45 protein-coding genes (1 of these 45 running past the window's edge) are annotated in these 57,671 nt (G+C 36.2%); 37 read left to right on the top strand and 8 right to left on the bottom strand.

Going from position 1 to position 57,671, the window contains the following annotated elements; translation table 11 throughout:
* On the top strand, window positions 1-420 hold the end of the coding sequence (gene mnmA / locus P6936_RS04970; RefSeq protein WP_276881003.1) for a tRNA 2-thiouridine(34) synthase MnmA. The gene continues 684 nt to the left of window position 1, outside the view; the window shows 420 of its 1,104 coding nt (coding positions 685-1,104); its start codon lies beyond the left edge, outside the window; the stop codon is at window positions 418-420.
* Window positions 421-501: 81 nt separating this feature from the next.
* The gene (locus P6936_RS04965; RefSeq protein WP_276881002.1) at window positions 502-1,569 is read left to right on the top strand and encodes a hypothetical protein; all 1,068 of its coding nucleotides are present in this window, start codon (window positions 502-504) and stop codon (window positions 1,567-1,569) included.
* 175 nt (window positions 1,570-1,744) lie between these two features.
* Here the strand turns inward: P6936_RS04965 and P6936_RS04960 are convergent, their stop codons facing one another.
* Complete coding sequence (locus P6936_RS04960) at window positions 1,745-2,566, bottom strand: exodeoxyribonuclease III (protein ID WP_004837321.1); 822 nt, start codon at window positions 2,564-2,566, stop codon at window positions 1,745-1,747.
* A 365-nt stretch (window positions 2,567-2,931) separates the two neighbouring features.
* Between P6936_RS04960 and P6936_RS04955 the strand changes: the two genes are divergently transcribed.
* The 10 genes from P6936_RS04955 (at window position 2,932) to P6936_RS04910 (ending at window position 24,391) form a co-directional block, all read left to right on the top strand.
* On the top strand, window positions 2,932-3,849 hold the full coding sequence (locus P6936_RS04955) for an RluA family pseudouridine synthase (protein ID WP_423775386.1): 918 nt from the start codon (window positions 2,932-2,934) through the stop codon (window positions 3,847-3,849).
* Window positions 3,833-5,362, top strand: coding sequence for a YifB family Mg chelatase-like AAA ATPase (locus tag P6936_RS04950; RefSeq protein ID WP_276881000.1), 1,530 nt, complete (start codon window positions 3,833-3,835; stop codon window positions 5,360-5,362). The genes P6936_RS04955 and P6936_RS04950 overlap by 17 nt, the downstream gene beginning before the upstream one ends.
* Window positions 5,362-6,540 (top strand): GspE/PulE family protein, encoded by a 1,179-nt coding sequence (locus P6936_RS04945; protein ID WP_276880999.1) that lies wholly within the window; start codon window positions 5,362-5,364, stop codon window positions 6,538-6,540. The genes P6936_RS04950 and P6936_RS04945 overlap by 1 nt, the downstream gene beginning before the upstream one ends.
* 1,044 nt (window positions 6,541-7,584) lie before the next feature.
* A complete protein-coding gene (locus P6936_RS04940; RefSeq protein ID WP_276880998.1) occupies window positions 7,585-15,393 on the top strand; it encodes an InlB B-repeat-containing protein in 7,809 nt (2,602 codons plus the stop codon).
* A gap of 724 nt (window positions 15,394-16,117) precedes the next feature.
* Complete coding sequence (locus P6936_RS04935; RefSeq protein ID WP_004837327.1) at window positions 16,118-16,552, top strand: Hsp20/alpha crystallin family protein; 435 nt, start codon at window positions 16,118-16,120, stop codon at window positions 16,550-16,552.
* A 201-nt stretch (window positions 16,553-16,753) separates the two neighbouring features.
* Window positions 16,754-17,452, top strand: a complete 699-nt coding sequence (locus P6936_RS04930; protein ID WP_276880997.1) for an isoprenyl transferase — start codon at window positions 16,754-16,756, stop codon at window positions 17,450-17,452.
* On the top strand, window positions 17,449-18,225 hold the full coding sequence (locus P6936_RS04925; protein ID WP_004837329.1) for a phosphatidate cytidylyltransferase: 777 nt from the start codon (window positions 17,449-17,451) through the stop codon (window positions 18,223-18,225). The genes P6936_RS04930 and P6936_RS04925 overlap by 4 nt, the downstream gene beginning before the upstream one ends.
* Before the next feature lie 9 nt (window positions 18,226-18,234).
* On the top strand, window positions 18,235-19,254 hold the full coding sequence (locus P6936_RS04920; RefSeq protein ID WP_004837330.1) for a M50 family metallopeptidase: 1,020 nt from the start codon (window positions 18,235-18,237) through the stop codon (window positions 19,252-19,254).
* A gap of 9 nt (window positions 19,255-19,263) precedes the next feature.
* Window positions 19,264-20,325, top strand: a complete 1,062-nt coding sequence (gene ispG / locus P6936_RS04915; RefSeq protein WP_004837331.1) for a flavodoxin-dependent (E)-4-hydroxy-3-methylbut-2-enyl-diphosphate synthase — start codon at window positions 19,264-19,266, stop codon at window positions 20,323-20,325.
* Window positions 20,315-24,391 (top strand): PolC-type DNA polymerase III, encoded by a 4,077-nt coding sequence (locus tag P6936_RS04910; RefSeq protein WP_276880996.1) that lies wholly within the window; start codon window positions 20,315-20,317, stop codon window positions 24,389-24,391. The genes ispG and P6936_RS04910 overlap by 11 nt, the downstream gene beginning before the upstream one ends.
* Window positions 24,392-24,441: 50 nt before the next feature.
* Here P6936_RS04910 and P6936_RS04905 read toward each other — a convergent pair whose 3' ends face one another.
* The 6 genes from P6936_RS04905 to P6936_RS04880 all read right to left on the bottom strand — a co-directional run bounded on the left by P6936_RS04905 (window position 24,442) and on the right by P6936_RS04880 (window position 31,933).
* Entirely contained in the window at window positions 24,442-26,679 is a 2,238-nt protein-coding gene (locus P6936_RS04905) for an FtsX-like permease family protein (RefSeq protein WP_276880995.1), read from the bottom strand.
* Window positions 26,679-27,374: an ABC transporter ATP-binding protein gene (locus P6936_RS04900; RefSeq protein WP_004837334.1), complete on the bottom strand. Its 696-nt coding sequence runs from the start codon at window positions 27,372-27,374 to the stop codon at window positions 26,679-26,681. Before P6936_RS04900 ends, P6936_RS04905 begins: the two co-directional genes overlap by 1 nt.
* A gap of 175 nt (window positions 27,375-27,549) precedes the next feature.
* Complete coding sequence (locus P6936_RS04895) at window positions 27,550-29,229, bottom strand: hypothetical protein (protein WP_276880994.1); 1,680 nt, start codon at window positions 29,227-29,229, stop codon at window positions 27,550-27,552.
* A 3-nt stretch (window positions 29,230-29,232) separates the two neighbouring features.
* Complete coding sequence (locus tag P6936_RS04890) at window positions 29,233-30,111, bottom strand: ATP-binding protein (RefSeq protein WP_276880993.1); 879 nt, start codon at window positions 30,109-30,111, stop codon at window positions 29,233-29,235.
* 1 nt (window position 30,112) lies between these two features.
* Window positions 30,113-30,424 (bottom strand): hypothetical protein, encoded by a 312-nt coding sequence (locus P6936_RS04885; protein WP_040349584.1) that lies wholly within the window; start codon window positions 30,422-30,424, stop codon window positions 30,113-30,115.
* A 54-nt stretch (window positions 30,425-30,478) separates the two neighbouring features.
* Window positions 30,479-31,933, bottom strand: a complete 1,455-nt coding sequence (locus P6936_RS04880; protein ID WP_276864239.1) for a carbon starvation CstA family protein — start codon at window positions 31,931-31,933, stop codon at window positions 30,479-30,481.
* A gap of 242 nt (window positions 31,934-32,175) precedes the next feature.
* On the opposite strand from P6936_RS04880, the gene rimP reads away from it, so the two are divergent.
* The 13 genes from rimP (at window position 32,176) to recA (ending at window position 46,112) form a co-directional block, all read left to right on the top strand.
* Window positions 32,176-32,619, top strand: coding sequence for a ribosome maturation factor RimP (gene rimP, locus P6936_RS04875; protein WP_004837339.1), 444 nt, complete (start codon window positions 32,176-32,178; stop codon window positions 32,617-32,619).
* Between the two features lie 9 nt (window positions 32,620-32,628).
* Complete coding sequence (gene nusA, locus P6936_RS04870; protein WP_004837340.1) at window positions 32,629-33,852, top strand: transcription termination factor NusA; 1,224 nt, start codon at window positions 32,629-32,631, stop codon at window positions 33,850-33,852.
* A 3-nt stretch (window positions 33,853-33,855) separates the two neighbouring features.
* Window positions 33,856-34,122 carry an RNase P modulator RnpM gene (gene rnpM / locus P6936_RS04865; RefSeq protein WP_004837341.1) on the top strand — a complete coding sequence of 89 codons (267 nt, stop codon included), beginning with the start codon at window positions 33,856-33,858 and terminating at the stop codon, window positions 34,120-34,122.
* A 10-nt stretch (window positions 34,123-34,132) separates the two neighbouring features.
* A complete protein-coding gene (gene infB, locus P6936_RS04860) occupies window positions 34,133-36,259 on the top strand; it encodes a translation initiation factor IF-2 (RefSeq protein ID WP_276880992.1) in 2,127 nt (708 codons plus the stop codon).
* A complete protein-coding gene (gene rbfA, locus P6936_RS04855) occupies window positions 36,259-36,645 on the top strand; it encodes a 30S ribosome-binding factor RbfA (protein WP_060929900.1) in 387 nt (128 codons plus the stop codon). The genes infB and rbfA overlap by 1 nt, the downstream gene beginning before the upstream one ends.
* On the top strand, window positions 36,623-37,597 hold the full coding sequence (locus P6936_RS04850; RefSeq protein WP_276880991.1) for a DHH family phosphoesterase: 975 nt from the start codon (window positions 36,623-36,625) through the stop codon (window positions 37,595-37,597). The genes rbfA and P6936_RS04850 overlap by 23 nt, the downstream gene beginning before the upstream one ends.
* Window positions 37,590-38,486: a tRNA pseudouridine(55) synthase TruB gene (gene truB, locus P6936_RS04845; RefSeq protein ID WP_276880990.1), complete on the top strand. Its 897-nt coding sequence runs from the start codon at window positions 37,590-37,592 to the stop codon at window positions 38,484-38,486. Before P6936_RS04850 ends, truB begins: the two co-directional genes overlap by 8 nt.
* Window positions 38,461-39,399, top strand: coding sequence for a bifunctional riboflavin kinase/FAD synthetase (locus P6936_RS04840; RefSeq protein WP_004837346.1), 939 nt, complete (start codon window positions 38,461-38,463; stop codon window positions 39,397-39,399). The genes truB and P6936_RS04840 overlap by 26 nt, the downstream gene beginning before the upstream one ends.
* 112 nt (window positions 39,400-39,511) lie before the next feature.
* Complete coding sequence (gene rpsO / locus P6936_RS04835) at window positions 39,512-39,778, top strand: 30S ribosomal protein S15 (protein ID WP_004837347.1); 267 nt, start codon at window positions 39,512-39,514, stop codon at window positions 39,776-39,778.
* A 58-nt stretch (window positions 39,779-39,836) separates the two neighbouring features.
* Entirely contained in the window at window positions 39,837-41,975 is a 2,139-nt protein-coding gene (locus P6936_RS04830; protein ID WP_276880989.1) for a polyribonucleotide nucleotidyltransferase, read from the top strand.
* Between the two features lie 170 nt (window positions 41,976-42,145).
* Window positions 42,146-44,440 (top strand): DNA translocase FtsK, encoded by a 2,295-nt coding sequence (locus P6936_RS04825; RefSeq protein WP_276880988.1) that lies wholly within the window; start codon window positions 42,146-42,148, stop codon window positions 44,438-44,440.
* On the top strand, window positions 44,424-44,954 hold the full coding sequence (gene pgsA / locus P6936_RS04820; RefSeq protein WP_004837350.1) for a CDP-diacylglycerol--glycerol-3-phosphate 3-phosphatidyltransferase: 531 nt from the start codon (window positions 44,424-44,426) through the stop codon (window positions 44,952-44,954). The genes P6936_RS04825 and pgsA overlap by 17 nt, the downstream gene beginning before the upstream one ends.
* Window positions 44,955-45,074: 120 nt before the next feature.
* Window positions 45,075-46,112 (top strand): recombinase RecA, encoded by a 1,038-nt coding sequence (gene recA / locus P6936_RS04815; RefSeq protein WP_004837351.1) that lies wholly within the window; start codon window positions 45,075-45,077, stop codon window positions 46,110-46,112.
* A 58-nt stretch (window positions 46,113-46,170) separates the two neighbouring features.
* On the opposite strand, the gene P6936_RS04810 is transcribed toward recA, so the two are convergent.
* The gene (locus tag P6936_RS04810) at window positions 46,171-47,205 is read right to left on the bottom strand and encodes a DNA polymerase IV (protein ID WP_276864258.1); all 1,035 of its coding nucleotides are present in this window, start codon (window positions 47,203-47,205) and stop codon (window positions 46,171-46,173) included.
* An 88-nt stretch (window positions 47,206-47,293) separates the two neighbouring features.
* Here P6936_RS04810 and P6936_RS04805 point away from each other — a divergent pair, with 88 nt between their 5' ends.
* The 12 genes from P6936_RS04805 to P6936_RS04750 all read left to right on the top strand — a co-directional run bounded on the left by P6936_RS04805 (window position 47,294) and on the right by P6936_RS04750 (window position 57,619).
* Window positions 47,294-47,539: an RNA-binding S4 domain-containing protein gene (locus tag P6936_RS04805; RefSeq protein WP_060929891.1), complete on the top strand. Its 246-nt coding sequence runs from the start codon at window positions 47,294-47,296 to the stop codon at window positions 47,537-47,539.
* Window positions 47,532-47,849, top strand: coding sequence for an FtsB family cell division protein (locus P6936_RS04800; protein ID WP_004837354.1), 318 nt, complete (start codon window positions 47,532-47,534; stop codon window positions 47,847-47,849). The genes P6936_RS04805 and P6936_RS04800 overlap by 8 nt, the downstream gene beginning before the upstream one ends.
* Window positions 47,833-49,203, top strand: coding sequence for a tRNA lysidine(34) synthetase TilS (gene tilS / locus P6936_RS04795; protein WP_060929889.1), 1,371 nt, complete (start codon window positions 47,833-47,835; stop codon window positions 49,201-49,203). Before P6936_RS04800 ends, tilS begins: the two co-directional genes overlap by 17 nt.
* Window positions 49,193-49,762 (top strand): hypoxanthine phosphoribosyltransferase, encoded by a 570-nt coding sequence (gene hpt, locus P6936_RS04790; protein WP_004837356.1) that lies wholly within the window; start codon window positions 49,193-49,195, stop codon window positions 49,760-49,762. The genes tilS and hpt overlap by 11 nt, the downstream gene beginning before the upstream one ends.
* Window positions 49,763-49,795: 33 nt before the next feature.
* Window positions 49,796-50,290 carry a DUF5673 domain-containing protein gene (locus tag P6936_RS04785; RefSeq protein ID WP_004837357.1) on the top strand — a complete coding sequence of 165 codons (495 nt, stop codon included), beginning with the start codon at window positions 49,796-49,798 and terminating at the stop codon, window positions 50,288-50,290.
* Between the two features lie 64 nt (window positions 50,291-50,354).
* Window positions 50,355-51,146 (top strand): type III pantothenate kinase, encoded by a 792-nt coding sequence (locus tag P6936_RS04780; protein ID WP_276863034.1) that lies wholly within the window; start codon window positions 50,355-50,357, stop codon window positions 51,144-51,146.
* The gene (gene dusB / locus P6936_RS04775; RefSeq protein ID WP_276880987.1) at window positions 51,124-52,104 is read left to right on the top strand and encodes a tRNA dihydrouridine synthase DusB; all 981 of its coding nucleotides are present in this window, start codon (window positions 51,124-51,126) and stop codon (window positions 52,102-52,104) included. Before P6936_RS04780 ends, dusB begins: the two co-directional genes overlap by 23 nt.
* Window positions 52,091-52,564: a transcription elongation factor GreA gene (gene greA / locus P6936_RS04770; RefSeq protein ID WP_004837360.1), complete on the top strand. Its 474-nt coding sequence runs from the start codon at window positions 52,091-52,093 to the stop codon at window positions 52,562-52,564. The genes dusB and greA overlap by 14 nt, the downstream gene beginning before the upstream one ends.
* Before the next feature lie 9 nt (window positions 52,565-52,573).
* Window positions 52,574-54,472, top strand: a complete 1,899-nt coding sequence (gene lysS / locus P6936_RS04765; protein ID WP_276880986.1) for a lysine--tRNA ligase — start codon at window positions 52,574-52,576, stop codon at window positions 54,470-54,472.
* Between the two features lie 284 nt (window positions 54,473-54,756).
* A complete protein-coding gene (locus tag P6936_RS04760; RefSeq protein WP_276880985.1) occupies window positions 54,757-54,999 on the top strand; it encodes a helix-turn-helix domain-containing protein in 243 nt (80 codons plus the stop codon).
* Window positions 54,993-56,618, top strand: coding sequence for an ABC transporter ATP-binding protein (locus tag P6936_RS04755; RefSeq protein ID WP_338079165.1), 1,626 nt, complete (start codon window positions 54,993-54,995; stop codon window positions 56,616-56,618). Before P6936_RS04760 ends, P6936_RS04755 begins: the two co-directional genes overlap by 7 nt.
* Window positions 56,619-57,394: 776 nt before the next feature.
* Window positions 57,395-57,619, top strand: coding sequence for a hypothetical protein (locus P6936_RS04750; RefSeq protein ID WP_276880984.1), 225 nt, complete (start codon window positions 57,395-57,397; stop codon window positions 57,617-57,619).
* The last annotated feature ends 52 nt before the right edge of the window (window positions 57,620-57,671 follow it).

Raw genomic sequence — 57,671 nt, 5'->3', positions numbered from 1 at the left:
TTAGGCAGACATGAGGGGCTGATGTTTCACACCATAGGTCAAAGGAGGGGTCTTGGCATAGGTGGAGAAGGCGAGGCTTGGTTTGTCTGCGGTAAGGACTTGAAGAAAAACGAGCTAATAGTCTGCCAAGGCAAGAACAACCCCCTACTTTTTTCAAACAAGCTCTATGCTAGCGAATTTTCGACCATAAGCGATAAAGAAATACCAGAAGAATTTTCTTGCACAGCGAAATTTAGATATAGGCAGGCTGACATCAAGGCCCATGTAAAAGTCTTGGGGGATGGCAAAATCGAGGTGACCTACGATAGGACAAAGGCAGTAACGCCTGGTCAGGCAGCAGTTTTTTACCTTGGAGATGTATGTCTAGGCTCAGCTATAATTGATGAAGTATATAATGATGATAAGAAATTAAAAGTTTAACCAGGGGACTTATGTCCTCTTTTTAAATATTTATATAGATTTAACAAGCTTTCTGCTATTATTAAAAAAAAGGAGTTTATTATGAAGAAAAAAATTATAATAACAAGTCTTGCCCTAGCTATGGCAATGGTAAGCCTAAAGCCTGCTCATGCAGATGATAGCAAAATCGCAAGTGATAAAACAAGTAAAATCGAAGAAAATCAAAAAGAAGAAAAAATCACAGAAACTTATATTATCAAGGAAATAAAAGATGGCAATGTTATCTTAAACAAAAAAGGAAATGACACCGACCTTTACTCAATCCCAAAAGATAAATTTGGGAAGATGAGCCTTGAAGAAGGAAAAGTCATCTCTATAACAAGTGATGGCAAGATGTTGATGTCAAATCCTAGCCAATTCGCTAAGATTTTTGAGATCAAAGAAGAAAAGGCAGATGAGAAAAAAATCACAGAAAATTTCACAGTCAAGGAAATTAATGATAAGACAGTTACAGTAGAAAAAGAAGGCTCTGAAGGCGAGCTATACAGCTTGGAGAAAAAATACTTCAAGGAAGATGTCCAAGTAGGAGATAAGTATGCAATAAGCCACAATGATGTCGTCATGACATCTTTTCCTGCCATCTTCGGAAAAATTTATGAGGTAAAAGAAATAGAAGCCAAAAAAGAAATGGCAAATGTAACAAAAATCTACAAGGTCATAGAAGTAAACAAAGATGCCTACACCATAGAATATCTTAGCGAAGGTGACGGAAGTGGTCTTATTGAAAACAGCGGAGACCTATTCACCCTTCCAAAAGAGATGGTAAAGGCAGAACTAAAGCTTGGAGATAAGCTAAAAATAAGCCACTCAGAAGAAATCTTATATTCTAATCCTGCACAATTTACAAAGATTGAAAAAATAGAAAAGATCGAAGGTCCAAAGAATAAGGCAAGTGAAAATAAGAAGGAAGAGCCTTCTAAAGAAAAAAAGGAAGCAAATAAGAAAGTCGATAATAAGGATAAGAAAAAGGAAAGCCCACAAAATAATAAGGGAAAAGCTCCATCAAAAAATCCAAAAAAGAACCCAAAAACAGGAGTTCTTACAAGTCTTTTACCTTTCACAATCCTTACTCTATCAACTGCTGGTCTAAAATTAAGTAAAAAGAAATAAAAATGGGGCTGTTAATCAGCCCCCAAATTTTTAAAAAAATTCTTACAAAAAAGCCTATCTATGAACTGACACCCAAAAGTTAGACCCAAAAACTAACTAAGGGAGGTCAGTTTTTTTATGGCATAATATAGGGCAGAATTCAAAATTAAAGCGGAAAAGTTTTATCAATTATCAACTAAATTTCAAGCATAATAGGGGTATGGTCTTGTCTTTGTCCTGAATCTATCATTGTTGAATCTTTTACCTTATCAATCAACCTATCTGATACTAAGAAATAGTCGATTCTCCAGCCAGAGTTGTTGATTTTACTTGTCTTAACCCTTTGGGCCCACCAAGTATAAGCTCCTTCTAGGTCCTTGTTTAAGTACCTAAAGCTATCAGTAAAGCCCCTATTTAATAGATTAGTAAAGCCCCTTCTCTCTTCATCTGTAAAACCTGCCGACATGTGATTATTTTCAGGATGGGCGAGGTCGATTTCCTCATGGGCAACATTAAAATCGCCTGTAGCTATAACTGGTTTAATCTTGTCTAGCTCTTCAAGATAATCTGCAAATTTAAGATCCCAGATCTCTCTTAGAGGAAGTCTATTAAGCTCTCCTCCAGCATTTGGTGTGTAAACTTGGACAAAATAATAATCATCAAGCTCGAGGGTTAGGATTCTTCCCTCAAGATCCATGGTATCTGGAGCACCAATTTCTGGGAAAGACTCCTTTACTTTAAGACCTTTTTTATAGAGGGTCATAGTTCCAGCGTAGGATTTTCTAGCGCTATCTCTTGAAGAAACCCAAAAATAATCATAGTCAGGGAAAAACTCAAAAAGCTTTTCCTTATGTTTTTTGCTAGGACCTGTTGCTGGAAGTTTGGTTTCTTGTAAGGCTATGATATCGGCATCTTCGTTTTTTATTGTATCGAGAACATCTCTACTAAGCTTAGCCCTAGCCGAATCACTAGTTAGGGCAGCATTAAGAGAGTCTATATTCCAAGAAATAAATTTCATTCTATCTCCTTTATTAATTTAATTGCTACAATAATTATAAGATAAATCCAAGTATTTGCAAACGCAGACTTTTCTTTGACGGCTTTTGTTTACTTAACTCATAGACTAGCTAGTTAGATTTCTCGTCGAAATCTACGATTTCTCTGTCGAAATGACCCAAAAGTAAGCCACGATTAAGCTCTACTATCAATTCACTGACCTTTATCGTATCAGGACCATTAGAAATTACAGAAGGGAAGTTTAATGTGGTGCAGAAATTCAAGTGTTTCTATATTTTCAGCAAGTGGACGCCTTAGAAAGTATATGACAAAATTTCCTTCCTAAAAATATTTTAACTAAATAAGCCTAAATGATATAATAAAAACATGATAATGATTGCAGATGAAATAATTAGAATTGATAAGTTCATATCTGATGAGCTGGAGGAAATTGCTCGTGAGAAGATTAAGGACTTTATCAAGGATAAGTTAATAAAAGTAAATAATAAGGCTGTTAAACCAAGTTTTAAGCTAAGTGAGGGAGATGAAATCTTTATAGATGACTCTCTTTTTGCTATAGCAGAAATCAAGGCAGAAAATATTGACCTTAAAATTGTCTATGAGAACGAGGACTATGCAGTAATTGATAAGGATAGCGACCTCATAGTCCATCCAGCAGGAAAAATCGTAACAGGAACCTTGGTCAACGCCCTTCTTTATAAATATGGCTATGATGGCCTTTCCCATATAGGAGGAGAAGATAGGCCAGGCATAGTCCACAGACTCGATAAGGATACAACTGGCCTTATCCTCATCACCAAAAACAATACTTCCTACAAATATTTTAAGAAGATGTTTGAAACAAGAAAGGTCGATAAGTATTACTACGCCATAGTTTTTGGGAATTTTGACAAGAAGACGGGAACTATCGAAACTTTCATGGATAGGGATCCTAACAATAGACGCAAGATGGCAGTAAGACCTGCTGGTAGGAGAGCTGTAAGCCATTATGAAGTTCTTAGGGAAGTAGATGGCTTTTCCCTTCTAAGGATTAAGATTGAAACAGGTAGGACCCATCAAATCAGAGTTCACATGACCCATATCAACCATCCACTTCTCGGCGATCCTGTCTATGGTAATGTCAAACACAAGTTTAATCTTTCCCACCAACTCCTTCATTGTGGCAAGATTGGTTTTAAAGATATGGAGGACTCTTATGTAACTTATGAGGCAAGCCCTCACGAAGAATTTTTGAAATATCAAAAGATTTTAGGATTAGGGGATAAAGATGTATTCGAAAACTAACACCACAACACTTATAGGCCTTGATGGTAAACTTGTAGAGGTAGAATCTGACATAACCTCAGGCCTTCCTACATTTTCCATAGTAGGTCTTCCTGACTCATCTATCAAGGAATCCAAGGACAGGGTAAGAGTCGCCCTAATCAATTCTGGCTACAAGTTTCCAGCTGGACGAATCACAATCAATCTTTCTCCAGCAGACTTAAAGAAAGAAGGAACTCAGCTGGACCTTCCTATAGCCATATCCCTTTTGGCATCTATGGGAGTCATTAACTTTGACTATGCTTCTTACATATTTTTGGGTGAATTGTCTCTAGATGGTAGGATTGTTCCCATAAGAGGGGCCCTTGCTATGATAATTGCCATGCGAGAGCTAGGTTTTAAAAAATTTATAATATCTGACGCCAACAAGGACGAGTGCGCCATCATCTCAGATGTGGAAATCTATCCCTTTGATAAATTAAATGATGTAGTTTCCTTTATTAACAAGGAAAAAGACCTAAAGCCTTACCAAATCGACCTAGGAAAAATCCAAGAAGAAAAGACCTATGACTATGACTTCAAAGACCTAAAGGGTCAAGAAAATCTCAAAAGAGCCTTACAAATTGCCGCCGCAGGCAATCACAATGTCCTCATGATAGGAGCACCAGGTTCGGGCAAGACCTTCTCAGCCAAACACCTACCTACAATCCTTCCAGACATGAGCTTTGATGAAAAGGTAGAAGTAACAAAAATTTATTCTATAATGGGCCTACTCGAGAGTGGGCATTTGGTAAATGAGCGTCCCTTTAGAGCACCTCATCACACATCAAGCGAAGTTGCCCTCATAGGTGGCGGTCATTCTGTACCAAGACCTGGAGAAATCACCCTTGCCCACAAGGGAGTCTTGCTCCTAGATGAATTTCCAGAATACAAGAAAAATGTAATAGAAGCCTTGCGTGAGCCATTGGAAAACAAAGAAATAAATGTAGCAAGATCCCAAGCCTCTGTCAAATATCCAGCAGACTTTATCCTAATTGCCGCTATGAACCCCTGCCCATGCGGAAACTTCGGCAATCCCCTAAAGGAATGTACTTGTAGCTACAACGAAATAAGGCGTTACCTAAACAAGATATCTTCGCCAATCTTAGATCGAATTGACATTCATATAGAAATTAAACCTGTAAAATATGAAGACCTAAAAGACGATACTAATTCCAAATCCTCAAGAGAATTAAAGGAGGAAGTCGTTAAGGCGAGAAAAATTCAAGAAGAAAGATACAAGGACGAAAATATCACGACCAACTCAGAGCTTACCAGCAAGCAGATGAAAAAATACATCCACCTATCAGCTGAGCTAGAAAAAATTGCAAAGATGGCCTTTGACAAATACAAGTTCTCCGTTAGGTCCTTTAACAAAGTAATCAAGATGGCAAGAACCATAGCAGACCTTGAGGGAAGTTATGAAATCGAAGCCAAACACCTCCTCGAAGCTATTCGTTATAGGGCTCTAGATGGAAAATATTGGAGCAACTAATGGCAGACCAAAGAGATATAGAAAAAAACATCGACACCTTCATCAAAGAAATAATTGGAGAAGCCATAGAGCTTAGGGCAAGCGACATCCACATAGAAGCCTTCGAGACCTATGGCAGAATCAGGCTAAGAGTCGATGGATCTCTATTTGAATACATGAGAATAAAACTAGATAACTACGAAAAGCTTCTTACCAAAATAAAGCTAATGAGTAAGATGGACATAGCAGAAAAAAGACGTCCCCAAGACGCCAACCTCAAGCTAGAAGAATTTTCTAATATCGACTTTAGGCTATCGACAATAAACACAGTAAATGGCGAAAAAATGGTAATAAGGATTCTTTCCCTAGTTGAATTTAAAAAAAGAGCCAAGCTTTTGGGCTTTACAGATGACAATCTAGGCAAAATAAACAAAGTCCTAGCTCAAAAATCTGGCATGATAATAATAACAGGTCCCACAGGATCGGGTAAAAGCACCTCCCTCTACGCCCTTCTTGACAAACTAAACACAGGTCATGAAAACATAATAAGCGTAGAAGACCCAGTCGAATACAAAATAGAAGGCATCAACCAAGTATCAATCAACGAGAAAATCGATCTAAGCTTTGCAAAAGCCCTAAGGTCAATCCTAAGACAAGACCCGGATATAATAATGATAGGAGAAATAAGAGATAAAGAAACTGCCCAAATAGCCGTAAGAGCTGCCATAACAGGTCATCTAGTCCTATCAACTCTCCATACCACAGATGCCATCTCCGCTATCCCTAGACTAAGGGACTTGGGAGTCGAAGACTATCTCATAAACTCCTCTTTAAGTCTTCTCATAAGCCAAAGACTGGTCAAAAGGCTTTGCACCTGCAAAGAAAAATCAACCATGACCGACCTAGAATACCAAATAATAAAAAAACACAATAATATAGACAGAAATCATCCTATCTACAGACCAAAAGGCTGTTCCAAGTGCAAAAATGGCTATCTAGGAAGAGAAGCAGTCGAGGAAGTCATAGTAGTAGATGAAGAAATTAAAGACCTCCTAAGAAAGGGTGGAGAAAGAAGCGAGGAAATAAAAGAACACTTAGCCAAAGTAGGCTTCAAAAACATGCTAGAAAATGGCATAGACAAAGTAATAGAAGGAAAAACATCCCTAGAAGAAATCCTAGAAAAGCTAGACCTAGGCTAAAAACAAACTCTTGGCAGACAAATGCCAGGAGTTTTTTATAATAAAAAAACAAGCCCCAGCCCTTCCCAATGCTTCTTCCCACAACGAACGGACACCTACTTATCATTCCGAACCAACGGACATCTACTGTCATTCCGAACCAACGAACACCTACTGTCATTCCGAACGAACGAAGTGAGGAGGAATCTCACTAGTAAAACTAAGAGCCAAGGAGAAAAAAGACGTCAAGAAAAAGATCCCTCCTCGAAAGCAAGCTTTCTCGTTCGGGATGACATGGTGGTGTGGCTTCGCTCACTGTGACACTTCCATTAAGGGTAACAGAGTGGTTAATCCGAACGAACAACTCACCATGTCATTGCTAATGTTTCTTCCCATAAAAAACGGACACCTACTTATCATTCCAAACCAACGGACATCTACTGTCATTCCGAACGAACGAAGTGAGGAGGAATCTCACTAGTAAAACTAAGAGCCAAGGAGAAAAAAGACGTCAAGAAAAAGATCCCTCCTCGAAAGCTTGCTTGCTCGTTCGGGATGACATTGAGTGGCGCATGCTCACTATGACGCTTACATTAAGGGTAACAGTAATGATGTAATTTCTACGAGGAATCTTACTAGCAAATCTTAGCTCTACCAAGAATAAAAAATATTTATAAAATCAATTTGATGCATACTAGCTGGATAGAGGATAAGATAAATTATCATACAAAGTATTTAAGGAAAAATACACTTACAATATAACTAAAATAAAAATTTATAGTTTTTATAAAAACCCGACAAAAAACAGCCATACAAAGCCGTTTTCATATGAAAAAATCTTCATATGAAAAACTAATCAATAAAATAATTTATTAATATATTAAACTAATAAAAGTTTGCTATATTAATTGATTTCAGTATAATTATGGAGAGAATGTGTAAAAGAAGGGAGATAATATTTCTAAGTATAAAAAAGCCAAAATTTTATTAGAAACAAAGGCTTTATATAAAGAATTAAAACCAATATACGCAACAAGAAAACTATCCATAGGCCTAGTTTCATGTATGCTAGGACTAACACTTTTTGCACCAAGGGTCTTTGCTCAAGATGAACTTGTAGATAAGTCTCAAGTCCAAGAAACTGACCAAGAGCAAGGAAATGAAGACGCAAAAAATGAAGTAAATAAGAATAAAGAAACTGAAAAAACTAATGATGATAAAAAAACGGCTGGAGATGACAAAACTACTGAAACTAGCGAAGAACAAAAGGTTAAAGTACCAAGTGTAGAAGAACAAGATTCATCCAATCAAGAAGTAGATGACATCCTAACAGCAGATGAGATTCAAGAAATTAGAACTAGGACTAATAGCCTAGAAAATTCTTACTTCTTTAATGGCAATATGGTCGAAGAATTAAAGGCAGAGCTTAGAAAGGCAAAAGCTGATTCTTCTGTAAACTATGAAGAAGCCAAGGCCCGTCTAATAGATGAAGCAATACAAAAAAATACTCCTGCTCAAAAAGCCCCAGGGGAAGAAAGAACAGTAAAAAAACCAAAAGTTAATCCAATTTTTTTAGGAAATGAAAAAATCACTGGATCTGTAACTAAAAGTAGCTATCAGAGGAAAAAAAATGAGATAGACATAACTATCACAGTAACAGTTAATCGTAAAGCAGGTGGTAGTGAAGTAAAAACTGTTGTTGTTCCTCATGATCAAGCCAGTCAAGCTTGGTCAGTAACCTTAGACAGCCCACTTGTAGATGGTGATAAAGTAACAGTAACTCAAGCATATGGTGGGGAAACTTCAAATCCTGGTGATCCTATCGTACCGAAAAGAGCTATGAAGGATAAATACAAAGACACATTACACATGCCAGAAGGAGAAATCTGGATAGAACAATACGTTGCCAATATAGTTAACGATGAAGAAAAAGCAGAAGCTTTAGATTTGTTGAAACAAGCAAACCCTGCTGAAACAGCTAGAGATATTAAGTCTGTTGAATTTAATATCACTAACATAGAAGGTGAGAAAGTAGCTTCTTATATAGTAACATACACTGATAATTCAAAAACTAAAGAAATAGCAGCTAGAAATTTAAAAATAAATCAAGTTAAAGATTATTCTAGAGGAGCTACTCTTGGCAGTATTACAATTGTAGACAATGTAATTAAGGGAAAATTAGCCGGACCGGGACCTTTTGATAAAATAAAGGTACAATTAATCGTTAATGTCAATAAGAATAAAGCAGGTCAATTTTGTAATGAAAATAAGTGTACATTTGACAAAACCTCATCTACACCGGTAGAAGTAAATGTACAAAGTGATGGAACTTTTTCCTATACTTTACAAGCATTTGATAGTTTAACTCTCGACCAAATAGTTGGTGTTTCAGTAAAAGAACCTCATAAATTCGTATCTTGTTCTACAACAACTGTTAAACCCGTAACAGTAGAAAAAACAGAAGTTAAAGACCCTAGAAAATTAACTCCTGATAACAAAACAGCAAATGATGAGGCTATAAGAAAAGCATATACATTAGAAGGCGTATCTAAACTACCAAACGGAACTGGAGACTGGACAGGAGTACCGGCAGTTATACAAATTGATGACAGCGGCAATGCCAAGATATTTAGTGGTAATGATGTAGCAGGTGATTGGGACAATGAAGGGACTTTTGTTCCAGAAAAAAATGGAGATGGTTCATATAAGGTAAAAGAAGGAGCTCAACCAAAAACAACAATTCCGGCCAAAGACATTCTAAAGAACATCAAACCAGATGCACCTAATGTTGCCCATGATGGCGAAAATGGATCAATAACAATCACTCCTAATGTCCTAGACACAGACGCAAAGAAAATAACTGTAAAGTATACAGATAATAATGGAGAATCAAAAACCGCAACGTTTGAAAAAACAGGTGGCAATTGGTCAAAACAAGATGGTTTCACTGTTACAGTTGATGACAAAACAGGTCAAATAACAATAACAGTTAAAGATGACAAGATTAAAAATAAATCTGATATTACTGCCACTGTCACAGATGCAGGTGGCATTGCAGATGATGATACAGATGAAAAAACATCGGATCCTTGCAAAGTAACACTAAGAATTCTTCCAAAGAAACCAAAAATCACTATAAATGATCAAGACGGTTCTGTAACTATCACTCCTATCGGAAGAGATAAAGATAGGGTTGCTAAAAAAATGGTCATCGGATACTCGCCAGTAGGCAATCGTGAAGTAAATATTGTAACTGTTGATATAGATGAAAATGGAAATTTGACTTTGCAAGGAGGCTCTGATTTTAAGTTAAGCAAAAATAAAAAATCCATTACAATAACAAACGACAAAATTAAATCAAATACAAAAATAAAAGCTATAACCAATGATGGCGACCCTGACCCTAATCAAGTTTTAGAATCTGATGAATCAGAAGAAAAAGTCCCAGACAAAACAGCACCACAGCCACCTAAAGTTGAGGTAAATACAACAGACGGTTCTGCACAAATCAAACCACCAACAGATAAAGATACAAAAACAGTTATTGTTAAGTATCCAGATCCAGATCAAGATGGACAAACAAAAACAGCCATAGCCACCAAGGGTGATAGTGGTTGGGAAATAACCCAAGGTGGAGATGATGGAGTAACAGTTGATTCAACAAGTGGTCTTATCAAAATCCCTTATGATAAGATGAAAAAAGCTGACACTCTAAGTGCAACTGCAAAAGATGAGTCAAATAACGAATCTAAGTCAAGCATAGACACAACACTCCCACCAGCACCAGGTGTAAAACTAGACGAAGAGAATGGAGTTATAACAGTAACCCCACCAACAGATAAAGCACCATCAGTTGATGGTATGGAGATTACCTACACACCAGACGGAGATGGAGCTAGCGAGACAAAGCTTGTAGCTAAAAAAGATAATGCTGGCAAGTGGTCAATCGAAAACATACCAGAAGGTGTAGCAATAGATAAAAACACAGGTGTGGTAACAATCACCAATGACAAGGCCAAGGAAAAATCAAAAGTTATTGCCTATTCATCAATTGATACCAAGAAGAAGAGCTTGGAAAAAGGGGAAGCAAAAGTACCAGAATCAAAAGCTCCAGAAGCTCCAACTGTAAAAGTCCAAGACAATGGTTCAGTTACTATTACACCAAAAGACAAGGGCGAAACTACAGTAACAGTTACCTACAAGGACAAAGACGGTCAAGATAAGACTGCAACTGCAACTAAGGGTAAAAATGGAAAATGGACTGTAGTTGGAACTAATGGTGAAGGAATTAATGAAGATTCTGGCGTAATCACCATTCCAAATGGAAATACAAATCCTGGAGATAGGGTAAAAGCAACAGCTACAAAAGGAAGTAAAACCTCTGAAGAAGGAAAAGACCTAACCAAACCAGCCCCACCAAAAGTTACACCAAATCAAACTTCTGGTGATGTAACAATCACCCCTCCAAACAAGGGTAATGTCGATGGTATGATTATCAAATACAAAAAACCAAACGGCAACGATGAAACTATAAAGGTTAAAAAAGGTGAAGGTGGTACATGGACAATTGAAAACAATCCTGACACCGAAGGCGTGAAAGTTGATGGACAATCTGGCCTAGTAACCATCAAAAAAGGTCACGCCAAGGAAAAAACTCCAGTAACAGCAGACTCAACCATAGAAAAATTACAAACACCAGATAAAAACCAAGGTGATAAGCCAGAATTAGTCCCAGACAAAACTCCTCCACAAGCTCCAGAAGTAAGTGTCAATACAAATGACGGCTCTGCACAAATAAAACCACCAACAGATGAAGATACAAAAACAATCACTGTTAAATATCCAGATCCAAATGGAAATGAGAAGACAGCTATAGCTACTAAGGACAATGATGGTTGGAAAATAACTAAAGGGGCAGATGACGGAGTAACAGTTGACTCAACTACTGGTCTTATCAAAATTCCTTATGGAAAGATGAAAAAAGCTGATACTGTAAGTGCTAGTGCAAAGGATGAGTCAAATAACGAATCCCAGTCAAGCACAGATACAACTCTTCCACCTGTTCCAAGTGTAGAAGTAAATACAGATAAGAAAGTAGTAGTAACACCACCAGCAGATACTCCAGCAGTTAATGGAATGGAAATCACCTATACACCAGCAGGAAAAAGCCAAATAAACACAATCAAAATCGTTAAGGGTAATGACGATAAGTGGAAACTTGATGGAGATCCTATCACAGGAATAAGTGTAGATGAAACTTCAGGAAAAGTAACCTTCGACAAAGGAACAGCAAAAGAATTATCAAATGTTATTGCTAAGTCTAAAATAGATGAAAATAAAAAAGGCTTAGAAACAGCAGAAAAACAAGTTCCAGACACAACAGCACCAGAAAAACCAGATGTAAAAGTCCAAGATGATGGATCAGTTACAATCACCCCTAAGAAAGATTCTGATACAAAGACTGTAACAGTAACTTATAAAAACCAAGATGGGGAAGATAAAACTGCAACAGCTACAAAGGACGATAAGGGTAATTGGACTGTAGAAGGCAATAATGGAGAAACAATAGATAAGACTTCAGGAGTTATTACAATTCCAAAAGGAAAATCAAACCCAGGAGACAAGGTAGTTGCGAAAGCAAAAGACCCATCAGGCAATGAATCAGGTCCAAGTGATGATACAACCATGCCAGCCCCACCAACAATAACCCCTGACCAAACTTCTGGTAATGTAACAATTACCCCACCAACAAAGGGCAATCTTGATGGAATGGATATTGAATACAAAACTCCAGAGGGTACAGACAGAAAAGTACGAGTTGTAAAAGGTACTGATAAGAAGTGGAAGATTGAAGGAGAAAATCCTGACGAAGTAACAGTTACTGAAAATCAAGGTATTGTAACTATTCCAAAAGGCAAGGCTAAGGAAAAGACAGAAGTAAAAGCTGACTCAACTCTTGGCAAAAAGAAAGCACCAGCAGAAAAAACTCCAGAAAACCAAAATCTTGTACCAGACAAAACTGCTCCAAATCCACCAACTGTAAAAGTTGAGGACAAGGGTAATGTAACAATCACCCCACCAAGTGATGAGGACACAACATCAGTAACAGTAACTTACAAGAAGGCTGATAATACTGAGATACAAGTTAAGGCTAAAAAATCTGGTAATAAATGGTCATTGACAAAAGTAGATGGTACAAGCCAAGTTGACAATGGAGAAAGCGTAGACGAAAATTCTGGTGTGATTGCCCTTGCAAAAGGAAAATACAAGACTGGGGAAATAGTAAAAGCTTATGGCAATGACAATGTAAATAACCAATCTAGTGAAGATAAAAAAACACCAGTAGAGGTAAGCTTTGAAGCTAATGGTGGTAGCAAAACAATGGATGGTTCTATCCTTGCACTTAGCAAAGGAAACACACCAGAAGGTCAAAGTGCAGTTTTATCTGCAGTTTTTGAATTACCAGAATGTAAATTTGCACCACCAGAAGGCAAAAAATTTGCAGGTTGGCAAGTAGGAAGCGAAACTAAAAAAGCTGGCGAAAAAATCCAAATAAAGGCTAATACCACTGTAAAAGCAATCTGGAAAGACATCGAATTTAAGGTAACATTCCAAACAGAAGCTGGTGCTAGTGGAACAATGGATCCTAAAACTGTCAATAAAGGCAGCAAATATGAACTTCCAACACCTACATTTAAATCAGAAGAAGGCAAAGAATTTGCTGGATGGAAAGTAGGAGATGGCACAGAATTGAAGAAAGCTGGAGAAGCAATAGACATATCTGGAGATGTAAAACTAACAGCTGTCTGGAAAGACATTGAATACAAAGTAAGCTTCAACGCAAATGGCGGTTCAGAGACAATGAAATCTCAAATTGTCAAGAAAGGCAAAGAATACACATTACCAGCAAATGGCTTTATAGCACCAGAAGGAAAAGAATTTGACGGATGGATGATAGGCACAGAAAAGAAAGCTGCCAATGATAAAATCACAATAAATGCTGATACAGAAGTAAAAGCAATTTGGAAAGACATTGAATACAAAGTAAGTTTCAATGGAAACACTGGAACTGGTAAGATGGATGAAAAACTAGTTAAAAAAGGCAAAGAATACACATTACCAGCAAATGGCTTTATAGCACCAGAAGGAAAAGAATTTGACGGATGGATGATAGGCACAGAAAAGAAAGCTGCCAATGATAAAATCACAATAAATGCTGATACAGAAGTAAAAGCAATTTGGAAAGACATTGAATACAAAGTAAGTTTCAATGGCAACAGTGGAACTGGTAAGATGGCTGAACAACTAGTAAAAAAAGGCAAAGAATACACATTACCAGCAAATGGCTTCACAGCCCCAGAAGGCAAAAAATTTGACGGCTGGATGATAGGCAAAGAAAAGAAAGCTGTCGGAGATAAAATCAAAGTAAATGCTGACGCAGAAGTAAAAGCTGTTTGGAAAGACATTGAATACAAAGTAAGCTTCAATGGCAACAGTGGAACTGGTAATATGGCTGAACAACTAGTGAAAAAAGGCAATGAATACGAATTACCAAAAAACGGCTTTACAGCACCAAAAGATAAAGTATTTGACGGCTGGATGATAGGCGAAGAAAAGAAAGCTGTCGGAGATAAAATCAAAGTAAATGCTGACACAGAAGTAAAAGCCATCTGGAAAGATATAGAATACAAAGTAAGCTTCAATGGCAACAGTGGAACTGGTAATATGGCTGAACAACTAGTGAAAAAAGGCAATGAATACGAATTACCAAAAAACGGCTTTACAGCACCAAAAGATAAAGTATTTGACGGCTGGATGATAGGCGAAGAAAAGAAAGCTGTCGGAGATAAAATCAAAGTAAATGCTGACACAGAAGTAAAAGCAATATGGAAAGACATTGAATACAAAGTAAGCTTCAATGGCAACAGTGGAACTGGTAAGATGGCTGAACAACTAGTAAAAAAAGGCAAAGAATACACATTACCAGCAAATGGCTTCACAGCCCCAGAAGGCAAAAAATTTGACGGCTGGATGATAGGCAAAGAAAAGAAAGCTGTCGGAGATAAAATCAAAGTAAATGCTGACGCAGAAGTAAAAGCAGTATGGAAAGACATTGAATACAAAGTAAGCTTCAATGGCAACAGTGGAACTGGTAAGATGGCTGAACAACTAGTAAAAAAAGGCAATGAATACGAATTACCAGAAAATGGCTTCACAGCCCCAGAAGGAAAAGAATTTGACGGATGGATGATAGGCACAGAAAAGAAAGCTGCCAATGATAAAATCACAATAAATGCTGATACAGAAGTAAAAGCAATTTGGAAAGACATTGAATACAAAGTAAGTTTCAATGGAAACAGTGGAACTGGCTCAATGACAGAAGCAACTGTTAAAAAAGGTGAAAAATATAAGCTACCAGGAAATAAATTCCAAGCTCCAACTAATAAAGAATTTAAAACATGGGAAGTAGATGGAAAAGAAGTAGCAGTAGGAACTGAGATAACTGTTGATAAGGATATAGAAGTAAAAGCTGTTTGGAAAGACAAAAAACCAGACAACCCACCAGCTCCACAACCAAATCCAGAACAACCAGGTGAAAAGCCAGTTGAACCAGGAAAATCTTCAGAAGAAAAACCTTCTAAGGAAAATCCAAGTCCTGAAAAGGAAAAAGAAGGCAAGAAGCAAGAAGCTGAACCTAGCAAAAAGATTCCTGTTCCACAAGAAAAAGAAAACAAAGAACAAGCAGAAAATAAAGCTAAGAATACCAACCCTAATGTAAAGACAGGTGTTGAATCATTGAACTTAGTAACAGCAAGCTTAGTTTCAGCAGCAAGTGCTTTGTTTATGACATTCAAGAAAAAGAAAAATGATTAATCTATAAGATTTGTAGATGAGAAAGCTCGGGGAAGCCCGAGTTTTCTTTTGTGAAAAATCCTATAATAAAGTCCCTTATTCTTAATTATCTTCCTCACAATGATGCATTATCCTGTCATTCCTAATGGTTCTGGCCACAATGAAAGCAAGTGAATTGATGGCAGACCTTAATCAAGGTTTTCGAGATGATCCGCTAAGGAGAATCCGAAAACCACTGTCGACAGAGAAATCGCAGATTTCGACTAGGAATATCACTAGTAAAACTAAGAGTCGGTGAGAAAAAAGACGTCAAAAAAAGAGATCCCTCCTCGAAAGCAAGCTTTCTCGTTCGGGATGACATTGGGTGACGCATTGCTCATAGTGACAATTCAATTAGGATGACATGGGTTGCCGCATTGCTCGCTGTGACACTTCCATTAAGGATGACAGTACAGCCATCTGTCATTTCGAACGAACGAAGTGAGGAGAATCTAACTAGTAAGTCTAGGGACCAAGCAAACAAAAGATGTCAAAGGAAAAGATCCCTACGTCGCTTCGCTCCTCTGGATGACATGTGGAAGATCCTCACGTTGCGACTCTCCTCTTATAAAAGTTATAAAAATTTTCAAAAATAATTTGACTAACTCTGACCTTCCTAGTATATTATGAGTGTAAGAAGTTAGCAGTCGAGTGTAACGAGTGCTAAGACTTATAATAAACGTATCACTATGAAAGGAAGTATATTATGACAAATTTAATGAGAAGAAATAATGGATTAAGAAATTACGAAGATTTTTATGATATGGTAGATGCGTTTTTTGGAAATGATCTAGATAAACGCGATGTATTTAAGTCTACTTTTAAGGTAGATGTTTCAGAGGATGATGATAAGTATTTAGTAGAGGCAGAGCTTGCTGGTATCAAGAAGGAAGATGTTGATATTAATCTCGACAAGGGTCAACTTACTTTGACAGTTAATAAAACTAGCTCAAAGGACGATAGTAACAAGGAAAAAAATTATATCCACAAGGAAAGAACTAGTGAGAGAATGACAAGGTCAATGTATTTTCCAAATATTGATGAAGCAAATGTAGCTGCAAAATTAGAAGATGGTATTTTGGAAATCGAGATTCCAAAGTTAAAGGAAAAAGATACTCAAAAGAAGATAGAGATTAAATAGATTTATAGGCTCCTCAGCTTGCTGGGGAGTTTTTATATGTGTTTTTTTCTAGAAGGTTTTTTATATTTAAGTTTTTGTCTTTGCTTTCTTATTTTTCTTGGCTCTTCTTTAAGGGAGAAGCTTTTTTTGATCCTTATTATTAATAGAAAAAGCCAGTCATTTTGAGTATAATGAGTTAAGATTAAAGATAAAGGAAGTTTTATGGATAAGATTAATATTCCAACTCATGTTGCCATTGTTTTGGATGGCAATGGGAGATGGGCTAAGAAAAGATTTATGCCTAGGACTTATGGCCACAAGAATGGGGCTGATAGGGTCGTAGACATTTGCTTATATGCTAAGGAATGTGGGGTTAAGTATCTTAGTCTTTATGCTTTTTCTACTGAGAATTGGAAAAGGCCTGATGATGAAGTCAACTACCTCATGAAGCTTGTAATTAAGTTTATTAATAGCAAGCTTGATATTTTGATGAGAGAGAATTGTAAGCTTAATTTTATTGGTGATTTGGACAAGCTTCCACCTGAGACTAAGGCGATTTGCCTAAAGGCCATGGAGGATACTAGGGATAATGATGCTATTACTTTAAATATAGCCCTCAATTATGGGGGTCGTGATGAATTGGTTCACGCTTTTAGACAAATGCTTGATGAGGGAGTAGCTAGGGAAGATGTGACAGAAGAGATGATTTCTTCTCATCTTTATACAAAAGCTCAGCCTGATCCAGATCTTTTGATTAGGCCAGGTGGCGAGCTAAGGCTTTCCAATTTCCTAATTTACCAGCTTGCCTATGCGGAGCTTTATTTTACGGATACCTTGTGGCCAGATTTTGATAGGGCTTGTTTTGATGAGGCCTTGGCAGATTTTGCTAAGAGGAATAGAAGATATGGGGCCTTGTCATGAATTTGTTTAATAGGGCAATAGGCGGGGCTGTTATCCTTTTTCTTTTGGTCCTTATTACTTATTTGGGTAGGATTCCCTTGGCTGTTGGGGTGATGGTTTTTTCTTTTGTGGGCCTTCACGAGATTAAGGAGGCTTTAGCAAGGATTGATATCAAGTTACCTATTAAGCTTTTGTATCTTATAAACACCCTAATTATGCTTGCAGCTTTTGTGAATAATTCTGATCTTTATATAATTAGTCTCGTGCTTTCAGTTTTGTGCATGATGATTTATATAATTTTTAGACCTAAATATAGCTTGTATGATGGTTTTGCGACTTCTTTTGTCCTTCTTTATGTGTCATTTTTGATGAGTCATATTTTGAGGATAAAGGATATTAATTATGTTTGGCTACTTTATATAACAGCTTGGGGGTCTGATACTTTTGCTTATCTAGTTGGTTCGACTATGGGAAGGCATAAGTTTGAATCTATCAAGCATATTAGCCCAAACAAGACTATCGAAGGCTCTTTGGGAGGGATTGTCGGGGCGATTTTTCTTAATGTGATTTTTGTTAGGGAGTTTGGTCTCGGTGTTAAGCTTTACGAGCTTATTATTTTTACTATTATTGCAGCTATTTTGTCGCAAATTGGCGATTTGATAGCTTCATATATTAAGAGAAAGACTGGAGTTAAAGATTTTGGCCATATTATTCCAGGCCATGGGGGAATCCTCGACAGGTTCGATTCTATGTTATTTATTGCTCCAGTTTTGTATTTATTTTCAGTTTTATAAGGAGATTTGATGACTAAAATTATTATAGCTATAATCATGTTCCTATTTTTGATTTTGATTCATGAATTTGGACATTTTATTATTGCAAAGGCCTCAGGCATTAAGGTAAACGAGTTTGCTGTTGGCATGGGCCCTGCTATTTTGAAGAAGGTAAAGGGGGAAACCCTATATACTTTAAGGCTTATTCCTATTGGTGGTTATTGTGCCATGGAAGGGGAAGATGAGGAAAGTAGCGACCCTAGAAGTTATGACATGGCAGATGCCAAGAGCAAGTTTTTTACAATTCTTGCAGGGCCTATGATGAACCTTATTCTTGCAGTCGTGATTTTTTTCATAGTGAGCCTTAATACAGGTGTGGCTACTAATGTTATAGGAAATTTTACGGATGATTCTAGTGCAAGGATGGCAGGTCTTGAAGTTGGTGATGAGATTTTAAGTCTGGGTGGGGAAAAGATTGAGAAATTCTCCGATATTTCCCAAGTTCTTAATGCTTATTACAAGGATAAGGACATTACAAAAACAATCGAGCTTGAAGTGTATAGGGAAAGCTCAAAGGAAAAGCTTAATTTCGACCTTTCTCCTAAGAAGGAAAAGGGTGGAGTTTATCTTGGTATTGAAGCTAAGCTAAGAGGGGTAGGTTTTTTTGAAGCGATCAAGCTTGGTTTTGTTGAGACCTACAAGAATATAGCCCTAATTTTTATTATCCTAGGCAAGCTTTTTACAGGAAAAATTGCCTTCTCAGCCCTTTCCGGCCCAGTTGGTGTTGTAAAGGAGCTTGGTAACCAAGCCCAAAATGGACTTATGAGCCTCTTGTATTTTCTAGGCTATATCAGTGTCAACCTCGGAGTTTTTAACCTTCTTCCTATACCAGCCCTAGATGGGTCAAAGATTGTAAGTGCTCTATATGAGTTATTTACAGGAAAGAAGGTCAACAAGAAGTTTGAAGAAAAAATTACCCTAGCAGGTTTTGTAGTTTTAATAAGTTTGATAATATTAATTTCTATTAAAGATATAATAAATTTATTCTAAGGAGAGAAAATGAGAAAATTAACTAGAAAGATTTATGTAGGAGATGTTGCAGTTGGAGGTGACTCTCCTATTTCTGTCCAATCAATGACGACAGCAAAGACAAGTGATGTGGATGCGGTAGTCGCACAAATCAACGCCCTAGAAAAGGCGGGCTGTGATATAGCAAGGTCTGCTATTAATTCTATCGAAGATGCCGAGGCTATTTCTGAAATCAAAAAGAGGACTAATCTTCCCCTAGTAGCCGACATCCAATTTGATTATAAGTTAGCCCTTGCCGCAGTTGAAAATGGATGTGATTGTCTAAGGTACAATCCAGGAAATATTGGTGGGTCTGATAAGGTGAAGCAACTTGTAGAAAAGTGCAAGGAAAAAAAGATTCCTATTAGAATTGGTGTTAATTCTGGATCAATATCAAGAAAAATTGTCGACAAATTCGGTGGGGTCAATGCTAATTCCCTTGTAGCTTCTGCTCTAGAAGAAGTTAAAATCCTAGAAGAGCTTGATTTTCACGATATCAAAATTTCTGTTAAATCGTCAGATGTTAATACAATGATAGATGCTTATAGGAAGTTATCAGCATCTTGCGATTATCCCCTCCACCTAGGGGTTACGGAAGCTGGTCCTCTCTATCAAGCCCTTGTTAAATCATCAATAGGTATTGGCTCTTTGCTAAAGGATGGGATTGGCGATACTATAAGAGTTTCAATTACTGGAGATATCCTAGAAGAAGTCAAGGCAGGAAAGGCAATCCTAAAGGCCCTTAATCTAAGACGTGAAGGAGTCGATATTGTGTCATGTCCAACTTGTTCAAGGACTACAGTCGATCTTCCTAACATAGTAAGGGAAGTTGAGGAGAAAACAGGTGGACTTGATATATCTTCTAAGGTTGCTATTATGGGTTGTCCTGTCAATGGCCCTGGCGAGAGCAAGGAGGCAGATTATGGAATTTCTGCTGCCAATGGTATGGGCTTTCTTTTCAAAAATGGAAAGACAATCAAGAAGGTAAAAGAAGAAGAAATTGTCGATACCTTGATAGAAGTTCTACAAGAAAGTAAAGAAAATGAAAATTGACCTTGCTGATTTCTTAGATGTAGAAAGTGGTTTGTTTTTTGTAAGGGAGGCCATTTTCTATGAAAAAACTCAAATCCTAAGCCTTGATATAGAAGGGGAGGCTCTTAGCGAAGAGGATAGGAAAAAAATCTACGATTATTTTTCCTTTGTAAAGCTTGAACTTAATCTTAGGAAAAAAATCGAAGAGAAAGAGGGGCTGGTCCTAGCTGAGGATATCGAAGATGAAGGGCAGGCTGATTTTTCTTCTGATAAGAAGGGGGAAGATAAGCTTTCTGAAACAGAGATCCTCCTAAGGCAGAGGGAAGCCAAGGTCCAGTCTGCCATTGATACGACTATACAAAATAGGAATGAAGAAAAGGAAGTCGAAGTCCACGTCGAAGAGATTAATTTCGGCAAGAAGATTAAGTCCGATCCTATTGATATCAAGGATATCTACGAAAGAAAGGGCACTCTTTCAGCACTCGTTGGAAAAGTTTATGGCATAAGCGAAAAGGAAACGAAAAATGGCTATTATATATATACTTTCGACCTCGAAGATAAGACGGATGCCATTTCTTGTAAGCTTTTTGCTAATGATAAAAATAAATTTAAGCTTGAACCCCTTAGAGAAGGATCTGAAGTAATGGTTGAGGGCCTACTGAATTACGACAATTTTTCTAGGGAAGATGTCTTTACTATAAGCTCTATGGTTGATCATATCTTGGCTAAGAGGACTGATACTGCCCTTGATAGGAGAATCGAGCTTGAAATTCATACCAAGATGACCAACCTTGATGGCTTTGTCGATAACAAGGATTTGCTAAGAACTTTAAAGGCATGGAAGATGGGAGCTGTTGGCATTACTGATACTGAAACTCTCCAAGCTCTGCCAGATCTTTATGATAGTCTTAGTAAGGAAGGCATAAGGATGCTTCCGGGAGCTGAGCTTCTCCTTGTAGATGACGAGCTAAGGGTCTTGACCAATCTTTCTGATGAGGAAGTCCCTCCTATAAAGAAAATCGAGGAAGGCTCTTTTGTAGTCTTCGACCTTGAGACAACGGGCCTTTCTCGCTATAGGGATAGGATTACTGAAATAGGAGCTTGTAAGGTTATTGATGGCAAGATTTGCGAAATATACAACGAGCTTGTCAATCCAGAAATGCTTATTCCAGAAAAAATCACAGAGATAACTGGCATTACTAATCAAATGGTGGAGTCCTGTCCAAAAATCGAGGAAGTCTTGCCGGGATTTTTGGAATTTTGCCAAGGATCTATCCTAGTTGGTCAAAATACCGACTTCGATGTGGGTTTTGTTAGGGAAAATTGCACAAGGCTTGGTCTTGATTTTAACCCCCTATATCTTGATACCTTGCCAATGGCAAGAGCCTTATTTGCCGATATGAAGAAATTCTCCCTAGATAAGATAGCAAGAAAGCTAGAAATTCCTGCCTTTAACCACCACAGGGCAAGCGATGATGCGAGAGCTACTGCCCAAATATTTATTAAGATGTTTAAAATGATAATGAAAGAAGATGGGATTGACCTAAGCTCAATAAATAAACTTAAAAGCCATTGGCCAAAGGCTAAGCATGAATATTTTTCTGCTACAGTTTTTGCCAAAAACAAGATAGGTCTAAAGAATTTATACAAGCTTATCTCAGAATCGAGGATGAAATATTTCAATGATGAGGCAAAAACCCCCCTATCAGTCCTTGAAAAGTACAGGGAAGGTCTTCTATTAGGGTCTGGTTCTGATGAGAGCATGCTCTTTTCCTACTTGCAAAATAAGAGAAATAAGAAGGATATAGACAAAATTCGTGGGCTTTTTGATTTTTATCAAATGGCACCCCTAGGAGTATTTAACGATAGGGTAAATAAGGGTAAGCTTCGTGATTTCAACCAAGTAAGGGAAATAAACGAAAAGATTTTAGCTTTTGCTAAAGAAGACAATAAGCTTGCTGTGGCGACAGGGGCTGTTAGGTATTTGCAAAAGGATGAATATATCCTAAGAAATATTCTCCACAAGGGTCAATTTTTCAAATACCACGAGAATGAACCCCTCTATTATCTAAGGACGACTAAGGAGATGATGGATGACTTCTCTTATCTAAGTCCAATAGATGCGGAAGATGTGGTTATAAGAAATCCTAAAAAGATAGTCGATTTTATAGAAGATATTAGACCGATTCCTAAGGGAACTTTCCCACCAAAAATCGAAGGCTCTGATACTGAGCTTAGGGAAACTTGCTTTGCCAAGGCCCACTCAATTTATGGAGATCCTCTACCAAAAATCGTAGAAGATAGGCTAAACCGTGAGCTTAATTCTATTATTTCTAATGGTTATGCCGTTCTTTATATAATAGCCAAAAAACTTGTAGGAAAGTCCAACCAAGATGGCTACTTGGTAGGATCCCGTGGGTCTGTTGGTTCATCCTTTGCTGCTACTATGGCTGATATTACAGAAGTAAACCCACTATCACCTCATTATGTTTGTCCAAAGTGTAAACATTCAGAGTTTTTTGAAGATGACCTCTTGGGAGCAGGAATCGACTATCCAGACAAGACCTGCCCAGAGTGTGGAACTATGATGAAAAAAGATGGTCATAACATACCATTCGAAGTTTTCCTTGGTTTTGAGGGTGATAAGGAGCCAGATATAGACCTTAACTTCGCCGGCGAATACCAGCCAACCATCCACAAGTACACAGAAGAGCTTTTCGGTGAGGGTAAGGTCTTTAGGGCAGGAACAATCGGAGCTATCCAAGACAATACCGCCTTTGGTTATATCAAAAAATATAGCGAAGACTATCAAATCCAATTTACCAACGCCCAAGTAAGAAAGATTCAAAGAGGACTAAAGGATGTTAAAAGAACAACTGGTCAGCATCCAGGAGGTCTTATTGTCGTTCCAGATGATATAGAAATCTTCGATATCTGTCCTATCCAATATCCAGCAGATGATGGGAGGGGAGATATCAAGACTACTCATTTTACCTACAATATGATGCACGAAACCCTCTTAAAGCTCGACCTTTTGGGCCACGATGTGCCTTCTATAATTAGGGCCCTTCAAGATTTGACAGGAACTAATCCTTTGGAAATTACTATGGGTGATCCTAGAGTTATGAAGATTTTCTCTTCGACAGAAACTCTTGATATCAAACACGATTTTTCTAATAATGAGATAGGTACTCTTGGTATTCCTGAATTTGGAACAAACTTCGTAAGGGGGATGCTCAAGGACGCCTATCCTACCAAGTTTTCTGAGATGACGAGAATTTCTGGCCTAAGTCATGGAACGGACGTTTGGCTAAATAATGCCCAAGACCTAGTTAGAAATAAGATAGCAAGTTTTGATGAGATAATATCTACTCGTGATGATATCATGAATGCCCTTATCCAGCAGGGACTTGACAAGAAAAAGTCCTTCTCTATAATGGAGAAGGTTAGGAAGGGTAAGTCGCTTTCTGAGGAAACACTTGCTTATATGAGGGATAATGGTGTGCCGGAATGGTATATAGAATCTTGCCTAAAGATTCAATATCTCTTCCCTAAGGCCCATGCAGTCGCCTATTGTTTGATGAGCTATAGGATTGCCTACTACAAGGTTTATTATCCTGAAGCCTTCTATGCAACTTACTTTAATACCAAGATTAATGATTTTAAGTATTCAACAATTATTAAGGGACTTGGTGAAATCCAAAAAGCCCTCTCTGAGATTGGAGGGGATTACGATCTTACTCAAAGGGATAAGCAGATAAGGACAGTCCTCGAAGTTAGTGAGGAGATGGCAGCTAGGGATATAAGGCTTGAAAAGGCTGATATCTACAAGTCAGATGCTAAGAAGTTTCTACTAAGTGATAGGAAGGGATACATACTCCCACCCCTATCTGCAGTAGATGATGTAAGCGAGGCTATGGCCCTTGATATAGTAAGGGAAAGGGAAAAGGGAGAATTTATTTCCCTAGAAGACTTAAAAAATAGAACTTCAGTAAATAAAAACGCCATCACCAGCCTAAAAAATTTGGGCATAATTGATGGCATCCAAGAAGAAAATCAAATATCCTTATTTGATGGTTTATTCTAAATATCCTTTAAAAAATCGCCCCGACCTAGGGCGATTTTTTGTGAGAGTTATTATCCATTTATAATTTTTAATTCCTTGACCATATCTATTCTTGATATCCTAAATTCTTCTAGGAGTTGAACAAAGATAAAGATGATAAGACTTAGGAAAATGGCCTTTAAGTATATCATTGGGGGGATGTTTACATCTACATAAGCATCAAATTTTGTAAGGGCAAGTTGCATTAGCTTTTTGATAGAAAAGTCAATAAGGGGAATAATTAATAGCTCAAAAACTATCAAGATGGCAAAAATAGGACTCGTGTAGATGCTCGTACTCTCACGATTTTTCATGCCAAATATCTTTAGATAGGAGATATTAGTTTTTGATTTATCTACTATAAGGCTTGCAACAAGGAAGGATATTATGAGGTAGAAGATAATCGTAATAACTAAGAAAGTTTCGAAAATTCCACCAAATGAATCCATGAAGTGGGTCATAAACTTATCCATTTCTTCTCTATTTATTTCTGTCATTAGTAAATCCTTGTTAATATCAAGTTTTTTATCCGACCCATAGCAATTGAAATAGTCCTTATCCTTGGTTATGATTTTATTTAAGATATCCCTTCTTGTTATAAATTGAAATTGCTTGTTGCTTTTATCAATCGAACAAACCCTTAGGATTATTTCTTTATCATTAAAGGCCTCGACAAGTTTTATCTTATCTCCTATTTTGTACTTATAATTTTTGGCAAGGCCAGAAGATATTATGACTTCCTTATCCTTTAGCTTAGCTAGGGAGAGATTCTGATACTTGGATTTCTCATCAACTCCTAGGGTCTGGACTTTTTTCATATCATGATCTACTAGTTTTAAGGTGGATAGGGTAAGCTTATCAGCCTTGATATTTTCTTGGGAAGTCTTAACTATATAATTATGCTCATACTTCATCGAGTTTTTCATATTAGAAGCATAGTCATAAAAAATCGGCTTTAGGGATAGGGAATAAATCAACAAGATATTGGCAAGGCCTATACCAAAGATAAGGCTAACAATATTTGCCTTGTTGGAAAGGATGACCCTTATCCTAAACTTATTTAGGAAGGAAAATTTATCAAGCCTTAGCCTAGTTTTTGCTTTAGGAGATTTGATTGTATTTCTCAAAAAGTCAATAGGCTCATGTTTTAGTGCCTTACTAATAACAAGGTAGTTTATTATTAGATATATTATAAGGGGGATAAGGGAAGTAAGGATGAAAGACCTTAAATCGAATGTAACCTTAAACTTAGGTAGATCGTAAGAATTGTAATAAAGGTCAGTATATTTCTTGTAGCCGTGACTATAGGCTATGATATTTCCTATTAGGGAAGATATCAGACTTAGGAAAATCGGCATAAGCATATAGGCTCTTTTTAGCTCCCTTTTCTTATAACCTGAAGCAAGAAGGCTACCTATAATAGGGGCTTCATCTTCAATCATAGTCTTTACTTGGATGGAGCTAATAAAGGCAATGGCAATGATTAAGACTATCATAGCTGATGTCATCATTGGCACATCTCCTCCCATATCATCAGTAAAATAAGTTATACACTTATTGTCATAGCGAGTTGACGCATCTAGGATTAGATTTTTCTTATTTACGATCTTAATTATATCCTTTAGCTTATCATTGGCCTTAGCCTTGGCTAGCTTTTCGGTGTCATGGTAGGAATATTGATATTTGATTTGACCATGAAGATTCTTTAGTCCGCCCTTGGCTATAAGAGCTGTACCGAAATAACCAGTATCCATAACCAAATCCTCGCTATTTTTTAGGAGGGTAGAATAGTCGGCTAGGGCTACTAAGCCTTTTAGCTTATAAGTTTTGCCTCCTATTACTATGTGATCACCGATTTTAATTTTGTTGGCCCTGGCGTAGTTAGCTGATAGGCAAATCTCATCGTTTTTTTCCGCAAGTCTTCCTTCTAAGATTGAAGGCAGATTTATAGAGTCCCTATTTTCAAATATCCTGAGTTCTTTTTTACCTGGAAGTTTTTCTTCGACATAAAAATTTTCGTAGACTTTGACCTTTTTATTTTCCAAATCCTTGATTGTTGCTTGGTCTAACTTTTCTAAGCTTGTAAAGTTAGCATCTTCTACTTTTCCCTTCTCAACAAGATCCCAGTAAAGCTTTTTGGTAGAGTTTTGGGCTGTATAAAAGGAGGAGGAGAATATTACTATGAAGCAAAGGGCTACAAATATAGGAATAAAGCTTAGGGGTTTGAAGTATATTTGCCTATAAGACCTCTTGTAGATTGGATTTTTCATTACCAGCTCACTTCCTTTGCTAAAATTTTCTCCTTATTTTCAATGAAGGATTTGACAAGGCCATTGTGGAGGCTAAGGACATAGTCGCACATCTTGCTAATTTGTATATTATGACTTGCTATGAGGATTGTTGAATTATAATCACGATTCATTTTCTCAAGAAGAACTAAGACTTCCTTTGCACTATCATAATCGAGAGCCCCTGTCGGTTCATCACAAATTAGTATATCCGGTCTTTTGATAAGGGCACGAGCAATAGAAGTTCTTTGGGCCTGACCGCCGGAGATTTCATTAGGAAACTTGTAGAGTTGGTCGTAAATTCCTAAATCTAGAACTAAATTTTCAAGGTCAAGGGGGTCTTTGGCTAGGTATTTTCCTACTTCTATATTTTCTAGGACGTTTAAATCGCTTATTAGATTGTAGAATTGAAAGACAAAACCGACTTTTTTTCTCCTGTAGTCTTCCAAGTTACCCTTAGTCATCTTGGCGAGATTTTCATTTGCCACTATGACTTCGCCCGATTCTGCCTTATCTATCCCTCCTATAATATTTAGGAGGGTGGACTTGCCAGAACCAGACGGACCTAGGATACATACAATTTTTCCCTTTTCTATTGTTAAAGATACATTTTTAAGGACATCAATTTTATTTTCCTTTTGTCCATAAGATTTGCACAAATTTTTTATTTCAATCATAAGCCCTCCATGAAAGTGATAATCTATATCATAATTTTATCATTAAATCAAAGATATATCAATATATTTATATAAATCACTAGGGTATTTTAGTGAAGATATTAATAAATATTTCCTAAATCAAGGTGAAAAAAGACCATGCTTTGCTAAGCTATGGTCTATATAAGGAGAAATTTTATTTTCTCATCTTGATTAGTTCTTTTTTGATAAGTCTAGCACAGATGCTAGATAGATTTTCCATGTCCTTGACTAAGGCGAAGTCTTGATAGAAGAGATAGGAGGAGTTTTTGGGATTGTCCTTGTGGATAAGGCCAGCTATGGAAAGATGTTTCATTCTTAACTTGTCGAGTTCTTCTTTGGCATCATTAAGACCGACTTCAGCCTCATAGGCTTTGTTTAGGGCAAGGCCCTTGCTAATAAGGGGCTTGATGTCTGAAGGGGATGCATCGCTTAGTATGATTAAGAGATGGTTCTTCTCTTTTTTTGAAAAGAGTGTCGATAAAGCCCTGTAGGCAAGGCCGTCCCTATTAAAACCCAGGGCCTTGTAGGAGAAAATCCTATCTTTCTTAGTTTCTTCACCAAAGTCTTTGAGAGAGGTTATTACCGTATAGTCGCCAAGACTTGAGTAGGTCATTATCCTGTGGCTAATCTTGTTTGCTTCAAGGGCCTTGGATAGGATATAGGCTTCGCTTGCGACTATTTCTTGCTTATAAAGGAGGGAGGCTGATCCATCAAGGAGGATGTCGACCTTAAAGTCTGCTACAATATCGTAGGATTTTTGGGAGAAAATCTTTTGGTAGTTGGGAATTTTACTCTTCCAAGCAAGACTTCCTAGGAGATTTCCTTCCTTTCTTAACTCATAGCTTGCCTCATCGAAGGACTTTAGGGAAAGCTTTATATTTTTAGAAAGATTTTTGATTATCCTTTGATAGAAATGCTCATTTTTCTTAAAGAAGCTTAAATTAGCATCAAGAGCCTTGGCGTTTAGGGAATTGATTTTATCTGATAAGTTAAGGCCAAGGCCCGAGCTAAAATAGACCTTGGATTTTTTGTGCTTATCAACAGCACAAAGCTTGTTGATAAAATCTTCCTTTTCGTAAGAAAAGAGAGGCTTACCAAAGCTACTTACTATCATAGCTCTTTTGGCAGTTTTTCTCCTAGCTATAAAGGCTCCTAGGGGATTGATTCCTCTATTATCCTTATTAGAGAAGATATCGGCCCTGTTGGATCTTTCTAGTTGATAGGTCCCTCTAAGGTCAAAGAAGGAAAAGTTAAGAGAAAATGGGCTGGCTTTTTTTGAATTTTCCTTGTAGGATAGGAATTTCTCAAATAAGTTTAGGATTCTTACTTCCAGATTATCTTTATTAGTATCGGATGGAAGCTTGAAATTTTCATAAAGATTTGTTTCATTTTTACTTAGCTTATAACTTTTAGCTAGGATATCTGAACACTTTTTCATCTCAAGACAATAATAAAGATTTTCTCTTATAGCAAGATTTTTCCTCTTTAAGTCGTACTTATCAGCAAGGAAGCTTGAAGCATAAGATTTTCTAAGGTTGAGAAGTTCTGGTCTTTGGTCTAGCTCTTTTTTATAGCAAAAATCTTCAAGGAGATAGATGGCATAGAGGTCGTAGGAATCCCTGTTTTTATGATTTTGCCAAAGGGCAAAAAGTCCTTCGATTTTCTCCTTAGTAAAGTATTTTATAGCAAGACCAATTATTAGGTTTAGGTAGAAATCTGGCCTGCCATCGAGCTTTAGACCAATAAGAGGGGGCGTGAAATCATAAGAGCTAGCCCCGTTGTAGATTTGATTGAATATTCTTTTTTCTTGATTAAGTCCTAAAGATTCCTTCATTTTCTAGACTGGATCTCCCAAATATAAGTCCTTTTTGAAGCGACTTTTGATAACATCTTCTATGAGGCCTTTTTCGTAGGGGTCAAAGACCTTGTTTACTAGACACATACAAAGAGCTTCGTTATATTCAAGCCCCTCTTTGAATAGGTCTAGGGAGTCAAAAATCCCCCTCAAATCTATAGCTGTATCTGAAATTTCTCCTGCTTCAGCCTTCTTCTTGATATCGTAAAAAAGCTTAGCTACTTGGTCAAGCATCGAATCACTTATACTTGGATAATTCTCCTTGAGGAGCTCTTTTAGGCTAGCTTCTTCGATTATAGGCATATCAATAATTACAAATCGTGAAAGGAGGGCCTCATTTAGCTCTCTAGTTCCTTCGTAATTGTAATTCATGGTAGCAATAAATCTTGTGGCGGGATTGATTTTAATAAGCTCATAGCCAGGAATATCAATTAGCCTTCTGTAGTCAAGGATAGAGTGGAGGGTTGCCAAGGCTTCATTCCTTGCCATATTAATTTCGTCAAGGATTAGAAAGCCACCAGCTTCTGCTGCCCTCGTTACAGGTCCCTTCCTAAAAACAACCTCTCCATTTTTTAGAGTATCTGTTCCAATAAGGATAGACGAATCAATATTGACGTGGAAGGAAACATTCCACATTGGCCTATAAAAAAGCTTTGAGATATTTTCGGCTAGGACATTCTTGCCAGTAGATTTAGGACCTACTAGGAGGATGTTCTTTCCTGCAAGGATAGCCGCTATAACTTTTTTTATAATATTGTCACCCTTGTAGGTGAATTTTGGGTTGGGAATTCTTATATCCAAGCTCTCATCTAGGGGATTATCTCTGATAAATTTTTTGATTTGTTCATTTCTTACTAACATATTAACGCTCGATTGAATTAAATTCATTTACTATATATAATTTCTTGAAGGCTCCGAAACCGAAGGCTGAAATATCGACTTGGCTATCTTCGTCAATGTACATGGCAAGGGTTGGATTGTAAAAAATATCAACCCCATTAAAATTCGTATTAAGGTATTTTTCCTTATCTTCATTTTTGATTGAGATTATAAAATCTACTGTTCCTATGCCACAACATGCTGATTTTTGGTCGAGGTCAGGATTTATGAAGATTTGCCTTATATTTTTCTTTTCTAGATAGGCTAGGGCCTTGGCGTCTAAAATAAATTTCATAGTTTCTCCTATTAAAAAAGGGGATGGCAGCTGCCACCCCACTTAATTTTTCTCTTAGTCTAATTTTATAGCTTCAATTCTATTTTTATTTTTCTTAGAAATTTTAACAACGAATATTGCATAAGCTATAGCGATAATTCCTGCTATAGGATAAGCAATCTTGAAGTCTTGACCAAAGCCTAGACCCTTTACATTGATTATGAAAGAGAAAACTATAAAGGTATAGAAAATTCCAGGAATCAATGTGATTAGGTAGTTTTTGTTGTTATAAATTAGATAGCTTGTTGCTACTGCTAGAGCAAAGATAGCTACGAATTGGTTTGTAAATCCGAAATATCTCCAAAGAATGTTGAAGCCCTTAGGATTAGATTTAGCAAAGTAAAGAATAGCTGCTGCTGGAACGAATAGACAAGCTGCAAGACCTGCTCTCTTGCCAGGATTCTTTTGATCTAAGTTTAACTCTTCAGCAATGATAAGTCTTAGAGATCTAAAGGCTGTATCACCTGAAGTGATAGGAAGGGCGATTACACCCAAAACTGCAAGAAGTCCGCCGATCTTACCCATGAAGTATCTAGAAATTTCACCAACCATGAGAGTACCAGGAGTATCTAGGGCAGCTGTACCTGTTGAGAATATAACCATAGCACCTGCAGCCCAAATCATAGCTATGAAGCCTTCTGAAATCATTGTTGAGTAGAAAGTAGCCTTAGCTTCTCTTTCACTTTTAACTGTTCTTGAAACAAGGGTAACTTGTGAGCCATGGAAGCCTGAAAGGATACCACAAGCTACAGTTATAAAGAATGATGGGATAAACTTTTGACCTAATGGATGTTCGGCCAATAGACCTTGACCCTTGAATGATAAATCAGCATTTCCCTTAAAGATAATTCCAATAAGTACACCTATAGCTGAGATGATTAGAAAAGCACCAAAGATAGGGTAGATTCTACCGATAAGTTTATCAATAGGAAGAACTGTTGATAGTATGTAGTAAACAAAAATTACTGCATAGATAACCCAAATAATGTTTGAGTTAGGATCTGCACCAAAAATATCGTTTGCAATCAAGTCTCCAGGAGTATAAACAAATACTACACCAGTTAGGAGTAAAAGAATAGCTATAACTATGTTGTAGAATTTCCTACAACCTTCGCCTACATATTTACCTACAAGTTTTGGAACTTGGCTTCCGCCATTTCTCATTGAAATAAAACCAGTACAAAAATCGTGTACTGCACCAGCAAAAACACAACCGATTGGAATTGCTAGAAAGGCGATAGGTCCAAACAAGATACCTTGGATAGGTCCTAGGATTGGGCCAGTACCTGCTATATTTAGCAAGTTAATTAGCCAGTTTTTAGCCTTGCTCATTACAACGAAGTCAACTCCATCAGCTTTTCTGACAGCTGGAGTTTCACGATCGTCAGGTTCTAGTTGGCTTTCAACATATTTTGAATATACGAATCCGCCAACAAATAATATTATAAGACCGATAATAAATAATGTCATGATATTCCTCCTTTATTATTATCTGTAACCTTATTATAAACCTTTGTCAAAATAAATACAAGTGAATAAAAGCTTTGTTTTTGTAAAATGTTAAAAGACTAATAGATTCTAAGAAATTAAATGGTAAATTACTTTTCTAATTGGCTAAGATTGAATTTCTACTAATAGAAGGTATAATAAAGCTAAGAAAAGAGTGGGGGATGGTTCCACTCTTTTAATCTGTTAAGACTAAGGAAGGTAGTATGAATTTAACGAATAGACTTAAAGAAATCTTTGAAAGAGATATCGAAAGTATGGGTTACGAATTAGTAGATATTGAATTTAAGGGTGGCAAAAACAATAAAGTCCTAACATTCTTTATTTATAATAAGGAAGGAATCACTATCGAAGATTGTGAAAAGGCAAGTGCTTTTCTTGATACTAAATTAGATGAAATTGATATAATTAAAGATTCATATTATCTTGAAGTGTCAAGTCAAGACTTATCTCGTCCCCTAAAGACAGATAGGGATCTTGAAAGAAATAAAGATGAGCTTTTGAAAGTGAAACTCAAAGATGGGGAAGTTTTCTTGGCCAAGCTTAAAGAGATTTTGGATGATTCTTATATCTTTGATATTGAAGATAAAGAAGCTAGAGAAGTTAGAAAAGACGAAATTAAAGAAATATATATAGAGATTGTTTTCTAAGGAGAGTTTATGAATAATGATTTTATGTTAGCTTTAGATGAGCTTTGTAAGGAAAAGAACTTAGATAAGCCTACAATTCTAGATGCTTTACAAAAGGCGCTCATTAAAAGTTATCAAAAAAATTATGACAATCAAGAAAATGTTGATGTCATAATTGATGAAGAAACTGGAAAGATCGAAGTCTACGCCCTAAAGGAAATAGTAGATGAAGTTAACGACAATATAGTAGAGATTTCTCTAAAGGATGCTAGAGTAATCAACCCTACTTATAGGCTTGGAGATATAGCAAGAATTAAGCTTACTCCAAAAAACTTCGGAAGAGTTGCAGCACAAACTGCAAGAAATATTGTAATTCAAAAGATTAGGGATGCTCAAAGAGATTCTTTGTATGGAGAATACATAGAAAGAGCAAATGAAATGATAACAGGAACTATCCAAAGGGAAGATAAGTATAATGTCTATGTCAATCTCGACAAGATAGAAGGAATTGTTCCAGCAAAAGAACAAGTTTCTACAGAAAAATACCTTCCTAACGCTAGGATGAAGTTTCTAATTAAGGAAGTGAGAAATTCTTCCAAAGAACCACAAATCATCCTATCAAGGGCAAGCCAAGACTTAATTACTAGACTTTTTGAGCTAGAAGTTCCTGAAATAACAGATGGTATAATAGAAATCTACTCCCTAGCAAGAGAAGCTGGTTCAAGGACTAAGATGGCTGTATTTTCCAATGATGAAAACATTGATGCCATCGGAGCTTGTATAGGCTTTAAGGGGGCAAGAGTTAATTCCATAGTAGAGGAGCTTCAAGGCGAGAAAATCGACATAATTAACTTCGATAAGGATATCAAAGTATTTATATCAAATGCCCTATCCCCAGCTGATATCATCAAGGTACTTGTTAATGAAAAAAACAAGCAATCCCTAGTTGTTGTAGCTAGCGATCAACTTTCCCTTGCTATAGGCAAGGAAGGACAAAATGCTAGACTAGCCGCAAGACTAACTGGTTGGAAGATTGATATTAAAAGCAGTGAAGAGTTCGAAAAGTTAAGCCAAGTAGATATTGACGAAATTTTAGGTCTTAATGAATTAGACGAAGAAAGTCAACTAAGTGAAGAAAGCTTATCTAAGGATGAAGAAGACTTAGAAGTAAGCGAAGATTATGATAATAAAGAGCCTGTGGAAGAAGACTATATAGGGGAAGATGAAATAGACGATGAATCTAATGAGGATTAACAGATGAAAAAAGCTAGAAAGATTCCACAAAGAAAATGCGTGGTATGTGGTGAGCTTAAAGACAAAAAAGACCTTCTAAGAATTGTTAAAAACAAGGAAGAAGGGATTTTGATAGATGAATCAGGAAAGAAAAATGGAAGAGGCGCCTATGTATGCAAGAGTAAAGCTTGTATTGAGGAAGCCCTAAGAACTAATAAGCTAAACCGAGTATTTAGAACAGAGGTACCGGAAGAACTTTATGAGGAGTTAAAAGCTTATGAAGTAAATTGAGGAGAGTTATATGGCAGAAAAAATTAGAGTATATGAATTAGCAAAAGAAAACAATATGGTAGCAAAAGATATGGTTAAACTCCTAAAAGATGAGTTTGGTCTTGATATAAAATCTCATATGTCTATGGTAGGTGGCTCTGATCTTGAACTTATTCAAGGATATTTTGACGAAATAAATGAAGAAAAGATGGATAAGAAAAATAATAAGCATAACAAGAATAAGGGCGAAAAGAAACATCCAAAAAATCTTGTGAAGGCAGAAGATATAATAGAGGATGAAGAATTAGAAGAAGAAAAGCCAAAGAAGAAGAGAAAGAAAAAGAATAAAAATAAAAAATCTATCAAGCCAAGCAAAAAACAAGTTGAAGAAAAGAAGACTGGTGGAATTATAGAAATTCCAGAAACTGTCAATGTAAAAACTTTTGCTGATAAAATAGGTGAATCTCCAAATGCGGTAATAGCTAAGCTTATTGGCCTAGGCGTTATGGCAGGACTAAATGATCAAATAGACTTTGAGCAAGCTGAGCTTGTAGCACTTGATTTTGGTAAGGAGATTAAACCAGAAGAAGAGTACGATGCCATTGAAGAACAACAAGTCGAACTTGACTTTGAGGATAGGGAAGAGGATTTAAAACAAAGACCACCAGTTGTCTCAGTAATGGGCCACGTTGATCATGGCAAGACTTCAATCCTTGATAAGATTAGATCTACTAGGGTAACAAGTGGAGAGGCTGGAGGAATCACCCAACATATAGGTGCTTCAGTTGTTGATATCAACGGAAAACACATCACTTTCCTAGATACACCAGGCCATGAAGCCTTCACAGAAATGAGGATGAGAGGAGCTCAATCAACTGATATAGCAATCCTTGTAGTTGCTGCAGATGATGGAGTTATGCCACAAACTATAGAAGCCATTAATCACGCAAGAGCTGCTGGTATTCCAATAGTTGTAGCTATTAATAAGATAGATAAGGAAGTAGCAAATCCTGATAGGGTTAAGCAAGAGCTAATGGAACAAGGCCTAGTATCTGAACAATGGGGTGGAGATACAATTATGGTTCCAGTATCTGCCCATACAGGTCAAGGAATTGATGAACTCTTGGAGATGGTTCTCTTGGTTGCTGAGATGAGAGAACTAAAGGCAAACCCAAATAGAAATGCAGTAGGAATTATCATAGAAGCCCAACTAGACAAGGCAAGAGGAGCTGTTGCGACAGTCCTAGTACAAAAAGGAACCCTCCATGCAGGAGATTATGTTGTAACTGGATCTGCTTCAGGAAGAATCAGAGCTATGTTTAACTCAAGAGGAGAAGCTATTGAAGAAGCTGGCCCATCAATGCCAGCTCAAATCCTAGGTCTTTCAGATGTAGCAGAAGCTGGGGATATGATTTATGCAGTAGAAGATGAAAAGCTTGCTCGTGAATTTGCCCAAAGAGCAAAAGAATTTAAGCGTGAAGAACACCTAAAGGCTAAGGCTAACACTAACCTCGAAGATATGTACTCAGATATATCTGATGGTGAGCTAAAAGAGCTTAATATCATTGTAAAAACTGATGTAAAGGGTACTGTTGATGCAGTAAGCCAATCACTTACTAAATTATCTAACGAGGAAGTAAAGGTTACTGTTATAGCAGGAGCTGTTGGAGGAATTACAGAGTCAGATATCCTCCTAGCCCAAGCATCAAATGCTGTAATTATAGGCTTTAATGTAAGACCTACCCAAGGAGCCTTGGAAAGAGCTAAGGATAATAATGTAGAAATTAGGACTTACTCAGTAATCTATGAAGCAATAGAAGATGTCGAAAAAGCTATAAAGGGTATGCTAGATCCAGAATTTAAGGAAGTTGTCCTAGGAAGAGCAGAAGTTCGTGACACCTTCAAGGTTCCAGGAGCAGGTACTATAGCAGGAGTTATGGTAACTAATGGTTCTGTACCAAAAAGGGCAAAAGTTAGACTTCTTCGAGACAATATAGTAATCTTTGATGGAGAAATTTCATCAATGAAGAGATTTAAGGATGACGCAAGGGAACTTGCTTCTGGCTATGAGGGCGGTATAGGTCTTAACAGATTTAACGATATCAAAGTAGGCGATGTTATGGAAGCCTATGAAATGGTTGAAAAGGAAAGAGATTAATGAATAAAAGAAGAACAGAAAGAATCTCATCTGAAGTCAAGAAAGAACTTTCTAAAATCCTAAGAGATGACCTAAGTGATCCTAGACTAAGCAATGAGGCCATGGTTTCTATTACAGATGTAGAAGTGACAAATGACCTTTCCTTTGCGGATTGTTATATTAGCGTCTTGGGTGATGAGCAAAAGAAGGAAGATGTTCTTGATGCCTTAGACCAAGCCAAGGGCTACATCAAAATCCTAATTGGTGAGAGGATGAGATTGAGATCAATGCCTGAATTTAGGTTCAAATTAGATAATTCCATAGAACATGGAGCATATATGGACAAGCTTATAGCTGAGACCATTGCAAAGGATAAAAAGGCTAATGAACAAAGGGAAAATCAGTAAAGAAAAAGTCGACAAATTCCTAGAACTTGTTGATCAAGCAGAAACTATAGCCATAGCAAGTCATGTAAATCCTGATGGTGATAATCTAGGATCAAGTCTTGGCCTAAGAAGGTCCTTAGAGCTTTATGGCAAAAATGTTGAAGTAATTGGTTTTGATACGATTGACGATTATCTACTCTTCTTGCCAGAAATAGACCACTACAAGAAACCTTCTATGGATTCTTATGATTTATTTATGTTTTTGGATTGCTCAGAGTTTGCTAGGATTGGAGAAAAACTTGGACCTGTCGCTAAAGCTTCAAGAAAGAGTCTAGTCCTAGACCATCATGTTGGAGGTAGCTTAAAGACAGACCTTGATATTGTACTAGACACAGCTCCTGCTACTTGCCAGATAGTCTTTGAGCTATTAGATAGATTAAAACTTCCTATTGATAGGGATGTTGCTAGCCTTCTTTATACAGGGCTATGTACAGATACTAATAGATTTCTTTACTCAAATGTAACAGAATATACTTTCTATATGGCTGGTAGACTATTAAGCCTTGGGGCAGAAAGCCAATATATCTATAGAAATCTCTACCAATCAAAACCTATGAAGGTTATGAAATTCGAAACTGAAATCATGCAAAATGCAATCTTTTTCGATAAGAAGGCCTACTCAGTTGTATCCAAAGAACTTGTAGAAAAACATGGGGTTCAAATGGGAGATGCAGAAAATGTCATAAGCTTACTTAGGGATATAGATGAAGTTGAAGTTGCCATGCTTCTTAAAGAATACGACAATGGTGAATACAAGGTATCCCTAAGAAGCAAGGACTATGATGTATCAAAAATCGCAAGAGCAAATGGTGGAGGTGGACATATCAAGGCAAGTGGCTTTACTATTTACGCTAAGTGTCTTGATGAAGCCAAAAATAAGGCTTTTGATATGTTAAAGGAAATTGATGTATAGCGGAATTCTAAATGTAGATAAAGAAAAAGGAATATCTTCTGCTAGGGTAGTATCCCTAGTAAGAAAGGCCCTTGGTCAAAAAAAAGTCGGCCATACAGGCACCCTAGATCTCGAAGCCAGTGGCGTCCTTCCTATAGTAGTAGGAAAGGCGACTAGGCTTTCTGATTATATGATGGGAAAAGATAAGACCTACGAGTGCCTTATGGTCTTTGGCAAAAAAACCGACACCCTGGATGGGGCAGGAAAGGTTATTAAAGAAAGTTCTACAACTTGCTCTAGGGAAGAATTAGAAAATATCTTATCCAAATACATGGGCGAAATTGTGCAAATCCCTCCCATGTATTCAGCCCTCAAGGTAGATGGCAAAAAACTCTATGATCTTGCAAGAAGTGGTATAGAAATCGAAAGAAAAAAAAGAAAGGTCAACATCTATGATATAGAAATTCTAGATTTTGCCTTTCCCCAAGCGAGGATACTTGTAAAATGCTCCAAGGGCACTTACATAAGGACTCTTGTCGATGATATAGGAGAAGAGCTTGAGACTTTGGCATTCGTAAAAGAATTAAGAAGGATTAGGGTTGGAGAGTTTGACGTAGATAAGGCCATAAAATCGTCCGAGATTTTAGAAATTGATAAGGAAGAATTACTGGCTAGATTAGAAAATATGGATATAGCCTTAAACAAATATCCTAGCATAGATTTAGCAAAAAACTTATTCGATAAGCTTATTAATGGCATGATAATAAAGATAGATAAGCCCAAATCTGATGAATTAAGGGTCTATGTCGCTGGTGAATTTATCGGTCTTGGTAAAAGTTTCAAAGAAAGTGACGAATATTTTCTAAAGATGGAGAAAGTATTGTATGACAGAGAAAATAAAAATTTATGACCTAAATATAGACTTGCCCGACCTTCAAAGAAAGGCAGTTTCTTTGGGCAACTTCGATGGTGTCCATTTGGGTCATCAAAAGTTAATGAAAAACAATTTAGAAATAAGCAAGAAGTATGACCTAGAGCCAGCTGTTTTGTTATTTAAGCAAAACACCAAGCTAAGGCTTAAAGATGAGAAGGAATACATGACAAGTCTTGAAGATAAGATAGAAATTCTCAGCTCCATAGGAATCCATACTTTCTGCCTGATAGACTTTGATGAAAAGTTTATGAATCTTTCTCCAAGGGAATTTATTGCTGAAATTATCAACAAAAAGCTCAATGCTTCATATATTATATGTGGCAAGGACTACAGGTTTGGCAAGAAGGCCTCAGGCGATGTTGATACTCTTGAAAAATACGAAGAAAGATACAATTACAAGACTTCCGTAGTAGATTTTGAGAAGGAAGATGAATTTAATAAAATATCTTCTAATCACCTAAGAGATTTAATAAGAGAAGGTAATATAAAAAAGGTAAATAAGCTTTTGGCTAGACCTTACAAGATAAAGGGAACAATTGTTGATGGTATGAAGAGGGGAAGAACCCTGAATTTTCCAACTGCCAACCTAAAATTAAGCTTTAATTATGTCCTTCCTATTGACGGAGTCTATTTGACAAGAATTAATATAGATAATAAGTCCTACTATGCCCTTAGCAATGTAGGAAAAAATCCTACCTTTGGTGAAAATAGTAGGAAGGTTGAGACCTATATCCTAGATTTTGATCAAAATATCTATGGAGAAAATGTTTCGATAGAATTTCTAGAATTTTTCCGCTACGACATCAAGTTTACTTCAAGGGAAGAATTAATTGAACAGATGAATATAGATAAGAAAAGGGCCTACAAGTACCTAGAAAATTTGTCTTAGTTAGTTTACAAGATAATAAAGTTAAAGTATAGTAAATGAGGTTACCTTTGCTAAGTGACTGAAACCTCGACTCTCACTTGGTAAATGGCAAATTAAATATACGGAGGAAATTATGTTAAAATCAGAAGAAAAACAAGCAATAATCAAAGAATACCAACTAGAAGAGAAAGATACAGGTTCTCCAGAAGTACAAATCGCAATCCTATCTAAGAGAATTGCAGATCTTACAGAACACTTAAAAGCAAACAAGAAAGACCACTCTTCAAGAAGAGGTCTTTACAAGATGATTAGACGTAGAAAAGGTATGTTAAATTACCTAAGAGACAATGATATTGATAGATATAGATCAATCGTTGAAAGATTAGGTTTAAGAGGTTAATTATTGGGCGGGGTTTTACCCGCCTTATTTTATATAAAAAAAGTAATTAGGAGTGAAGATGGTAAAAACTTACAAATACGAATCAAAATTAGGAAAAGATTTTGAGATAACCATAGGCAAGTTCGCCGAACAAACCAATGGTGAATGCTACATAAGATGTGGCGATACATCATTACTTGTAACAGCGGTTGCAAGTGAAAAACCAAGAGAAGGAATAGACTTTTTTCCATTAATTTGTGACTTCCAAGAGAAATTATATGCAGTAGGAAAAATACCTGGAGGATTTCTAAAAAGAGAAGGCAAGGCAAGTGATGAAGCAACCCTAATCTCTCGTCAAATGGATAGGCCTCTTAGACCACTTTTCCCAGAAAATTATTACAATGATGTTCAAATTATAGCTACAGTTTTGTCTATGGATGAAGATAATCTTCCTGATCCTCTTACAACAATCGGTGCATCAATTGCCCTAGGCATATCCGATATACCTTTTTATGGCCCAGTTGGAGCTTGTATGGTAGGTAAGGTTGATGGAAAATTAATAATTAACCCTAACAAGGAAGAAAGAGAAAAATCCACCCTTGAGCTTACTGTTGCAGGTAAGAAGGGGGCGATAAACATGGTTGAAGCTGGAGCTTGTGAGCTTTCTGAGGAAGAAATGCTTGAAGCTATGCTTCTTGCCCTAGAAGAAATTGGCAATATTTCTGACTTTATCCAAACTATAATCGATGATATAGGTAAGGAAAAAATCGAAGTAGCTCAAATCGAAGAAACAGAGCTTGATAGAAAAATCTCAGAAGACTTTGAGGAAGATATTAAAAATTCAATTAGGACTACCGATAAGACAGAAAGAGAAGCTAATATCTTTAGGATAGAAGAAGAAGCTAAGGAAAAATACCTAGAAGCTTATCCTGAAAGTGAAGATGAAATTCACAGAAGAATAGATAATATCATGAAAAAGGAAGTTCGTCGTATGATTTCTATTGATAAGATTAGACCAGATGGTCGTGATCTTACAGAAATTAGACCACTTTCTGCTGAGGCTGGACTTCTTCCTAGAGTTCATGGATCTGGACTTTTCCAAAGAGGACAAACTCAAGTTCTCTCAGTAGTAACCCTAGGTTCTCCTGCTGATGTTCAAATAATTGACGGATTAAATAGGGAAGAAATCCAAAAAAGATATATCCACCAATACAATTTCCCACCATTCTGTGTTGGCGATATAAGACCTCTAAGAGGTCCAGGTCGTCGTGAAATTGGTCATGGACGTTTGGCAGAAAGAGCTCTTATTCCAGTTCTTCCTGACGAAAAAGACTTCCCTTACACTATAAGAGTTGTATCAGAAGTTTTATCATCAAATGGATCAAGCTCTCAAGCTTCAATCTGTGGTTCAACCCTTTCTCTTATGGATGCAGGAGTTCCAATAAGAAAACCTGTTGCAGGTATTGCTATGGGTCTTATCAAAGAAGATTCTTCTATCTCAATCCTAACAGATATCCAAGGTCTAGAAGACCACCTTGGTGATATGGACTTTAAGGTAGCTGGTACTCGTGATGGAATCACAGCCCTACAAATGGATATGAAAATAGACGGTATCACAAGAGAAGTCCTAGAAGAATCTCTTAACGATGCTCACAGTGCTAGGATGAGAATCTTAGATGTAATAGAGGCTGCCATAGATAAACCAAGAGATGACATCTCAGAGTATGCACCAAGACTTTTTACAATAGATATAGATCCAGAAAAGGTTCGTGATGTAATAGGTTCTGGTGGAAAGACCATCAACAAGATTATTGATGCTACTGGAGTTAAGATTGAAACAGAAGATGATGGACACATCACAGTTGCTTCAAATGATGGAGAAAGTGGCAAGAAAGCTATAGAGATGATCAAGGCTATAGTTACAGATCCAAAAGCTGGTGATGTCTATACAGGCAAGGTCGTAAGGATAATGAACTTCGGCGCCTTTGTAGAAATAGCTATTGGTAAGGAAGGCCTCCTTCATATTTCCCAAATCGACCATCATAGGGTAGAAAAAGTCGAAGACGAACTTAAAGTTGGAGATGAGGTTAAGGTAAAGGTTACTGAAATAGATAGACAAGGAAGAATCAATCTTTCAAGAAAGGCTCTTCTAGAAAAACCTGAAGCCTGGCCAGTAGATGAGTCACCATACAGGAAAGACGACAAAAAAGATAAGTAATTAACTTAGTGGAGCTGTTGTAATTAATAAGATTAAGAAATCATTATAGAATCAAGCGAATTGTCCCGAATGTAGTTTTGGTCAGTTTGCATGAGATATCATGGTTTGATTTTATTTTACACAGCTTCATTTTTTGTATATTTTATCATATAATAAAAGTAGAGGTGAAAATGACTAATAGAAATAATAATAGAATTAGAAAAAAATCAAATAAAAAATCACCCAACAGGTCAGTAGTTAGAAAGATTAGGGAAAATAAGTTTGATTTAGGCAAGTTTTCCATGCTAATGATGATTATCCAAGTTTTATTATTTGTCTTTATTTTATCATCAAATACAGGAATTTTGGGAGATGTTCTTTCAGACTTTTTTGCTAAAATTTTTGGGAAATTTTCCCTTGCCTTTCCAGTTATTGTCTTTATGACTTTTTTTGCCATTAGAAGGGGAAGTTATAGGAATAATCTTAGGAGATTTTTCCTCCTATACCTTATTTATCTAGTTACTCTTGCTATTTTTTCGAGAGCCTTTATTAGAAATGAATTAGCCTGGTCTATCCAATATTCTGCCAGTCAGAAGGCTTATGGAGGCGGGGCAGTAGGTGGAGCAGTTTGCTTTTTCCTAGTTGGCCTTATTGGAAACCTTGGCATGTATATAGTTTATGCTCTTTCTATCTTTGCCCTAATAATAGATTTAAGTCCCCTAAGCTATGGAGATTTCTTTGCTAAAGTTAAAGAAGTCTTTGGAGCTTTAGGAAGATATCTTAGAAATTTTTATAGGGATCTTATGGATAGCTTTGATAAGGATGAGAAAGAAGACTTACCTAGAAAAGAAACTAAAAGAAAAGAAGAGGACTTAGGAAAAATCGAAGAAAGAGCCACAGAAGCTAATAAAGAAAATCTGGTCGAAGAAAAAAGAAAGCCTGTCAAAAACTTTGACCTCGATAGTCTGGGGGATGCTTTGGTAAATAATTATAAGTCAAGACAAGTTAAGCTTAGTGACTTTAATGAAAACTTTAGGAGAGAATTTGGCGATTATAACTACCCATCCATAGATTTTTTGGAAGATAGGAATGAAGATGGGGGAGTAGATGATAAGGAGATAAGGCAAAGGGCCATAGCCATAGAGGAAACTTTGGATTCCTTTGGTATAGATGGCAAGGTTGTCCAAATTGATGTTGGCCCTACTGTAACCTGCTATGAGCTTAAACCTCAAAGGGGAGTTAAGGTTAGTAAGATAGTAAACTTATCTGATGACCTAGCACTTGCCCTTGCTACAAGCGGGATAAGGATTCTTGCACCAATTCCTGGCAAAAGTCATGTGGGTATAGAAGTGCCAAATGACAAAAAGGAAGTAGTCGGACTAAAGGAGATTTTCTCATCAGAAAAATTTGTCAAGTCCAAATACAAGATTCCCTTCGCCATGGGCAAGTCCATCTCAGGTGATGTGGTTGTATCTGCCATAGAGAAGATGCCTCACCTTTTGGTATCGGGGGCAACAGGATCTGGTAAATCAGTATGTATCAATACCATCATCATGTCCATCCTCTACAAACATTCGCCAAATGATGTAAAACTTCTCCTAGTTGACCCAAAGGTAGTAGAGCTTTCAATCTATAATGGAATCCCTCACCTAATCATGCCGGTTATAACAGATCCAAAGAAGGCTTCATCATCCCTCTTCTGGGCCATAAGTGAGATGGAGAAAAGATATAAACTCTTTGAAAAAAATCATGTCAGAGATATAGTTGGATATAAGAAAGCTCAAGAGTCTGATGATTCTATGGAAAATCTTCCATATATTGTAATAATCATTGACGAGCTTGCGGATTTGATGATGACAGTAGGAGCTGAGGTCGAAGATTATATAACAAGGCTTGCCCAAAAATCAAGGGCTTGTGGAATCCACTTGATAATCGCAACCCAAAGGCCAACCGTTGATGTCATAACTGGAACTATTAAGGCTAACATACCTTCAAGGATTTCCTTTGCAGTAACAAGTCAAATCGACTCTAGGACAATCTTGGATGCCCAAGGAGCAGAAAAACTTTTAGGTAAGGGGGATATGCTCTATGCTTCAAGTGATTCAATGAGACCTGTTAGAATCCAAGGAGCCTTCGTCTCAGATGATGAAGTAATAAGCGTAGTTAGGGCGATCAAAGAAGGAAATGACACCAACTACGATGAAGAAGCCATAGAAAAGGTCGAAGAAACGGCAGCTAATAATAGCGAAATGACTGAAGATGAAGATGAGCTAATCAACGAAGCTATCGAAGTAATAATAAATGAAAAGACTGCTTCAGTATCTATGCTTCAAAGAAAGTTAAAAATCGGCTATGCAAGGGCTGGAAGGCTAATTGATCAATTGGAGCAAAGGGGTGTAGTCGGTGGCTATGAAGGTTCTAAACCTAGGAAGGTCCTCGTTGATAGGTCGTATTTAGAAGGAGAAAAAAATGAATTTAGCAAATAAAATAACCCTAATGAGACTCTTTTTGATACCAGTCTTTGTTATAATATTTATGATTTCTGGAAGAGATATGAACTTGGCAGCTATAGTTTTTGTTATAGCAAGTCTTACAGATGCACTTGATGGTCATATAGCTAGAAGTAGAAATATGATTACGAATTTTGGTAAGTTTACTGATCCCTTGGTAGATAAGGTCCTAACCATGGCAGCCTTTTTGGTCTTGGTAGAAGATAATACAATCCCTGCTTGGCCAGTAATAATAATTATATCAAGAGAGCTAATCATAACAGGCTTTAGGACTCTAGCAGCTGATTCTGGAATTACAATTGCTGCAAGCATGTGGGGCAAGGCAAAGACTACTAGCCAAATGATAGCCCTAGTTATGCTTTTGCTAAATGTGGAAGTTATTAATAAGCTAGGCATCTATGTCTTCTACCTAGCCCTTATATTAACAGTTATATCAGGTCTAGACTATCTTGTAAAAAACAAAAAAGTTTTGGACTTAGAAAATATTTAAAGGTCAACTCTACACTAGCTTGTAGAGTTTTCTTATGCCCTTTTCTTTAAGAAAAGTAAAAAAATGATATAATAAGATTAATAGGTAATTATAGTTTATAGAAAAAATAGAGGAGAGTTTATGGATAAAGAGAAACAAAAGGCCCTAGACCAGGCTTTTAAGAATATAGAAAAGAAATATGGTAAGGGTGCTATTATGAAGATGGGTGATGCTCCAAGAGTTTCGGTATCTGCTATACCAACTGGGGCTGTCAACCTTGATATAGCCCTCGGTATCGGTGGAATCCCAAGAGGAAGGGTCATAGAAATTTTTGGTCCAGAATCTTCTGGTAAGACAACCCTCGCCCTCCACATAGTAGCCGAAGACCAAAAGCAAGACCAAACCTGTGCCTTCATAGATGCAGAGCATGCCCTAGATGCAGAATATGCAGAAAACTTGGGTGTTGATATAGATAATCTTATCTTATCCCAACCAGATACAGGTGAGCAGGGTCTTGATATAGCAGAAAGTCTAGTAAGAAGTGGAGCGGTTGATTTAATTGTAATCGACTCAGTTGCAGCCCTAGTGCCAAGAGCTGAAATCGAAGGAGAAATGGGAGATAGCCATGTTGGTCTCCAAGCAAGACTTATGAGTCAGGCCCTAAGAAGACTTACTGGTGTTATAGCAAAGTCAAATACAACAGTAATCTTTATCAATCAGTTAAGAGAAAAAGTAGGAGTAATGTTTGGATCTCCTGAAACCACACCAGGTGGTCGTGCCCTAAAGTTCTATTCATCAGTTAGACTTGATATAAGAAGAATTAAGACAATTACCCAAGGAGATGATTCAATAGGATCTAGAACTAGGGTTAAGGTAGTAAAAAACAAGGTAGCTCCACCATTTAAGGTAGTCGAATTTGATATCATGTATGGTAAGGGAATATCAAAATCTGGAGTTCTCCTAGATACAGCAGTTGACCTTAACATAGTTGATAAGGCGGGCTCTTGGTTTTCTTATAAGGACGAAAAACTCGGCCAAGGTAGGGAGAATGTAAAAGATTATCTTGAAGCAAATCCAGAAATTATGGCTCAAATTGATAGTGATGTTCGTAATACTATACAAGTAGCTGATGATGGAGAAAAAACAGAAGAAGTTGAAAATATAGAAAATGAAGATTAAAAATAAGCTCTTGCAAGGATAAAAATGCTTGCAGGAGCTTTCTTTTTAGATATAAGTCTTAGAGGAAACTTAGTTGATTTAGGTCTCTTTTTGAAAGTTTTGATAGGGAAATACCAATCAGTCTTAAACTTTCACCCTCATATAGGTCGGCTAAGAGCTTTTTAGCTTCCTTGTAAATGTCTTTAGCCTTATAGATGGGTTCTTGGAGGGTGATGGCCTTACTACGAGTGTGGAAATTTTCATCCTTTATTTTGAGATTGACAGTTTTCGCCTGGATATCCTTTATTTGCATCTCATCTTCTATCAGTTCGGACAGATTTCTAAGATAAGAGTCGAGAATCTTTGGCTCTTTCGTGTTTTGGGTGAAAGTTCTTTCCTTGCCTATCGATTTTCTAAGTCTATTGGGATTGACAGCTCTCTTGTCGACACCCCTTATAACTTGATAGATATAGGCCCCTTGCTTGCCAAAATTATCAAGCAAATACTCCCTATCTAATTTCAATAAATCTTTCACCTTATATATGCCAATCTTATTTAGCCTTTCACTTGTCTTTTTGCCGATACCATGAACCTTATTTATAGAAATTTCTGGCAAAAACTTATCTAGGTCATCTTCCCCTATCATGGTTATACCATGGGGTTTTTTCCAGTCGCTAGCAAGTTTTGCGAGAAACTTATTGTAGGAGATACCGACTGAAATACTTATACCAGTATCTTTAAAAACCTTATTTTGGAGAATTTGTGCTCGAATTAGGGGATTTTTGCTTTCAACTACTATGTAGGCCTCATCAATTGAAACTTGCTCCATTAGCCTTGTAAATGACTTAATGATAGAGAATACTTCCTTAGATTTTTCCCTATAATATTTGTGGTCAACTGGCAAAAGAATTAGGTCTGGGCAAAGTTGTTTGGCCATAAATACTGGCATAGCTGAGTGAAGGCCATACTTTCTTGCCTGGTAGTTGGCAGTAGTAAGGATTGACTTATTGGAAAGCCCTCCCACAGCCAGGGGAAGATTTTTTAATTTTGGATTTCTTAACTCTTCGCAAGATGCATAGAAGGCATCGCAATCTAGGTGGAAAATGTACTTCATATAGCCATTATACTGCTTATAAAAAAATTAAGCTTCCTATAGCCTAGAAAGCTTTGCCTAAAAAGCTTATATAAAGTATCATATACTTATGAGAATAGATAAATTTTTGAAAAATGCAAGAATCATTAAAAGAAGGCAAGTTGCTAAAGAGGCTTGCGAAAATGGAAGAGTAAGTATTAATGAAAAGCTTGCTAAGCCAGGCAGCCTAGTTGAAGAAGGGGACCTTGTAGAAGTGGTTTTTGGTAAATCAAAGCTCAAATTTAGGGTGACTTCTTTGATAGATGGGGCAAAAAAGAACAATGCTATAAGCATGTATGAGGTGATTGATGACTAAGAAGAATTCATATTTTAAAAAACGCAGGAAGAAAAACCAGAAATTTTTAATCACTATTGTATCAATTATGGTTTTGGCGGCAGGCTCTTTTAACTTATATAACAGGGCCTTAGATAGGGAATTTGCCAAAGTTAATAAGGATATAAAATCCCTAACAAAGAAAAAAGAAGAACTTCAAATATCCATTAATGGCCTTAAAGAAGATTATGAAAATAGAAACACTGACGAATTTAAGGAAAAAATCGCTAGAGATAGGCTAGATATGGTCAAAAAATCTGAAGTGGTTTACCAAGATGACAATAATAAATAAGCTAAGAGAATGCATTATAGAAAATAAGCTTATAGATGAAGGCGACCATATAATAATAGGTGCTAGTGGGGGACCAGATAGTCAGTTTTTGATTTATGGGCTAAAGGATTTGATGAAAGAGATGAATTTCACCATTACCCTTGCTCATCTTAACCACCTACATAGGAAGGAAGCTATTTTAGATGAACAATTGGTAGAGGCTACTGCCAAAAAACTTGGCCTTGCCTTTAAGAAGAAGGCTTGTAGTATGGATTCCTATGCCAAACAAGAGGGTCTTTCTAGTGAGGATGCTGGAAGAAGACTTCGATATGAGTTTTTTAGACAGCTAAAGGGAGATAATCCCAAGGCAAAAATTGCCGTAGCCCACAATTTAGACGATCAAGCAGAAACCGTTCTCATGAGAATAATAAGGGGAACGGGTATTGAGGGACTAAGGGCTATGGATTACAAAAATGATGACATAATTAGGCCAATCCTTGATATAAGAAAATCTGAGATTCTAGCTTACCTCAATGAAAATAACATTGCCTATGCCATAGACAAGACAAATCTCGAAACTGATTATACTAGAAATAAAATAAGGCTTGAGCTTATTCCAAGTATTGAGAAAATCAACCCGAATTTTAAAAGTAGCCTCGTGAATTTATCAAAGCTCTCTAGGCAAGAGATTGAGATAAGCGAGGCTTATCTAGCAAATATTTATGAAGAATGTCTAAGTCTTAGACAAAAAGATGCTATTAGCTTTAAGAAAGATAAGTTCGAAGCACTAAGTAGGGCTTTAAGGGCAAGAATCATCAGATATGCTATTTTTGATTTAAAGAAAAAAATCAGGGATATATCCAAGGAAAATATAGACTCATTTTTGGCACTTACATCCTTGGCTAATGGCAAAGCTATTATTAAGGATGATTTAGTTTTCTATAAGTCTTATAATTTCTATAGGCTAAGTATAAATGAGGGAAAAAATCTAATGCCAAGCGATGAGGCCTACCTAGATATAGGAGAAAGCCTATCTTTTGGAGCTAAGATTATTAGCCTAAGTGAAGTTACAAATTATGATAAAAAATCCTCCCGCAATATCGAATATTTTGATAGGGATAAGTTGACTTTTCCCTTGAAAATAAGATATAGGAAGGCTGGCGATAGATTCAAACCACTTGGCATGGACCATAATAAAAAACTCAAGGACTTTTTTATTGACTTAAAGGTTGATAAGTTCAAGAGGGATAAAATTCCCCTAATTTTATCAGAAAATGATATAATATGGGTGACATCTTTTAGGAGTTCGGAGGATTATAAGATTGATCCTTCTACAAAAAATATAGTAAAGATTGAGGTAAAGGATGATAACTGATTACAGCGATATAATTGAGAGAGTTTTGATTGATGAAGATAGCTTGCACAAGAAGATAAAACAATTGGCACAGACTATCAATACTTATTATGCTGATAAGGGAACTCTAATACTTGTGGGAATCCTCAAGGGATCAGTGATGTTTATGTCAGAGCTAGCTAAGGAGCTAAAGGTAGATCTTATGATGGACTTTATGATTGTTTCATCATATGCTGAGAATACTTATTCTAGTGGCAATGTCAAAATTTTAAAAGACCTTGATATAGATATCAAGGATAAGGAAGTGCTAATTGTCGAAGATATAATCGACACTGGCTACACCTTAAAAAAGACTAAGGAAAATTTAATTAATAGGCAAGCAAAGGATGTAAAAATCGTAACCTTGCTCGATAAACCTGAAAGAAGAGAAGTAGAAATCAAGTCAGACTGGTCAGGCTTTAAGATTCCTAACGAGTTTGTAGTTGGCTTTGGTCTAGACTACAATCAGATGTATAGGAACCTACCATACATAGGTGTAGTAAAAAGATCAGTTTATGAAAATATAGAAGATGCTAAATAGGTCTTATGGCCTATTTTGTTTTGAGGAGGAAAAATGGGAAAGAGTTTAGATTCAATGATAGTAATTTTGTATGGGGCAATAGTTGTATTTTTCTTATATAGGATATACAAATTACTGGGATACAGAAAGAGCCTTAGTGGAGAGATTAAAAGCTTTGATAGACCATCATCAAGTTTTGAGATAATTTTATTTTCAGTCCTAATTATTACCGGTGCTGTAAACTTATATGCAGGTTTCCAACAAGGAAATAACAAAAATATGTTAACCTCAGTAATTATGATAATTCTTGCTTTTGTATTTATGATATCAACAAAGGCTAAGTTAATGATAGGAGAGAATGCTATTATAGCAAATTCAAATCTAAGAAGCTACAAAGAGATTAGAAAATGGGGCTTTGATACCAAAAATTCTGAATTAATTCTCCTTGTTAAAGACCAAAAAGGAGAGCTTAGGGAAACCACCAAGGTCAAGAAAGAAGATATTGAAGAAATAAATAGCTTAATTAGAAGATATAAGTTAGGCAAGTAAGCTTGAAATTTCGTCCGATAACCGTATCATATAAGAGTTAATTTGAATGTAATTTGGAGAATTTATGTTATTAGTAATTGATATTGGAAATACGAATACGGTTATTGGTGTTTATGAAAATGAAGAATTAAAATCTAGATTTAGAGTGGCGACTGATTTAAAAAAAACTAGTGATGAATTGGTAGCTACTTTATTTAATATGTTGGCAATTAAGCAAATTGCAGTAGAAAACATCGAGGATACTATAATGAGCTGCGTTGTGCCAGATGTTATGTATAACTGGCAATCAGCTAATAGGAAGCTTTTTGATAGGGAAGCTATTGTAGTAGATTCAGATACTCCTACTTTTTTGACTATTGATTATGAAAACCCAAGAGAAGTTGGAGCAGACAGGATTGTCGATGCTGTAGCCGCCTACAGTAAGTATGGTGGGCCTGCCATAGTTGTCGATATGGGTACTGCCATAACCTTTGATGTTGTTACAGAGGATAAGAGATACTTGGGTGGATCTATCGCGCCTGGTATAAGAATTGCCCAAGATGGGCTTTTTGGTGCCACTGCAAAACTTCCAAAAATTGAACTAATGGTTCCTACTAGTGCCATAGGTAAGAATACATCAGAAGCTATCAACGCTGGTATAGTTTATGGTTATATAGGCATGATTGACAGCCTAATAGAAATTCTAGAAAGAGAAATGAAAGAAAAATATGGAATTGACGAGAGCGATATTACCGTTGTTGCAACAGGAGGCTTCTCAGAGCTAATTTCTCAATCTAGTAAATTTATAGAAATTATTGAGCCAGACTTGATGCTTGAAGGACTTAGAATTATTTATGAGAGAAATAAAAATCTCTAATTCTCTGATTCTTGCACCTATGGCTGGAGTAACTGATTCAGCCTTTAGGCAAATTTGCGAAGAAAATGGCTGTGATAAGACCTTTACAGAGATGGTTTCAGTAAATGCCCTTGATTTTGATAATAGGGCAACAGAAGAGATTATGTATAGGTCTAAAGCTGAAAAAAATGTCAACATTCAAATATTTGGCAAAGACACCGATATTATAGAAAGGGTAGTAAAGGAAAAGATTAATCCCATAGAAGAGTTCAAAGAGATAAGCTTTAATATGGGATGTCCTGCACCTAAAATATTTAAAAATGGTCAGGGTTCAGCCCTTATGGTCGACCTAAAGAAAGTCTATGCTATTGGCAAATGCCTAGTTGATTCGACAGATAAAATTGTCAATGTAAAGTTTAGACTAGGTATAGATGATTCTTCAAAAAACTATATAGAAGTCGCAAAGGCCCTAGAAGATGCCGGAGTCGACTATGTGATTCTTCATGCCAGAACCAGAAACCAACAATATTCAGGAAAGGCTGATTGGACTGCTATAAGGAAGTTAAAAGATTCCCTTGGGATTCCAGTAATAGCCAATGGTGATTGTTTTAGCGTAGAAGATTATAAAAATATCCTAGAAGTAACAGGAGCTGATGGAGTTATGCTTGCAAGAGGAGTTATGGGCAATCCCTTCCTCTTTAGGCAAATCAAGGATTATATCCAGGGAAAAGAAATTACAAGGATAGGCTTTGATGATATATTAAAGACTATCAAAAGACAATACAAACTTTCCCTCGCCTACAAGGATGAAAAACTTGTGATAAATCAAATGAGAAAACATGTCGGCTGGTATATCAAAGGCCTTCCATCCGCTGCGACTTACAGGGCTAGGGTAAACAAATTAAAAACTACAAGAGAAATTTTTGACCTGTTAGAAGAATATAGAAAAAATTTAGAGGATAATTATGACAGAAAATAAAGAAGTAATATTAAGCAAAGAGTATTTAGAAAAGTTAGAAGACGAATTAGAATATCTAAAAACTAAAAAGCGTCCTGAAATTGCAGAAAAGATAAAAATAGCAAGAAGCTTTGGCGACCTTTCAGAAAATGCAGACTATGATGAAGCAAAAAATGAGCAAGGTGAAATAGAATCAAGAATTGCCAAGGTAGAAGATATGATTAGAAATGCCAAGACTATCGAGGTTAAGGAAAACTCTGATGAAGTTGGTGTTGGTAATACTGTAACTGTTTATGACGAGGAATTTGACGAAGAGTTCGACTACAAGATAGTAGGAACTGCAGAATCAAACCCCCTAGAAGGATTTATTTCTAACGAATCTCCAGTAGGGGCTGCCCTTATAGGCAAAAAAGTGAATGAAAGAGTCGAAGTAAGTACACCTAATGGAAAGATGTACTTTGTAATTAAAAATATTAAGTAAGGAGAGAACATGGCTGATAACAAAGATTTAAATGAGATGCTACAGATTAAAAGGGAGAAGTTGGAAGAGCTAAAGGCTCAAGGACTTGATCCTCACAAGGTTGTAAATTTTAAGGGAAGAATACCATCAAAAAATATCAAGGATGACTTTGAAGCTTTTGACGGAAAAAATGTTAGAATTGCCGGAAGAATTATGGCCAAACGTGGACATGGTAACATGAGCTTTATGGATATCCAAGATGAGTCAGGCCAAATTCAAATTGTTAACCGCAAAAATGTTATCGGCGATTTATTCTCACAAGTTAAAAAATACGATATTGGAGATATAGTAGGAATAGATGGAAAGGTATTTAAGACCAACCAAGGAGAAATCTCTATTGAAACTGAAACTCCACTACTAATGACCAAATCCCTACAAATGCTTCCAGAAAAATGGCATGGTCTAAAAGACCAAGACCTAAGATATAGACAAAGATACTTAGACCTAATAGTAAATCCAGAAGTAAAGGATGTTTTTGTACAAAGAAGTTTAATAATATCAGAAATCAGAAGATTTCTTGATGGCAAGGGCTTCTTGGAAGTAGAAACACCAATCCTAAACACCATAGCTGGAGGAGCCACTGCAAGACCTTTCATCACCCACCACAACAGCCTAGATATAGGTATGTATCTAAGAATTGCATCAGAGCTTTACCTAAAAAGATTAATAGTAGGTGGTTTCGATAAGGTATATGAAATAGGTAGGATGTTTAGAAATGAAGGAATGGATGCAACTCACAATCCTGAATTTACAACTATGGAACTATACCAAGCCTATGCTGACTTCGAAGATATGATGGAAATAACAGAAACAATGGTTGAAGCAGTTGCCCAAAAAGTAAAGGGCAAGACCCTAGTAGAACTTGATGGAAATGAAATTGAACTAAAGGCTCCATGGAAGAGAATATCAATGATTGAAGCCGTAAAAGAATATTCTGGAGTTGACTTTAACGAAATTACAGACTATGAAGCAGCAGTTGAAATAGCTAAGGAAAAGAATGTAGAAGTTAAGGGAAGTAGGGGAGAAATCATCGCAGAATTCTTCGATGAATTTGTAGAAGATAAGCTCATCCAACCAACCTTCATTATTGACTACCCTGTAGAAATATCTCCACTAGCTAAAAGAAAGAACGATGATTCAAGCCTAACTTACAGGTTTGAAGCCTTCATCAATGGATCAGAAATTGCCAACGCCTTCTCAGAACTAAATGACGCCCTTGATCAAAAACAAAGATTCCTTGACCAAGTAGCCAAGAGAGAAGCTGGAGATGACGAAGCTCAAATGATGGACTACGACTTTGTAAATGCCCTAGAAATAGGAATGCCTCCAACTGGTGGTCTCGGTATAGGAATTGATAGATTAATCATGATTCTAACTGGTCAACACTCAATTAGAGACGTCTTGCTTTTCCCAACAATGAAGCCAATAGGCAAGGAAAAAGCTGAAGCTGATAAGCAAATAGCTAAGGATATAAGTTCTAAGGAAATAAAAATCGACCTATCAAAAGTTAAGGTTGAACCACTATTTGAAGATATGGTAGACTTTGAAACATTCTCAAAATCTGACTTTAGGGTTGTCAAAGTTAAAGCTTGCGAAGAAGTTCCAAAATCTAAAAAACTTTTGAAATTTACATTAGATGATGGATCTGGAAAAGAAAGAACAATTTTATCAGGTATCAAAGAATACTATGACGCAGAAAGCCTAGTAGGAAAAACCCTACTTGCTATTTGTAACCTTCCTCCTCGTAAGATGATGGGAATCGAATCAGAAGGTATGATTATATCTGCAATCTGCGAGTACGATGGAGAAGAAAAACTTAACTTAATAATGCTTGATGGAAATATTCCAGCAGGATCAAAATTATATTAAAGAACACGCTAATTATAAAACTGGGGTTTGTTACGAATCCCAGTTTAATTTTTATAATTGGAGTAATAGAATTATTAAGCTATACAATAAAATCAATTTAAAGAAAAATAAATATTAGATAATCTCAGACGATAGAAATTATAAACTCTATCGTCTTTTTTTACTCAAAATAAGGACGGAATAACACAAAAAATTCTCTAAAACGCCTAATCAATGTAAGATAGAATGAAATCAATATTTATGCTATAATTAAATAAATCTAATACAGGAAAAATATGGATATTATGGCACTTAACTATAAAGCATTATGGATACAGTTAGCAAAAAAAGAATTAAAGAAAACAGATGTAATAGCTATGGCAGGACTTACTACAAATGTTATGGAGCAAATGGGCAAGGATAAACCAATTACATTTAAGAATTTAGAAAGAATATGTAAGGCTCTATCTTGCACTCCTAATGATATTATTAGTTTTGAAGATTATTTAAAAAATGAAGGGGTAATAGAGGTAGGAAGTTCATGTTAGATAAGTATAAAAAATTAATGTCCTATATAGGGCCTTTTAAGAAAACCAGATTATTTATTTTATTTATATGTTCGCTCGATATTTTATTAGCTTCCCTAACACCTTTTTTGATAGGAGAATTGATAAACATTATAAATAACGGAGAAGCGGTAGCTTTGATTATAAAGCAAGGCCTAATTACAATTCTTGTCGCTCTATTTTCTGGCATTTTAAATACATATCAAAATTATAAATGGCATTTATTTTCTGTTGAATACCTAAATTACTTCAGGACTCTTTTATTAAAAGCGGGACTTAACAAAGATACTAGCTTTTACAAAAATAAGAATGAAGACTACGCCACAAGAATCCTTCAAGATTCTCTGAATATTGCTGAGGATATAAGTATCGGACTTCCTATGCTTATATTAAATGTTCTAAGATTAGCTATTGTAATATTTTTTATGGTCAGGATGAATGCAAAGCTTAGTCTAATTCCTCTGACTGTGATTCCTATATACATTGTAGTATTTCATTTTATAAACAAGGACATTAGGGAAAGGTCAAAAGAAGAAAGGGAGGGATATTCCCTTATATCAAAAACTGTAAATGAATACTTATCTGGCATATTCGAGATTAAAATAAACAATAAGGAAGAGTTTTTTCTTGATAAATTTAAAAGCAAGATAAAGGAATATACCAATATTTTGAAGAGGATGAGGCTGTTGAGAGCTATATCCTATGGATTTTCTACAATTATCACAGGAGCCTTGCCAGTAATTACCTTAGTAGTGGGCGGAATAATGGTATATAAAGGTAATCTTGAGATAGGATTTTTATTTTCTTTTTATGCCTATCTTGACTTTTTATACGAGCCTATGAACAACCTAATCGACTGGTACACAAATATCAATGTGAGCCTAGGAATGGCAGATAGGATTCTTGACTTCTTAGATTATGAAATAAGAAGCGAAGAAGGAATTAAAGTAAACTCTATAGAAAAAATACAAGTAAAAGACCTAGATTTTTCCTATGGTGACAAAGAAGTCTTTAAAAATATCTCTTTTGACTTAAACAGGGGTGACATACTTGCTATTGTTGGGGAAAGTGGTTCAGGAAAATCAACCCTAGCTAATCTCTTGCTAAAAAATATAGCTTTTAAAGCGGGCAATATTTTTATAAATGGAATAGACTTACACGACATAGATAAAAAATCTTATTATAATAATTTATCTCTTATAAGCCAGAATGTTTTCATTTTCACTGATACACTCAAGGACAATATTTCCTATGGGGGAAGGCTAGATAAAAAATCTCATATTTTTAAAGAAGCAAGACTCGAAAAATTAATAAATTCTCGAAAATCACTAGAAACATTTATATCTAGTGACGAATTGTCGGGAGGAGAAAAGCAAAGACTTGCTATAGCTAGGGTTCTTTATAAAAATTCTGACCTTATAGTTTTGGATGAGTTTACAGCTGCCCTAGACCAAGAAAATGAAAAAGAGATTGTGGACACATTCATGAATATGAATAATAAAGATAAGATATATATAATAATAAGCCACAGAAAATATCCTCTAAGCATGGCTAATAAGATTTTGGACCTAAATGATGGGAGTTTTAAAAAGCTCATCTAAGTTTAGCTTAATATATATCAGATTGTAGAAAAAGTAGATGAAAACACAAATTCATCTACTTTTTTCTATGCAATAAATGCTTAAATCAAGATATTAATTATAGGATGGGAAGAGGATATATTCATCGCATTTTTTTATTGCTGTGGATTTTTTTTATCATCTTCAGATAGTTTCCTATCGTGGAAAAGTGGGAATAAAAGGACCTATTCCAAGATTTATTACATACGGGAATAGAAACAAAAATACAACATCATACAGACATAAAGAAAATTGTTCTTTGAAAATTTTATGATCTGTCTATAGGATATGTATCTATGGGGAAGTAGGTGATGAATAATATAATGAGTATGCCAAGTAGAACAAGACGTTACTTAAAAATGGGGGCAGGAACTATGACAGTGTTAAACAACGAAAATAAAAAATAATTTTGCAATCTATACTTGCAAATATATTTCGATTGAGTTATATTTTGAATAAGATTAGAGGAGATTATAATTTGAGAAATAGAATTAGAGAAGTTAGAAAAATGAAAAATATTACACAAGCAAAACTTGTGGAAAATATAAGCCTTAAAAGACAATATATTAGTTTAATTGAATTATAAGAGGAAACACTATCATTTAAATTAGCTAATGAAATAGCAAATGAATTAGGTGTTTGTATGTATAAGATATTTGATTTAGATGCTACTGGCAAATATAGGTGTCCATCTTGTAAGCGATTATAGGTAATCTATTAGTTGAAATAGTGATCAGAGTTTATAAGGAGGTGTATATATGAATAAAATATTAGGAATATTATTTTTACTTGCTACTGTCTTGATTGGGATGGTAAATAGTGAGAAGATTAAGTTAGATAACATCTGGGTTATTTTGATATTTATTGTACAAATTACAAGTTGGATTGGATATATTAATTTATTAGATATGGAAAAACGCTATAAATTATGGTTGAGTGTTTTATCTATATGCGCTATTTTTATTATAGGTTTTTTTATATGATAATTTATCATAACAAGTGCAACACAAAATAAACTCATAGCTAATCAGCTGT

Source organism: Anaerococcus tetradius, from assembly GCF_947087635.1.
Lineage (GTDB): Bacteria > Bacillota > Clostridia > Tissierellales > Peptoniphilaceae > Anaerococcus > Anaerococcus tetradius.
The sequence above is the reverse complement of the archived record's forward strand: the minus strand, read 5'-3'. Positions and strand labels throughout refer to the sequence as shown.

Excerpts from the sequence above, each read along its gene's own strand:
- P6936_RS04965 (WP_276881002.1), top strand. The coding sequence starts at position 502 with ATGAAGAAAAAAATTATAATAACAAGTCTTGCCCTAGCTATGGCAATG.
- P6936_RS04960 (WP_004837321.1), bottom strand. The coding sequence starts at position 2,566 with ATGAAATTTATTTCTTGGAATATAGACTCTCTTAATGCTGCCCTAACT.
- P6936_RS04955 (WP_423775386.1), top strand. The coding sequence starts at position 2,932 with ATGATAATGATTGCAGATGAAATAATTAGAATTGATAAGTTCATATCT.
- P6936_RS04950 (WP_276881000.1), top strand. The coding sequence starts at position 3,833 with ATGTATTCGAAAACTAACACCACAACACTTATAGGCCTTGATGGTAAA.
- P6936_RS04945 (WP_276880999.1), top strand. The coding sequence starts at position 5,362 with ATGGCAGACCAAAGAGATATAGAAAAAAACATCGACACCTTCATCAAA.
- P6936_RS04940 (WP_276880998.1), top strand. The coding sequence starts at position 7,585 with ATGCTAGGACTAACACTTTTTGCACCAAGGGTCTTTGCTCAAGATGAA.
- P6936_RS04935 (WP_004837327.1), top strand. The coding sequence starts at position 16,118 with ATGACAAATTTAATGAGAAGAAATAATGGATTAAGAAATTACGAAGAT.
- P6936_RS04930 (WP_276880997.1), top strand. The coding sequence starts at position 16,754 with ATGGATAAGATTAATATTCCAACTCATGTTGCCATTGTTTTGGATGGC.
- P6936_RS04925 (WP_004837329.1), top strand. The coding sequence starts at position 17,449 with ATGAATTTGTTTAATAGGGCAATAGGCGGGGCTGTTATCCTTTTTCTT.
- P6936_RS04920 (WP_004837330.1), top strand. The coding sequence starts at position 18,235 with ATGACTAAAATTATTATAGCTATAATCATGTTCCTATTTTTGATTTTG.
- ispG (WP_004837331.1), top strand. The coding sequence starts at position 19,264 with ATGAGAAAATTAACTAGAAAGATTTATGTAGGAGATGTTGCAGTTGGA.
- P6936_RS04910 (WP_276880996.1), top strand. The coding sequence starts at position 20,315 with ATGAAAATTGACCTTGCTGATTTCTTAGATGTAGAAAGTGGTTTGTTT.
- P6936_RS04905 (WP_276880995.1), bottom strand. The coding sequence starts at position 26,679 with ATGAAAAATCCAATCTACAAGAGGTCTTATAGGCAAATATACTTCAAA.
- P6936_RS04900 (WP_004837334.1), bottom strand. The coding sequence starts at position 27,374 with ATGATTGAAATAAAAAATTTGTGCAAATCTTATGGACAAAAGGAAAAT.
- P6936_RS04895 (WP_276880994.1), bottom strand. The coding sequence starts at position 29,229 with ATGAAGGAATCTTTAGGACTTAATCAAGAAAAAAGAATATTCAATCAA.
- P6936_RS04890 (WP_276880993.1), bottom strand. The coding sequence starts at position 30,111 with ATGTTAGTAAGAAATGAACAAATCAAAAAATTTATCAGAGATAATCCC.
- P6936_RS04885 (WP_040349584.1), bottom strand. The coding sequence starts at position 30,424 with ATGAAATTTATTTTAGACGCCAAGGCCCTAGCCTATCTAGAAAAGAAA.
- P6936_RS04880 (WP_276864239.1), bottom strand. The coding sequence starts at position 31,933 with ATGACATTATTTATTATCGGTCTTATAATATTATTTGTTGGCGGATTC.
- rimP (WP_004837339.1), top strand. The coding sequence starts at position 32,176 with ATGAATTTAACGAATAGACTTAAAGAAATCTTTGAAAGAGATATCGAA.
- nusA (WP_004837340.1), top strand. The coding sequence starts at position 32,629 with ATGAATAATGATTTTATGTTAGCTTTAGATGAGCTTTGTAAGGAAAAG.
- rnpM (WP_004837341.1), top strand. The coding sequence starts at position 33,856 with ATGAAAAAAGCTAGAAAGATTCCACAAAGAAAATGCGTGGTATGTGGT.
- infB (WP_276880992.1), top strand. The coding sequence starts at position 34,133 with ATGGCAGAAAAAATTAGAGTATATGAATTAGCAAAAGAAAACAATATG.
- rbfA (WP_060929900.1), top strand. The coding sequence starts at position 36,259 with ATGAATAAAAGAAGAACAGAAAGAATCTCATCTGAAGTCAAGAAAGAA.
- P6936_RS04850 (WP_276880991.1), top strand. The coding sequence starts at position 36,623 with ATGAACAAAGGGAAAATCAGTAAAGAAAAAGTCGACAAATTCCTAGAA.
- truB (WP_276880990.1), top strand. The coding sequence starts at position 37,590 with ATGTATAGCGGAATTCTAAATGTAGATAAAGAAAAAGGAATATCTTCT.
- P6936_RS04840 (WP_004837346.1), top strand. The coding sequence starts at position 38,461 with ATGACAGAGAAAATAAAAATTTATGACCTAAATATAGACTTGCCCGAC.
- rpsO (WP_004837347.1), top strand. The coding sequence starts at position 39,512 with ATGTTAAAATCAGAAGAAAAACAAGCAATAATCAAAGAATACCAACTA.
- P6936_RS04830 (WP_276880989.1), top strand. The coding sequence starts at position 39,837 with ATGGTAAAAACTTACAAATACGAATCAAAATTAGGAAAAGATTTTGAG.
- P6936_RS04825 (WP_276880988.1), top strand. The coding sequence starts at position 42,146 with ATGACTAATAGAAATAATAATAGAATTAGAAAAAAATCAAATAAAAAA.
- pgsA (WP_004837350.1), top strand. The coding sequence starts at position 44,424 with ATGAATTTAGCAAATAAAATAACCCTAATGAGACTCTTTTTGATACCA.
- recA (WP_004837351.1), top strand. The coding sequence starts at position 45,075 with ATGGATAAAGAGAAACAAAAGGCCCTAGACCAGGCTTTTAAGAATATA.
- P6936_RS04810 (WP_276864258.1), bottom strand. The coding sequence starts at position 47,205 with ATGAAGTACATTTTCCACCTAGATTGCGATGCCTTCTATGCATCTTGC.
- P6936_RS04805 (WP_060929891.1), top strand. The coding sequence starts at position 47,294 with ATGAGAATAGATAAATTTTTGAAAAATGCAAGAATCATTAAAAGAAGG.
- P6936_RS04800 (WP_004837354.1), top strand. The coding sequence starts at position 47,532 with ATGACTAAGAAGAATTCATATTTTAAAAAACGCAGGAAGAAAAACCAG.
- tilS (WP_060929889.1), top strand. The coding sequence starts at position 47,833 with ATGACAATAATAAATAAGCTAAGAGAATGCATTATAGAAAATAAGCTT.
- hpt (WP_004837356.1), top strand. The coding sequence starts at position 49,193 with ATGATAACTGATTACAGCGATATAATTGAGAGAGTTTTGATTGATGAA.
- P6936_RS04785 (WP_004837357.1), top strand. The coding sequence starts at position 49,796 with ATGGGAAAGAGTTTAGATTCAATGATAGTAATTTTGTATGGGGCAATA.
- P6936_RS04780 (WP_276863034.1), top strand. The coding sequence starts at position 50,355 with ATGTTATTAGTAATTGATATTGGAAATACGAATACGGTTATTGGTGTT.
- dusB (WP_276880987.1), top strand. The coding sequence starts at position 51,124 with ATGAGAGAAATAAAAATCTCTAATTCTCTGATTCTTGCACCTATGGCT.
- greA (WP_004837360.1), top strand. The coding sequence starts at position 52,091 with ATGACAGAAAATAAAGAAGTAATATTAAGCAAAGAGTATTTAGAAAAG.
- lysS (WP_276880986.1), top strand. The coding sequence starts at position 52,574 with ATGGCTGATAACAAAGATTTAAATGAGATGCTACAGATTAAAAGGGAG.
- P6936_RS04760 (WP_276880985.1), top strand. The coding sequence starts at position 54,757 with ATGGCACTTAACTATAAAGCATTATGGATACAGTTAGCAAAAAAAGAA.
- P6936_RS04755 (WP_338079165.1), top strand. The coding sequence starts at position 54,993 with ATGTTAGATAAGTATAAAAAATTAATGTCCTATATAGGGCCTTTTAAG.
- P6936_RS04750 (WP_276880984.1), top strand. The coding sequence starts at position 57,395 with ATGAATAAAATATTAGGAATATTATTTTTACTTGCTACTGTCTTGATT.